Annotated in this window: 42 protein-coding genes and 1 pseudogene; 14 read left to right on the forward strand and 29 right to left on the reverse strand. The window is 71.1% G+C overall.

What is annotated here, in order from left to right:
* Positions 1 to 138: 138 nt before the first annotated feature.
* Positions 139 to 762: a DNA-directed RNA polymerase II gene (locus AB0M88_RS35230; protein WP_364110137.1), complete on the reverse strand. Its 624-nt coding sequence runs from the start codon at positions 760 to 762 to the stop codon at positions 139 to 141.
* Positions 763 to 866: 104 nt separating this feature from the next.
* Here AB0M88_RS35230 and AB0M88_RS35235 point away from each other — a divergent pair, with 104 nt between their 5' ends.
* On the forward strand, positions 867 to 2,093 hold the full coding sequence (locus AB0M88_RS35235) for a GNAT family N-acetyltransferase (protein WP_364110138.1): 1,227 nt from the start codon (positions 867 to 869) through the stop codon (positions 2,091 to 2,093).
* Between the two features lie 914 nt (positions 2,094 to 3,007).
* Positions 3,008 to 3,238: a hypothetical protein gene (locus AB0M88_RS35240; protein WP_364110175.1), complete on the forward strand. Its 231-nt coding sequence runs from the start codon at positions 3,008 to 3,010 to the stop codon at positions 3,236 to 3,238.
* Positions 3,239 to 3,250: 12 nt separating this feature from the next.
* On the opposite strand, the gene AB0M88_RS35245 is transcribed toward AB0M88_RS35240, so the two are convergent.
* The 5 genes from AB0M88_RS35245 to AB0M88_RS35265 form a co-directional block, all read right to left on the reverse strand.
* Positions 3,251 to 3,724: a ribose-5-phosphate isomerase gene (locus AB0M88_RS35245; RefSeq protein ID WP_364110139.1), complete on the reverse strand. Its 474-nt coding sequence runs from the start codon at positions 3,722 to 3,724 to the stop codon at positions 3,251 to 3,253.
* Between the two features lie 35 nt (positions 3,725 to 3,759).
* Entirely contained in the window at positions 3,760 to 4,674 is a 915-nt protein-coding gene (locus tag AB0M88_RS35250) for an alpha/beta hydrolase (protein WP_364110140.1), read from the reverse strand.
* A 1-nt stretch (position 4,675) separates the two neighbouring features.
* Positions 4,676 to 5,875, reverse strand: a complete 1,200-nt coding sequence (locus AB0M88_RS35255; RefSeq protein WP_364110141.1) for a DUF1015 family protein — start codon at positions 5,873 to 5,875, stop codon at positions 4,676 to 4,678.
* A 10-nt stretch (positions 5,876 to 5,885) separates the two neighbouring features.
* Entirely contained in the window at positions 5,886 to 6,098 is a 213-nt protein-coding gene (locus AB0M88_RS35260; protein ID WP_364110142.1) for a hypothetical protein, read from the reverse strand.
* 66 nt (positions 6,099 to 6,164) lie between these two features.
* A complete protein-coding gene (locus tag AB0M88_RS35265; RefSeq protein ID WP_364110143.1) occupies positions 6,165 to 6,791 on the reverse strand; it encodes a DsbA family protein in 627 nt (208 codons plus the stop codon).
* A gap of 129 nt (positions 6,792 to 6,920) precedes the next feature.
* On the opposite strand from AB0M88_RS35265, the gene pepN reads away from it, so the two are divergent.
* Positions 6,921 to 9,479, forward strand: coding sequence for an aminopeptidase N (gene pepN / locus AB0M88_RS35270; RefSeq protein WP_364110144.1), 2,559 nt, complete (start codon positions 6,921 to 6,923; stop codon positions 9,477 to 9,479).
* A gap of 8 nt (positions 9,480 to 9,487) precedes the next feature.
* Here the strand turns inward: pepN and AB0M88_RS35275 are convergent, their stop codons facing one another.
* From AB0M88_RS35275 to AB0M88_RS35285, 3 genes are all read right to left on the reverse strand, one after another.
* Positions 9,488 to 10,078 carry a Uma2 family endonuclease gene (locus AB0M88_RS35275; RefSeq protein ID WP_364110145.1) on the reverse strand — a complete coding sequence of 197 codons (591 nt, stop codon included), beginning with the start codon at positions 10,076 to 10,078 and terminating at the stop codon, positions 9,488 to 9,490.
* Between the two features lie 96 nt (positions 10,079 to 10,174).
* A complete protein-coding gene (locus AB0M88_RS35280) occupies positions 10,175 to 10,537 on the reverse strand; it encodes a DUF5130 family protein (protein WP_364110176.1) in 363 nt (120 codons plus the stop codon).
* A 103-nt stretch (positions 10,538 to 10,640) separates the two neighbouring features.
* Positions 10,641 to 11,177, reverse strand: coding sequence for a hypothetical protein (locus tag AB0M88_RS35285; protein WP_364110146.1), 537 nt, complete (start codon positions 11,175 to 11,177; stop codon positions 10,641 to 10,643).
* On the opposite strand from AB0M88_RS35285, the gene AB0M88_RS35290 reads away from it, so the two are divergent.
* Together AB0M88_RS35290 and AB0M88_RS35295 are read left to right on the forward strand one after the other, a co-directional pair.
* Positions 11,176 to 11,670 carry a hypothetical protein gene (locus AB0M88_RS35290; protein WP_364110147.1) on the forward strand — a complete coding sequence of 165 codons (495 nt, stop codon included), beginning with the start codon at positions 11,176 to 11,178 and terminating at the stop codon, positions 11,668 to 11,670. The two genes, AB0M88_RS35285 and AB0M88_RS35290, sit on opposite strands and share 2 nt — an antisense overlap.
* Before the next feature lie 264 nt (positions 11,671 to 11,934).
* Positions 11,935 to 12,546 (forward strand): class F sortase, encoded by a 612-nt coding sequence (locus AB0M88_RS35295; RefSeq protein WP_364110148.1) that lies wholly within the window; start codon positions 11,935 to 11,937, stop codon positions 12,544 to 12,546.
* 16 nt (positions 12,547 to 12,562) lie between these two features.
* Here the strand turns inward: AB0M88_RS35295 and AB0M88_RS35300 are convergent, their stop codons facing one another.
* Positions 12,563 to 13,108 (reverse strand): HNH endonuclease, encoded by a 546-nt coding sequence (locus AB0M88_RS35300; RefSeq protein WP_364110149.1) that lies wholly within the window; start codon positions 13,106 to 13,108, stop codon positions 12,563 to 12,565.
* 269 nt (positions 13,109 to 13,377) lie between these two features.
* On the opposite strand from AB0M88_RS35300, the gene AB0M88_RS35305 reads away from it, so the two are divergent.
* The 4 genes from AB0M88_RS35305 (at position 13,378) to AB0M88_RS35320 (ending at position 17,802) form a co-directional block, all read left to right on the forward strand.
* Positions 13,378 to 14,403: a mechanosensitive ion channel family protein gene (locus AB0M88_RS35305; RefSeq protein ID WP_364110177.1), complete on the forward strand. Its 1,026-nt coding sequence runs from the start codon at positions 13,378 to 13,380 to the stop codon at positions 14,401 to 14,403.
* Between the two features lie 251 nt (positions 14,404 to 14,654).
* Positions 14,655 to 16,043, forward strand: coding sequence for an MFS transporter (locus AB0M88_RS35310; protein WP_364110150.1), 1,389 nt, complete (start codon positions 14,655 to 14,657; stop codon positions 16,041 to 16,043).
* A 20-nt stretch (positions 16,044 to 16,063) separates the two neighbouring features.
* Positions 16,064 to 16,453, forward strand: coding sequence for a globin (locus AB0M88_RS35315; protein WP_364110151.1), 390 nt, complete (start codon positions 16,064 to 16,066; stop codon positions 16,451 to 16,453).
* A gap of 86 nt (positions 16,454 to 16,539) precedes the next feature.
* Positions 16,540 to 17,802 carry a PKD domain containing protein gene (locus tag AB0M88_RS35320; RefSeq protein WP_364110152.1) on the forward strand — a complete coding sequence of 421 codons (1,263 nt, stop codon included), beginning with the start codon at positions 16,540 to 16,542 and terminating at the stop codon, positions 17,800 to 17,802.
* Positions 17,803 to 18,028: 226 nt separating this feature from the next.
* Here AB0M88_RS35320 and AB0M88_RS35325 read toward each other — a convergent pair whose 3' ends face one another.
* The 5 genes from AB0M88_RS35325 to AB0M88_RS35345 all read right to left on the reverse strand — a co-directional run bounded on the left by AB0M88_RS35325 (position 18,029) and on the right by AB0M88_RS35345 (position 22,126).
* Positions 18,029 to 18,646 carry a YbjN domain-containing protein gene (locus tag AB0M88_RS35325; RefSeq protein WP_364110153.1) on the reverse strand — a complete coding sequence of 206 codons (618 nt, stop codon included), beginning with the start codon at positions 18,644 to 18,646 and terminating at the stop codon, positions 18,029 to 18,031.
* 132 nt (positions 18,647 to 18,778) lie between these two features.
* Positions 18,779 to 19,444 (reverse strand): hypothetical protein, encoded by a 666-nt coding sequence (locus AB0M88_RS35330; RefSeq protein ID WP_364110154.1) that lies wholly within the window; start codon positions 19,442 to 19,444, stop codon positions 18,779 to 18,781.
* Complete coding sequence (locus AB0M88_RS35335) at positions 19,441 to 19,848, reverse strand: thioesterase family protein (protein WP_364110155.1); 408 nt, start codon at positions 19,846 to 19,848, stop codon at positions 19,441 to 19,443. Before AB0M88_RS35335 ends, AB0M88_RS35330 begins: the two co-directional genes overlap by 4 nt.
* Positions 19,841 to 21,517: an energy-dependent translational throttle protein EttA gene (gene ettA, locus AB0M88_RS35340; protein ID WP_364110156.1), complete on the reverse strand. Its 1,677-nt coding sequence runs from the start codon at positions 21,515 to 21,517 to the stop codon at positions 19,841 to 19,843. Before ettA ends, AB0M88_RS35335 begins: the two co-directional genes overlap by 8 nt.
* A gap of 135 nt (positions 21,518 to 21,652) precedes the next feature.
* Entirely contained in the window at positions 21,653 to 22,126 is a 474-nt protein-coding gene (locus AB0M88_RS35345; protein WP_364110157.1) for a hypothetical protein, read from the reverse strand.
* A 213-nt stretch (positions 22,127 to 22,339) separates the two neighbouring features.
* Between AB0M88_RS35345 and AB0M88_RS35350 the strand changes: the two genes are divergently transcribed.
* On the forward strand, positions 22,340 to 23,743 hold the full coding sequence (locus AB0M88_RS35350) for a trehalose-6-phosphate synthase (protein WP_364110158.1): 1,404 nt from the start codon (positions 22,340 to 22,342) through the stop codon (positions 23,741 to 23,743).
* On the opposite strand, the gene cobA is transcribed toward AB0M88_RS35350, so the two are convergent.
* Genes cobA through cobC form a run of 3 tightly spaced genes read right to left on the reverse strand, consistent with a single transcriptional unit; the run spans position 23,740 to position 27,070 of the window.
* A complete protein-coding gene (gene cobA, locus AB0M88_RS35355; RefSeq protein ID WP_364110159.1) occupies positions 23,740 to 24,936 on the reverse strand; it encodes a uroporphyrinogen-III C-methyltransferase in 1,197 nt (398 codons plus the stop codon). The genes AB0M88_RS35350 and cobA overlap by 4 nt on opposite strands.
* On the reverse strand, positions 24,933 to 25,985 hold the full coding sequence (gene cobT, locus AB0M88_RS35360; RefSeq protein WP_364110160.1) for a nicotinate-nucleotide--dimethylbenzimidazole phosphoribosyltransferase: 1,053 nt from the start codon (positions 25,983 to 25,985) through the stop codon (positions 24,933 to 24,935). Before cobT ends, cobA begins: the two co-directional genes overlap by 4 nt.
* Entirely contained in the window at positions 25,982 to 27,070 is a 1,089-nt protein-coding gene (cobC, locus tag AB0M88_RS35365) for an Rv2231c family pyridoxal phosphate-dependent protein CobC (protein ID WP_364110178.1), read from the reverse strand. Before cobC ends, cobT begins: the two co-directional genes overlap by 4 nt.
* An 89-nt stretch (positions 27,071 to 27,159) precedes the next feature.
* On the opposite strand from cobC, the gene AB0M88_RS35370 reads away from it, so the two are divergent.
* Positions 27,160 to 29,367, forward strand: coding sequence for a transglycosylase domain-containing protein (locus AB0M88_RS35370; RefSeq protein ID WP_364110161.1), 2,208 nt, complete (start codon positions 27,160 to 27,162; stop codon positions 29,365 to 29,367).
* 300 nt (positions 29,368 to 29,667) lie between these two features.
* On the opposite strand, the gene AB0M88_RS35375 is transcribed toward AB0M88_RS35370, so the two are convergent.
* Both AB0M88_RS35375 and AB0M88_RS35380 read right to left on the reverse strand, forming a co-directional pair.
* Entirely contained in the window at positions 29,668 to 30,294 is a 627-nt protein-coding gene (locus AB0M88_RS35375) for a TIGR03086 family metal-binding protein (protein WP_364110162.1), read from the reverse strand.
* A 140-nt stretch (positions 30,295 to 30,434) separates the two neighbouring features.
* Positions 30,435 to 32,876, reverse strand: a complete 2,442-nt coding sequence (locus tag AB0M88_RS35380) for a cobyrinate a,c-diamide synthase (RefSeq protein ID WP_364110163.1) — start codon at positions 32,874 to 32,876, stop codon at positions 30,435 to 30,437.
* A 112-nt stretch (positions 32,877 to 32,988) separates the two neighbouring features.
* Here AB0M88_RS35380 and AB0M88_RS35385 point away from each other — a divergent pair.
* Positions 32,989 to 33,765: pseudogene (locus tag AB0M88_RS35385) on the forward strand (SURF1 family protein); the annotation flags it as partial.
* A 589-nt stretch (positions 33,766 to 34,354) separates the two neighbouring features.
* The gene (locus tag AB0M88_RS35390) at positions 34,355 to 34,786 is read left to right on the forward strand and encodes a hypothetical protein (protein ID WP_364110164.1); all 432 of its coding nucleotides are present in this window, start codon (positions 34,355 to 34,357) and stop codon (positions 34,784 to 34,786) included.
* Here the strand turns inward: AB0M88_RS35390 and AB0M88_RS35395 are convergent.
* The 9 genes from AB0M88_RS35395 to AB0M88_RS35435 form a co-directional block, all read right to left on the reverse strand.
* Complete coding sequence (locus tag AB0M88_RS35395) at positions 34,772 to 36,295, reverse strand: ATP-dependent DNA ligase (protein WP_364110165.1); 1,524 nt, start codon at positions 36,293 to 36,295, stop codon at positions 34,772 to 34,774. The genes AB0M88_RS35390 and AB0M88_RS35395 overlap by 15 nt on opposite strands.
* Positions 36,296 to 36,367: 72 nt before the next feature.
* Positions 36,368 to 36,535, reverse strand: coding sequence for a hypothetical protein (locus tag AB0M88_RS35400; RefSeq protein WP_364110166.1), 168 nt, complete (start codon positions 36,533 to 36,535; stop codon positions 36,368 to 36,370).
* Between the two features lie 215 nt (positions 36,536 to 36,750).
* Positions 36,751 to 38,217, reverse strand: a complete 1,467-nt coding sequence (locus AB0M88_RS35405; protein ID WP_364110167.1) for an FAD-dependent monooxygenase — start codon at positions 38,215 to 38,217, stop codon at positions 36,751 to 36,753.
* A gap of 13 nt (positions 38,218 to 38,230) precedes the next feature.
* A complete protein-coding gene (locus AB0M88_RS35410) occupies positions 38,231 to 39,583 on the reverse strand; it encodes a dipeptidase (protein WP_364110168.1) in 1,353 nt (450 codons plus the stop codon).
* Positions 39,584 to 39,596: 13 nt separating this feature from the next.
* The gene (locus AB0M88_RS35415) at positions 39,597 to 40,646 is read right to left on the reverse strand and encodes a M48 family metallopeptidase (RefSeq protein ID WP_364110169.1); all 1,050 of its coding nucleotides are present in this window, start codon (positions 40,644 to 40,646) and stop codon (positions 39,597 to 39,599) included.
* 33 nt (positions 40,647 to 40,679) lie between these two features.
* On the reverse strand, positions 40,680 to 41,195 hold the full coding sequence (locus tag AB0M88_RS35420; RefSeq protein ID WP_364110170.1) for a hypothetical protein: 516 nt from the start codon (positions 41,193 to 41,195) through the stop codon (positions 40,680 to 40,682).
* A 67-nt stretch (positions 41,196 to 41,262) separates the two neighbouring features.
* Positions 41,263 to 42,795: a cobyric acid synthase gene (locus AB0M88_RS35425; RefSeq protein WP_364110171.1), complete on the reverse strand. Its 1,533-nt coding sequence runs from the start codon at positions 42,793 to 42,795 to the stop codon at positions 41,263 to 41,265.
* A complete protein-coding gene (locus AB0M88_RS35430; protein WP_364110172.1) occupies positions 42,792 to 43,868 on the reverse strand; it encodes a cobalamin biosynthesis protein in 1,077 nt (358 codons plus the stop codon). Before AB0M88_RS35430 ends, AB0M88_RS35425 begins: the two co-directional genes overlap by 4 nt.
* Positions 43,869 to 43,877: 9 nt before the next feature.
* Positions 43,878 to 44,288, reverse strand: coding sequence for a VOC family protein (locus AB0M88_RS35435; RefSeq protein ID WP_364110173.1), 411 nt, complete (start codon positions 44,286 to 44,288; stop codon positions 43,878 to 43,880).
* A 504-nt stretch (positions 44,289 to 44,792) separates the two neighbouring features.
* Between AB0M88_RS35435 and AB0M88_RS35440 the strand changes: the two genes are divergently transcribed.
* Positions 44,793 to 45,110, forward strand: a complete 318-nt coding sequence (locus AB0M88_RS35440) for a hypothetical protein (protein WP_364110174.1) — start codon at positions 44,793 to 44,795, stop codon at positions 45,108 to 45,110.
* Positions 45,111 to 45,356: the final 246 nt, after the last annotated feature.

Here is a 45,356-nt window from a genome sequence, read left to right on the forward strand (position 1 = left end):
CGACACTCACCTGAGCCATGACCTGGCTGTGGACCGCGCTCATCGCGGTGGGCGTCGTGATGATCGCGGTCGCACTGTGGCCGAGCGGCCGGAACCGGGCCACGCCCGGCGAGCCGGCCGACGGCGGACCGGAGGAGCCTAAGCCTGGTTCGTGACCCAGTGGACGGCGTCCATCACCCACTGCACCTGCTGCAGGTCGGCGATCGCGACACCGACCAGGAACAGCGCGGTGACCAGATGCGACCCGCGGGCCGTCCGGCGGGTGCGGCCCATCCAGCGCTCGAGCACCAGGTGGCCGACCACGCGGGCGAGGCAGAAGACGCCGACCGCGACGATCAGCGTGACCACGAAGACGATCGCCTGGGTCGACAGCGACCCGTTGTTGGAGATCGCCATGATGCCCCAGCCCACGAAGGCGAACAGCACCGCCGCGCTGGTCCACTCGCCGCCCCGGCGCAGCTCGCTCCAGCGCCAGCTCATCGCCGGTCGCTGCGGCGAGCCGGTGCCCGGCCAGCCGGTGCCGGTCGGCTCGTGATCGGCGAACCGCCGGTTCGGCTGCGGCGAGCTGACCTGGGCCCGGCCCTGGCTGAACGGCGCCTGCGGAGGCGGCGGGGCCGGCGGCTCGTACGCCCGGGGGGTGCCGTGCGGAACGGTCGGACGCTCGGGCTGCGGCGTGCCGTGCGGCACGGTGCCGTGTTCGGCCCACGGATCCTGCGGCGGCATGTCGAGCGTCCGCTCCGACCACTGCGGTTGCTCCGGCATCTCGTCCCCTCCCGGCTCGGTGGGGCGTCCGCCCCGGCCCTATCGAGAGTAGCGAGCCAACAAATCGTTCGCCGCCGCGCGCCCGGTCCGCTATGAAGACATTCATGGACTCCTCGGTTCACCTCCGTACTGCCACCCCCGCCGACTTCGACGCGATCTCCGACCTGATGGAGCTCGTCTTCCAAGAGACGCTGACCGAGAGCCGGCGCGCCGGTGAGCAGTCGATTACCGAGACCGACCGCTCGCTGGTCGCCGAGCACGACGATCACGTCGTGGGCCACGCCACCGCGCTGACCCGAGATCTCACCGTGCCGGGCGCGATCGTCCCGGCCGCCCACGTCACCGGGGTCGGGGTTGCGCCGACCCACCGGCGGCGCGGCATCCTCACCCAACTGATGCGCCAGCAGCTCGAAGGGCTGGCCGCCGCCGGTCACGAGCCGATCGCGGTGCTCTGGGCCAGCGAGTCGGCGATCTATCCGCGTTTCGGCTACGGGCCGGCCTCGTCGCGGCTCGGGCTCGAGATCACCAGCCGCGAGGTGCGCCTGACCGCGCCGCCGGCCACCCCGCCGAGCGGCCGCCTCCGCCTGATCAAGCCCCCGGCCGCGGCCGACGAGTTCGCGGCGGTCTACGAGCGCGTGCGGGCCGAGCGGGTCGGGTTCTCCAGCCGCGACGAGAAATGGTGGAAGCACCTGCTCGCCGACTACAGCGACGGGCACGGTGAGCAGACCGGCCCGCGCGGGGTGCTCTACGAGGACGAGCGCGGCCCGGCCGGCTATGCGATCTGGCGGGGCGAGAGCAAGTGGAACGAGTGGGGTCCGGACGGCGTGGTCGTGGTGCGCGAGCTGGTCACCGACGGCCCGGAGGCGTACGAGGCGATCTGGCGTTTCCTGCTCGGCATCGACCTGACCCGGACGGTGAAATTCTGGATGGCGGCGGTCGACGAGCCGGTGCAATACCTGGTCGACGACCCCGGGCGGCTCGGCCGGCGCAACGTCGACGGCCTCTGGATCCGCATCCTCGACCTGCCGGCCGCCCTCGAGGCCCGGCAATACGCGACGTCGCTCGACGCGGTGGTCGAGGTCACCGACCCGCTGCTCCCGGCCAACCAGGGCCGGTGGCGGCTTTCGGGTGGGCCCGACAAGGTGACGTGTACGCGCACTGACGACGCCCCCGACTTCGCGTGCTCGATCACCGAGCTGGGGGCGGCCTACCTGGGCGGCACGTCGCTCGCCGCGTTGGCCGCGGCCGGACGGGTACGCCGGCTGACCGGCAATCTGCCGTCGGTCGCGTTCGGGTGGCACCGGCAGCCGAATGCCATCGAGGTGTTCTGAGTGTTCCCGCCGGCGGTAGCGTCACTGGCATGGCTGAGCCCGAGCGTCGCCGCCGGCGTGTGCGTCCCCCCTCGTCGGCCGCTCGCGCGGCCGCCGCGGCGTCCGTCGCCGACGAGACCGCCGAACCGTCCCCGGCTCGCCCGGGTCCCCCGCCCGAGCGGCCCGCGGCCGGCACGCCCGAGCGGCCCGCGGCCGGCACGCCTGAGCGGCCCGCGGCCGGCACGCCGGAACAGCTCGCGGGCGGCCGGCCGGCGCAGGTCTGGACCGACCGGCCGGGCCACGATGCGGGCGGCAGGACCGGGCGCGAGACGGGCAGCAGGACCGGGCAGGAGACGGGCGGCAGCCCGGCACCGCTCCCGGGAGACAAGTCGGGGCACAGTGCGGGCAGCGGGACGACACAATTCCCGGCCAACATGCCGGCGCCCGGTGCGGGCAACCGGCAGGGGCAGTTCCCGGCCGACGCACCGGTGCCTGATGCGGGCAGCAGGCAAGGGCAACTTCCGGCCGACGCACCAGCACGCGACGCGGGCCGCCGGCCGGCACAATTCCCGGCCTACAAGCCGGGGCCCGATGGGGGCGCCCGGCCGGCGCCTTTCCCGGCTGGTCGGCCAGGGCACGAGGCCGGTCGGCCCGCGGACGGTAAGACCGGGCGGCCAGAGGGGCTCGCGGGCGCTGGGCCGGAGCGGCAGCCGGGCGAGAACCCGGTGAGCGCGACCGGAGCCACCGCGGCGACCGGAGCCACCGCGGCGACCGGAGCCACCGCGGCGACCGGAGCCACCGCGGCGACCGGAGCCACCGCGGCGACCGGAGTCACCGCGGCGACCGGAGTCACCGCGGCGATCGGAGCGAGCGGGGCGATCGCGGCGACCGGGGCGGTTGGTGACCCGGAGGAGGACGAGGGGGCGGAGCGCCGGGTGCCGCGGGGCGGTGGCATTCCGCGCCGGCCTGGGCCGGGTGATGAGCGGGAGAGTGAGCGCGGGCTACGCGGCCTGGTCGGCTCGGGGTCGTCGCAGGTCAGCGTCGGTGCGGCGCTGCGGGCTCGGGATGCGGCCCGGCCGTCTGAGGCGCAGCTTGCCGACGCCGACGAGAACCTGGTGATTGTGCGCCGCAACTGGACGCCCCGCGAGGAACTTCCCCGCCGCTGAGGAGAACGTGGGTCAGCTGGCCGGGAGGTCGGGGAGCTGGCGGGTGCGCTCGTAGTCGGACACCTGGCCGATGCGGCGGGCGTGGCGCGGGTTGCCGGAGAACGGGGTGGCCAGGAACGTCTCGACGAACGAGGTCGCCTCGTCGAGGGTGTGCTCGCGGGCGCCGAGGCTGATCACGTTGGCGTCGTTGTGCTGGCGGGCCAGCTGGGCGATCTCCACCCGCCAGGCCAGGGCCGCGCGGACGCCGTCGATCTTGTTGGCGGCGATCTGCTCGCCGTTGCCCGAGCCGCCGATGACGATGCCCAGGGAGCCCGGGTCGGCGACCACGCGGGCGCCGGTGTGCAGGCAGAACGACGGGTAGTCGTCCTCCGGGTCGTACACGTGCGGGCCCACGTCCACGACGTCGTGCCCCTGCTTCGTCAGATGGTTGACGAGGTGCATTTTGAGCTCGTAGCCGGCGTGGTCGGAGCCAAGGTAGACGCGCATGGTCGAAGTCTCCCAGAAGAAGCCGCGAACGTTGGTCAGAAGGTCAGCGCGGCACGCAACGAGGCGGCGACCTGGTCGGCCGCGACCCGGGCGTCGTCGATCGTGCCGATCTTGCGGGCGAAGCCGTGGTTGACGCCCATGTAGCGGGTGTGCACCGCCGGGACGCCGGCCGCGAGCAGGGCGTCCGCGTAGTCGGCGCCTTCGTCTCGCAGCACGTCGTATTCGGCGGTCTGGATCAGCGCCGGGGGCAGGCCCTCGAGGGAAGCGGCCAGCGGGGCCGCATCCGGGGTCATCCGGTCGGCCGCCGACGGGATGAACGTCTCCCAGGCCAGCTTCATCGACTCGCGGTCGAGGCCGTACGAGCCGAGTTCGGCGTACGACTCGGAGGCCAGGAGCGGGTCGATGACCGGGTAGATCAGGACCTGGAAGTCGAGCGGGGTGCCGGCGTCCCGCTGGCGGCGGCACGCGACCGCGGCCAGGTGCCCGCCCGCGCTGTCCCCGCCGATCGCGAGGCGGGACGGGTCGACGCCCAACGAGGCGCCGGCGCCGCGGGCGTACGCGAGGACCGTGTCGACGTCGAGCAGGGCGGCCGGGAACGGGTGCTCGGGGGCCAGCCGGTAGTCGACCGACAGCACCGCGCAGCCCGACCGGTCGGCGACCCGGCGGCAGAACCGGTCGACGGTCTCGATGCTTCCGTAGCACCAGCCGCCGCCATGCAGGTAGACGAAGAGCGGGGCGTCCGTCCTGGTCGCGTACAGGCGGCAGGGCACGCCGCCGGCGTCCACCTCGACGACCACCGGAACCGGCAGCGCCGGGCCGGTCTCGTCCTCGTTCGCGTCCTCCATCGCCTGGCGGATGAAGGCGAGCAGGGCCAGCGGGTCGCCCGTCAGCAGCGAGGCGTCGGGGCGCCGGCGGAACGCCGCCGACGCCGTGACCTGCGGATTCAGCATTTCAGTCGAGCTGGGCCAGCACGAGGCCACCGCGGGCCTTCGGGGTGAACCACGTGCTCTTGCGGGGCAGCTTCTGGCGCTCCAGATTGACCGCGACGAAGTCGTCGACGGTGACCGGGGCGATCAGCACCGCCAGCTCGGAACGGCCCGCGTCGACCTCGCCGCGCAGCCAGTCGGCCGAATAGTCGCCGCCGATGTAGGAAATGCGCTTGTCGCCCGGGTCGAGGCCGATCGCGTCGCGCAGCAGCACCCGCTCGACCAGGGCATGATCAAGGTTGTCGACCTCGGATCCGTTGAAATCGCGAGGGAGTCCCAGTGCGAATGTCCGGCCCCCGGCGGCGTACATCTCGATCGTGCCCTTGGAAGGAATTCGCGCGGCGCGCGGCAGCTCGGTGACCGTCGCCCCGGCCGCGCGGAGGCGGGCCAGCAGTTCGTCGAGCGGCAACGGGAGCTCCGCGACGAGGCGGTTGTAGGGCTGGATGAAGACCGAGGCCGGCGTGGTGATCACGGCCAGGAAGCGGGGAAGCCCGCCGGTCTGCGCGGCGAGGCTGCGGTGGTTGCCGTCGGCGACCACCAGTTCGCCGCCGCCGGCCAGCGCGGTGAGTTCGTCCTGCAGGGTGCCCGGACCGACCGGCCAGATGGCGTGGGTGCGCCCGGCCTGATCGACATCGGTCGCGGCGGGCTCGCCCGCCGTCTCGGCCGCCGCGGCGAGGGCCGCGTGCAGATCGTCACCCTTGGCGGTCTGCAGCAGGAGTACGGGCGAGAGAAGCGTGCTCAACGCCCCGGCCAGAGCCACCCGCTCGCGGACCTTCTCGATGAAGACGTCCTCGTTGCGGATCACCAGGCCGGGTTCGTCGGCCCGGGTGGAGATCTGATCGGTGTCGACCATGCTCCACAGGCCGTAGGCCGGCGGTTCGCCCTGCCCGGTGATCCGGTAGAGGACGACCACCTGCTCGGACTCGCGGTAGCTGCCCTCGGCCCGCTCCAGGGCGAGCCGGGCGACCGCGTCGGGCAGCGAGTCGGCGAACGACTTGCCGACCGAATCGGGTGCCCGGTGCGGCATCTCGATCGCGAGGGCGCTGTGCGGGTTGTCGGCGATGATCTGGGTGATCTCGGAGTCGTCGGCGAACTCGTCGTAGTTTTGAGCGCCGGTGCCGCCGGTGGTGATCCAGGCGCGGCTGATCGGGTGCACGACCGTCATGGGCCGCAATCTACCGGGCGCCCACCCGGTGCCTGCGCACCGGCATGTTCCCCCGTGACCGGGCCAACTGGCCCTTGCGCCAGGCCCCGACCGAGCGGGCCAGCGGCGCCGCGGAGATGGAGACCGGCGGGGCCACCAGGGCCGCCAGATCGGGCTCGAGGTGGGTCCAGACGTCCCGGTGCACGGCGATCGTCGACGTGGCGACCGCCTCCGTGTCAGCCATCTCATCCTCCGTTGGATGGGGTTTGTCACCCCATCCAACGACGCGGGGGCCGGGAGGACAGCGGATTCACTCGAAGATGGGGCCGATGTCCCGGGTGCGCTTGAGCTCGAAGAAGCCGGGAGTGCCGGCGACCAGTAGAACGCCGTCCCAGAGCCGGCCGGCCGCGTCGCCCTTGGGGGCGGGCGTGACCACGGGCCCGAAGAACGCGACCGTGCCGCCGTCGGGGCCGGGCGCGTGGATGACCGGGGTGCCGACGTCGGTGCCGACCGGCTTCATGCCCGCGTCGTGGCTGGCGCGCAGGGCGTCGTCCCAGGCGTCGCTGGTGGCCGCGTCGGCGAGCGCCGGGTCGAGCCCGGCTTCGGCCAGCGCCTCGGTGTAGAGCTTCTCGCCCAGCTCGTACTTCTTCAGGTGGATTCTGGTCCCGAGGGCCGTATAAAGGTCGCGGAGAACCTGCGGGCCGGCCGCCTCGGCGGCGGCCATGCACACCCGCACGGGTCCCCACGCCTTGTCCATAGCGGCGCGGTATGACTCGGACAGATGGTCCCGGCCCTCGTTGAGGACGGACAGGCTCATCACGTTGAAACGGACGTCGAGGGGCCGGACCTTCTCGACCTCGAGCAGCCAGCGCGAGGTAATCCACGCCCAGGGGCAGGTCGGGTCGAACCACATGTCGACCATGGCGCGTTCAGTCATGGTTCGATACTCCCCCTCGCAACTATTCGGCGCCCTACAGGTCTCGCCTGAGGTAGGGGTGAGGTGCACCACCCGGACGGCGCATAGGCTGGCTCGGGAAACGGATTTGCGCTCTTAAGGAGAGTGGTCGTGGCCGGAGTTCGTAACTTGACCCAGGTGGAGGCGGCCGAGCGGGCCCGCCTGCTCGAGGTCTCGGGGTACGACATCACCCTGGATCTGACCGACGGGCATGGGAACCCGGCCGACGGCACCTTCCGCTCGACGACCGTCATCACGTTCCGCTGCGGTGAGCCGGGCGCCGAGACGTTCATCGAGACGGCGGCCGTGTCGGTGCGCTCGGCCACGCTCAACGACCAGCCGGTCGACCTGGGCGGGTTCTCGGCCGAGAAGGGCCTGACCCTGACCGGGCTGGCCGCGGAGAACACGCTGGTCGTGGACGCCGACTTCGCGTTCTCGGCGAGCGGGCAGGGCCTGCAGCGCAGCCTCGACCCGGTCGACAAGGAGATCTATCTCTACAGCCAGTTCGAGACGGCCGACGCGCAGCGGGTCTACGCCTGCTTCGACCAGCCCGACCTGAAGAGCGTCTACACGTGGCACGCCACGGTGCCGGCGCACTGGAAGGTCATCTCGAACATGCCGGTCGCCTCCGAGGCCGCGGCCGGGGTCGGCGCCAAGACGGTGCACTTCGAGACCTCGGTGCGGATGAGCTCGTACATCACCGCGCTCTGCGCCGGGCCGTACCACGAGGTGCGCGACGAGCACGACGGCATCTCGCTCGGCGTCTTCTGCCGGGCCTCGATGGCGCGCTACCTCGACGCCGACAACCTGTTCGAGGTCACCAAGCAGGGCTTCGACTTCTTCCACGAGCAGTTCGGGGTGCGCTACCCGCTGCCCAAATACGATCAGCTGTGGGTGCCCGACTTCAACGCCGGCGCGATGGAGAACTTCGGCTGCGTGACCCACGCCGAGGCGCACTACATCTTCCGCTCGCAGGTCACCGACTTCGAATACGAGCAGCGCGCCAACACGATCCTGCACGAGCTGGCCCACATGTGGTTCGGCGACCTGGTGACCATGCGCTGGTGGAACGACCTGTGGCTCAACGAGTCGTTCGCCGAGTGGGCGTCGCACTGGTGCAACTCCGAGGCGACCCGCTACACCGACGCCTGGACGACGTTCCTGTCGGTGCGCAAGAGCTGGGGCTACCGGCAGGACCAGCTCTCGTCGACCCACCCGGTCTACTGCGAGATGCCCGACCTCGAGGCGGTCGAGGTCAACTTCGACGGCATCACGTACGCCAAGGGCGCCAGCGTGATCAAGCAGCTCGTGGCGTACGTCGGGCTCGACTCGTTCCTGACCGGCCTGCGGGCGTACTTCCAGCGGCACGCCTGGCAGAACGCGACCTTCGACGACCTGCTGACCGAGCTGGAGACGGCGTCCGGCCGCGAGCTACGCAAGTTCGCCGCCCAGTGGCTCGAGACGGCCCAGGTCAACACGCTGCGCCCGGTCATCGAGGTGGGTGCCGACGGCACCTACGCGAGCGTGGTCGTGCGCCAGGAGGCGCCGGCCGGCTTCCCGACGCTGCGCACCCACCGCATCGGGGTCGGCCTCTACGACCTCGAGGGCGACCGGCTCGTGCGGCGCGACCTGCTCGAGATCGACGTGACCGGCGAGCGCACGACGATCCCGGCCCTGGTCGGGGTGCGGGCGGCCGACGTGCTGCTGCTCAACGACGACGACCTGACGTACGCCAAGCTGCGGCTCGACGAGGGCTCGATGGCCACCGTCGTGCGGCACATCGCGGGCCTCGACTCCTCGCTGGCCCGCGCCCTGTGCTGGAACGCGGCGTGGGACATGCTGCGCGACGCCGAGCTGGCCGCCCGCGACTACGTCACGCTGGTCTGCTCGGGCCTGCCCGCCGAGGCCGACATCAACCTCACCACGTGGACGTTCCGGCAGGCGGCGACCGCGCTGGGCCAGTACGCCGACCCGGCCTGGGCGCCGACCGGCTGGGCTCAGCTGGCCGCGACCGCCAAGACCTCACTGGAGGCCGCCGAGCCGGGCAGCGGCTGGCAGCTGAGCTGGGCCCGCTCGTTCATCATCGCCGCCCGGACGGCCGACGAGCTGGCCGTGCTGCGCGGCTGGCTCACCGGCACGAACGTGCCCGAGGGCCTGGTCGTCGACACCGAGCTGCGCTGGTCCTTGCTGCAGGCGCTGGCCTCGATGGGGGTGGCGACCGAGCAGGAGATCGACGACGAGCTGTCGGGCGACCGGACGGCCAGCGGCGAGCGGGAGGCCGCACTGGCCCACGCGCTGGTGCCGACCGCGGACAACAAGGCCCGCGTCTGGGCGCAGCTGACCGGCGACGCCGACCTGCCGAACTGGCTCAACCGGTCGCTGCTCAGCGGCTTCCAGTCGAGCAAGCACGTGGAGCTGACGGCGCCCTACGCGACCAGGTTCTTCGACGTGGTGGGCGACGTGTGGGCCCGCTCGGACAGTGAGCCGGCGCAGGAGTTCGCGATGATGGCCTACCCGGCCTACCAGATCAGCGAGGAGACGATCGCGCTGACCGACCAGTGGCTGGCCCGCGACGGTCAGCCGGCGTCGCTGCGGCGTCTGGTGGCCGAGGGGCGCGACGGCGTGGTGCGGGCCCTGAAGGCCCGGGCCAAGGACACCGCGGCGGGCTGAGAGGCCGGCTAACGCCAGGCGGCGGGTGTTATCCGTACGGGATAGGGGGCGTCGAGCCGGATCTGCTCGGCGCCCTCGACGCATCCGCGGAGCCGGAAGCGGCCCGCCTCGAGCTCGTAGACGTGCAGCACCGGGCCCGGCTCGACGCGCCAGTAGTCGCGGATGCCGGCCTCGGCGTAGAGCGTCGGCTTGAGCACCTCGTCGTAGCGCCGGGTGGCCGCGGTCTCGATCTCGACGACCAGAGCCACGTCGGCCGGGTCGCTCCACGTCGCCCCGGACGAGCGGGGCCGCAGCACGGTCACGTCGGGCACCAGATTGCTGGCGCCGCCGGCCCCCTGGTTGATGCCGATGCCGAGCCGGTCGCAGACCCACCAGCCGGGCGGGGCAGCCGATCGCAGCGTGGTCACGACGGCGCCGACCAGCTCGTCGTGCCAGCGCGGGGCGGGCGGGGCGACGTGCAGGCTGCCGTCGACGATCTCGTAGCGGTGGCCGTCCTGCGGGAAGAGGTGCAGGTCGGGCTCCGTCCAGTCGCCCTCGGGGGCGGTCCAGCGGACGGGTGGGGTCACCCCCAGGGAGACTGCCGGGCTCACCATGACCATGTGACCACCTCCGGTGCCAGCGTACTCACCGTGCGTGGCCGGAGCGTACCGAAAAGAAGGGCCCGCGCCGAAGCGCGGGCCCTTCGAAAAACTCGGTCAGTGCCGGCCGGCGTGGCTGGCCAGCTGGTCGATGCCGGAGACCACGCCACCGGCGAGGTCGCCGCCGGCGAAGGACGCGGCCATCGAGAGGCCGGCCAGCTTGGCGTCGCGGTCGGAGATCCGCTTGCGGACCTCGTTGCCGGTCACGATCTCCAGGCGGCGCTGGTTGGGCGACACCGCGATGAGGACCGCCCGTTCGGAGCCCTCGATCTGCTTGTGCAGCCTCTCCGCGTGCTCGCGGGTCGGCACCTCGAGCTCGCCGACGTAGACGCTGAAGGTCAGCCCGGTCTGCTGGTCGGCGATGCGCAGCGCCTCGTCGAGCCGCAGCAACTGCCGGGTGGTGAAGGGGCCGTCGGCCACCGAGACCTCGGCGGCGGGCGGCGCGGTCTGCTCGGGCGCGGCCGCGTGGGCGTCGCCGCCCGGCTGGGCCGGGGCGGCGGTGGTCAGCGGGCGCTGCTCCACGTCACCAACTGTCACTTGCGCCTCCTACCGGGCCGGGCCGAACCCGGGCGCCGGAGCTGTCCTCGAAGACCGGCGCGTCGAGCGCCGGAGCCGCCGCGTGGCCACCGGCCAGGGCCGGCTGGCTGGTGACTCGCTCGGGCGATGCCAGGAACCACATCGGCTGGAAATCGTACGGCCGGCCGGGGCGGTAGCGACGCGTGCGCCGAGACCGGTTGCTGCCGGTCAGCACGACCGACGCCACCAGCACGATCACTCCGAGCGGAATGAGTACGTACACACCAATGGTGCTTGCAATCGACAACCTCAACGCCCCCAGGCGCCCATGTTCCAGTTTGATCCGAACATCAATCACGGTAGCGGAGAGCCGGTCAAGGCGGACGGTCGGGTCGGGAAGACGGCGTCCGGACTTCTCGCGGAAGGGCCGGACGCGCTTCTCACGCCGTCGGGATCTACGCGGAACTGGTCCCGGGATGCGAAAATCACCCTCACGCGCCGTTCGTGCCCTCGTGCACGCGAACGGCAGGAGGGGGGATTCCATGCGCACATCCGTCCCCGCCGCCCTGGCGGCGCTGGCAATGGCCTTATCCGTCCCATTTGCCCAGGCCCCGGCCGCGCACGCCGCGGCGTCGATCTTCCTCGAGACCAACCCGAGCACCACCCCGGCGGGCGACGAGGTGGCGCTGCGGGCCTCCTGTGACGACAACCTGAAGTCGGCGACGGTCACCTCGGGCCTGTTCGGCACGGTCACGGTCAAGCCACAGTTCGGCTTCCTGACCGCCACGGTCACCGTCCCGGCCGGCACCCGGCCGGGTGATTACCACCTCGACCTGCGCTGCCCGGACGGCGGCAAGACCGCTTCGACGACGCTGCACGTGGTCGCCCGGGTGGAGCCGGTCCGCGGCCCGGCCACCGGCGGGGGCGGCATGGCGCCCGGGCGGCAGGCTCCGGCGCTGATCGGCGGCGGTCTCGCCGTGGTGGCGGCGGGCCTGGTGCTGGGCGTCCTCGCATTGCGCCGACGGCGCTTCGGCTAGGGGCCGAGCGTGTCCCGCGAAGCTGAAGCGGCGCCGCCGCGCCCGTCCGGTGAGGGGAAAGCGCCGCCGCGCTCGGTCACCGGCCCCCGCATGCCCGAATCGGTCATCCGCAAGCGGCCGGCCCAGATCGTCGCGCCGCCCCCGGGTGTGATCACCGGGCCTCTGCCGGCCCCGCCGCCGGCCCCCGGACGCCATCCCTTTCGGGGCACGCCCCCGCCGAAACCGAAGCAGCCGCCGCGGCCGATCCGCGGCAAGCGTCCCGGGATGATCGGGCTGATCGCGCTCGCCCTGCTCTTCCTCGGGCTGTTCGTGGTCGCGATGGGCATCGGGGCGGCCACCAACCTGCACTTTCCCGACCTGTTCAACGGCCGGGCCGCCACCGATCCCCCGCCGCGCTCGTTCCCGGTGCTCGACCCGAGCCGGCCCCGGCAGCTCACGATCCCGTCGATCCGGGTCGACGCGCCGATCCTCGACGTGGGCCTGGCATCGGACGGCTCGGTCGACGTGCCGCCCCTGCAGCGGCACGACGAGGCGGGCTGGTTCGACGGCGGCCCGACCCCGGGCCAGTTCGGTCCGGCCCTGATCGTCGGGCACGCCGACACCAAGACCGGGCCGTCGGTCTTCTACCACCTGTCCCAGCTCAAGGCCGGGCAGAAGATCGAGGTGACGCGGTCGGACCGCTCGATCGCCATCTTCGAGGTCAACTCGGTCGAGCACTACAACAAGGGCCGGCTGCCGATCCAGCGGGTCTACGGCGACTTCAGCCGGCCGTCACTGCGCCTGATGACGTGCGGCGGTGCGTGGCTGGGCGGCCGGCAGGGCTACTCCGACAACGTCGTCGTCTTCGCCTCGCTGGTGGGCTCCCGCAAGGCGTAGGAACCCCAGAAACAGATCAGGCCGCCTCGGCTTCAACCGCGGCGGCCGGAAGGTCCAGCCAATCTGCCCAACGAGGGTCGGGGGTGCGGTGTCCCAGCACCCGCCACGCCACCCCCCGGGGCGCCGCCGGTATGTGGTGGAGCCGCCATCCGAGCTCGGCCGGGGTCTTGTCGCCCTTGCTGTGATTGCACTTGGCGCACGCGGCCACCACGTTTTCCCAGGCGTGCAGGCCGCCACGGCTGCGCGGGAAGACGTGGTCGATGGTCTCGGCCGAGCCACGGCAGTATGCGCAGCGGCCACCGTCGCGAGCGAAGATCGCCCGACGGGACAGGCCCACGTGGGTGCGGTAGGGGACCTTGACGTAGCGGGTGAGCCGCACCACCGAGGGCACCGGAAGGTTGGTGTGCGCGCTGTGGAGAATTCCGTCTCCGTCGGAGACGCACTCGGCCTTGGCGGTGAGCACGAGGATGGTCGCTCGACGCACCGATACGACGCACAGCGGCTCGTAGGTGGCGTTAAGAACCAACGCGGATGAGCCCACTGTGGGTCGTATGTCAGGCATCGTGATCACCCTCCGGGTGTAGGTGCTGAATCGCTCCCGCTGCGTCGTGTCTTCATGCAAGGTCGGTGACGAGGCTCTCCCGATGGAGAACCTCGTGCGCCAATAGTCCCTGATGGATGACCAAATTGCGAGCGCTATCCGTAGCCGGGTGGTAAACGTCTGAGGTCTACGCGCTGTGTGGTCCCTGAAAGCGGCTTCAGACCGGCCCGGTACGGTGGCTTCCCGTGTTCCTGTTAGCTCCGACCCCTGATCCCACCACCTCGCCCGGCATCGTCTTCAACAGCCCCGACGTCACCCAGGCCTGCCAAACCGACCGGCTCTGCACCCAGGTCTACGACTGGACGCACATCCACTGGCTGGCCAACAGCAGCTACGTGATCATCGTGAAGCCCCTGCGGGTCATCGGGATCATCCTGATCGCGATGCTGATCCGCTGGCTGCTGCACCGGGCCATCCGGCGGCTCACCGCGAGCACCACCCGGGCGTCGATGCCCGCCCTGCTCAGGCCGCTCCGGGAGAAGGCGGCCGCGGTCGCGGAGGACGGCCAGTTCATTCCCGAGCGCCGCCGCCAGCGGGCCGAGGCGATCGGCTCGGTGCTGCGCAGCTTCGTCACCGCGACCGTGTTCACGCTGGCCGCCCTGCTGGTGATGGGCGAGTTCGGCTTCGATCTGGGCCCGCTGCTGGCCAGCGCCGGCATCGTCGGCGTGGCCCTCGGTTTCGGCGCCCAGAGCCTGGTCAAGGACCTGATAGCGGGCCTGTTCATGCTGCTCGAGGACCAGTACGGCGTGGGCGACACGGTCGACCTGGGCGAGGCGACCGGGGTCGTCGAGACCGTCGGCCTGCGGATCACCACGGTCCGGGACGCCCGCGGCGTGCTGTGGTACATCCGCAACGGCGAGATCGTCCGGGTCGGCAACAAGAGCCAGGGCTGGGCGATGGTCGTCGTCGACGTGCCGATCGGGTTCGTCAACTCCGAAACCGCCAGCGCGGTTCTGCGCCGGGCCGCCGAGCGGGTGGCGACCGAGCCCGAGCACCAGAGCGAGTTCCTGGAGCCACCGACGGTGATCGGCGTCGAGCAGCTGACGGTCGACGGGGCGGTCATCCGCACGATCGCCAAGACGACCGCCGATGCCCGGGTCACGGTGCAGCGCGCGTTGCAGCAGGCCCTGACCGAGTCGCTGGAGAGCACCGGACTCTCCGAACGGATCGCCGCCTCTCGATTGGTTCCGCGGTCTGCGATTCCACCGGAATACACCCCGACCGAACCCGGACAGTCACCCGAAGGGGGTGCCTGACCTGCGGATTAGTCATCCGGGGGATGGCCGGCCTCGGCCGAACGGCCGATAATCCGACCGGACGCCCTAGCATCGACTCGGACGATCGGGCAGAATCCGCTTGAGCATCTGCACTTGCGGCATCACGTTCCCGTCAAGATCCATCGCGGGGCGTGCCCGGTGAAACGCCGCGACCCGGCGAGCCACCGAGATCGATGGAGGACCTGGTGTCCGATGACCCCTCTGCCCCGGCAGCAAAAGACGCTGCTGCGGTGACGGAGCGGAAGCGTCCGGTAACCTTTCGCGAGGTCTTCGCCGTCCGTGAATATCGGGCGATCTATTTCTCACTGTTGGTGAACTGGGTCGGCGACTACCTCGCCCGGGCCGCGATCGCCGTCCTGGTCTATCAGCAGAGTCACTCGGTCCTCCTCTCCGCCGCCTCGTTCGCGATCAACTTCCTCCCCTGGGTCGTCGGCGGCGCCTTGCTCTCGGCGCTGGCCGACCGCTATCCGTACCGCACGGTGCTGATCACCTGCGACCTGTCCCGCATGGTGCTGATCGGGCTGCTGCTCATCCCGCACCTGCCGATCTGGGTCATGCTCGTCCTGCTCTTCGTGGCCAGCCTCGGCGCGCCACCCACCCAGGCCGCCCGGTCGGCCCTGCTCCCGCTGCTCATGAAGCGCGAGCAGATGCCGATGGCGATCGCCACCAACGCGACCACCACCCAGTCCGCGCAGGTCGTCGGCTACCTGGCCGGCGCGGCGCTGGCGACCGCGATCAACCCGCAGTTCGCCCTGCTGATCGACGTGGTCACGTTCGCGCTCTCGGCGTCACTGATCGCCTCCGGCGTACGCTCGAGGCCGGCCGCCCGGGAGCGCAACAAACGCGCCCACCTGTTGCAAGAGTCGGCCGAGGGCTTCCGGCTGGTCTTCGGCCGGGAAACCCTGCGCTCGATCGCGATTTTGATCTTCGTGCTGACGATGTTCGCGATCGTGCCGGAAGGCCTGGCCGCGGCCTGGGCCGCGCAGGGCGATCCCGACTCGGCCACCCGAGGCCTCAACCAAGGTCTGATCATGGCGGCCGGTCCGATCGGCTTCGTGATCGGCGGCCTGTTCTCCGGCCGGCTGGTCGGCCCGGAGTGGCGCGAACGGCTGATCCGCCCGCTGGCCGTGCTCTCGACCCTGATCCTGGTGCCCGCGCTGATCGGGCCGCCGCCCCCGCTGGCGGCGGTGCTGGTCGCCCTCTCCGGCATCGCCCAGGGCGGCCTCTCCCCCACCCTGAACAGCAAGTTCGTGCTGATCCTGCCGCACGGCTTCCGCGCCCGGGCGTTCGGTGTGATGCAGACCGGCCTGCAGCTGAGCCAGTTCGTGGGCGTGATGGCCACCGGCTGGCTGGCCAACGAGTTCAAGCTGCCGCTCGTGGTCGGCGTGTGGAGCATCGGCGGAACCGCCCTGATGGCGCTGCTGATCGGCCGCTGGCCGAGCCGGCAGGCATTCCAGCTGGCGACCGACGACGCGGCGGCCAGCATCCTGCCCCACGTGCCGCGACATGCCGCCCCGCCGACGGTCGAAGCCGCTCCGGAGCACCACGGGCCGCCCCGCCACTCCGCCGAGACGTCGGTCTCAGCCGTGTCGACGAGCGTCACACCGGAGCGCACCTGACGGCCTGGCAGGATGGAACGGTGACCACATCCGTGCCGGAAGAGGCCAGCTTCTTCGACGCCGTCGGCGGAGAACCCACCTTCCGCCGCCTCGTCGACCGCTTCTACGCGGGCGTGGCCGACGATCCGCTGCTCCGCCCGATGTATCCCGAAGAGGAGCTCGGCCCAGCCGCCGACCGCCTGACCCTGTTCCTCATGCAGTACTGGGGCGGGCCCAACACTTATTCGTCGACCCGCGGCCACCCGCGGCTGCGGATGCGGCACGCGCCGTTCGTGGTCGACGAGGCGGCCCGCGACGCCTGGCTCAAGCACATGCGCGACGCGGTCGACTCGCTCGGCCTGCCCGAGCCGCACCACAGCGCCCTCTGGGACTACCTGGAGCGAGCGGCGTACTTCATGGTCAACAGCTGAGGAGTTTCTTCTGACGCGCGTCACTCGTTTGCTGGGTGACAAATCATTCCGCCCGACATGTCGGGTATCGCGCCAGGAGCCGCCCCATGCGTCGCCGCCTGTTCGCCGCCGCCACCGCAGCCGCCGCCGTCGCCGTAGCGACCACGGGCGCGCTGCCGGCAGCGGCCGACCTCGCCCAATCCTCGGTGGTCTCGGCCGACCCGGTCGACTTCACCCCGAACGTGCTCGACGGCACGGTCTGGAGCTTGGCCCTGGTCGGCGACGAGGTAGTCGTCGGAGGCGCCTTCACCAAGGTCTCCGACAGTTCCCGCAGGCAGACCTACGCCCGCAAGAACGTCTTCGCGTTCAACCTCTACACGGGCGCGGTCAGCTCGTTCGCCCCGCAGGTCGACGGCGCCGTCTACTCGCTCGCCGCCGGCTCCGACGACACGGTCTACCTGGGCGGCGCGTTCAAGACGGTCGACGGCGCCTCGTCGCGCGGCATCGCCCGGGTCGGCCTCGACGGCGACCGGTCCGGCGCTTTCAGCGCCAAAATCAACTGGGGCGACGTCCGGGCGCTCGCGGTGCGCGGCTCCCAGCTGTACGCGGGTGGAACGTTCTCGGCGATCAACGGCGTCACCCGGCTCGGCCTGGCCCGCCTCAGCGCGACCACCGGCGCCGTGGACAGCGGCTTCGACGCCAAGCTCACCGCACCCGGCCTGAGCCGCACCCGGGTCGAGCACTTCGACATCTCACCGGACGGCCGGAAGCTGGTCGCGGTCGGCGCCCTGCTGAAGGCGAGCGGCTACGGCCGCACCCAGATCGCCATGTTCGACATCTCGGGCCCGACGGCGGCCCTGACCAGCTGGTACACCGACGCGTACAAGCCGGCGTGCATGAAGGGCTTCGACACCTACCTGCGGCAGGTGAAGTTCTCCCCCGACGGCTCCTACTTCGTGGTCGCGGCGACCGGCCGGGCCTCGGCGCCGGACCGGCTGTGCGACTCGGCGGCCCGTTTCGAGGTGGCCGGCGGCGGCCGCCACAACCCGGTCTGGGTGCAGCGCACCGGCGGCGACTCGCTGTACGCGGTAGCGGTCACGGGCGCGGCGGTCTATCTGGGCGGACACCAGCGCTACTTCGACAACCCGTACGGCACGGACGCCAAGGGCCCCGGCGCGGGCGCGGTCGCCCGGCCCGGCATCGGCGCGGTCAGCCCGTCGACCGGCCGCGCCCTGTCATGGAACCCGACCCGCACGCGCGGCGTGGGCGTACGCACCTTCCTGGTGACCCCACACGGCCTCCTGGTCGGCTCCGACACCGACCAGCTCGGCCACGAATACCACGGCCGCGTAGGCATGTTCCCTGCTTAATGGCTCCGCTTCGCTCCGCGGGCGCTTTGCCCCTGGGAGGCTGATGAGTCCGTAGACGATTTTCTGCCACCGCAAACCCCGCGGCGTCAGAAAATCGGCTGCCGACTCATCAGCGGGGCAAAGCGCGACCGTTCCGTGGCATGGCCGCGGCCATGAAAGAAGTACCGAGAACCAGCACTGCCCCGGGGCCTGGTCGGCTCCGGGGCAGTTTCGCCTTGGGCCTGGTTTACAACAAAGCACCCTCGTCGTGGAGCCAGTCGACGAATGAGGTGGCGACCGCGGCGCCGCAGTCGAGCATCTCGACGACCAGGGCGTCGTGCGCTCCGGAGGCCAGCGGCACCTGCATCTCGGCGTAGATCGGCAGCTGGCCGCGCTCGGTCGGGTCGCCAACATATGCCTTGCAGAAGCGGCGCGTGTGGTTCCACTCGTTGACGATGCGGTAGGCGCGGTCGGCCCAGTCGGGCGGGACCGTGGCGTGGGGCCGGGCGCGCATCACGAGGATCTCGTCGTCGGGGCCTTCCAGGGTGAACAGCACCGCGTGCCGTTCCCACATGGCGAGGAGGCTGCCGCCGCCGTCGGCCAGGTATCGGATGTCGAGCAGGTCGAGTGCCTTGCCGACGCGGGCCAGGGTGACTTCGGAGACCTGCTCCTTACCTTCCGCCTCGGCCAGCTCGGTCGACTTGGCCAGCTCGGTCGTCTTCGGCTCGGCCGTCGGAACGCCGACCCGGCCCGGATCACGTTGGGATGGGACCCCGACGCGGACGGTGCTGCGCACCGAGGAATTTTCGTCGGTATCCGATCCGTTGCCCCCGGCCGAACCCGGACGCCATGACCACCACGGCATCGTTGTGCACCTCGCTCCCCAGCGGACCTGGTCGCCGGACGTAGCGACTGGATCCGAGGGCCGACGGTACCCGTACAGGTCGCGGAGGTCATCCCCCCAACGGGAGGGCGAAGCCGGTTGTACGATCCTCCATCACCCGATCGGGTGAATACCTATAGGCACAACGGTCAATTTCCCGACTTTCTGTAGCCATGCAACTCCATATGGTGCAGAAAGACCCACCCATCTTCCGGCCGTCCGGACCCGGGTCTCCGGAGTGTCCACACCGGCCGGTCCGAGGAAACCCATCCGGGAGACCGCCTGAACGAGTCGCTGGGACACCTCGACCGGATCACCGGCGGACGGCGTGACGGTCAACGCGACATGATCGAGCAGCGCATCGCGTACAGCTCTCTGGCCGATCGCCCGATCGCCCAGCGCGCCCGCCGCGACCTCGCGAAGCGTGCCGGCCGCCGCGGCGGCCAGGCGCGCGAGTTCGGCGCCCGAAATCGACTCGATCGTCACGGCCGAGGCCGGCGGCAGCGGCCAGCGCCACTGTTCGTCACGGAGTGCGGGCAGCGAGTCACCGCCCTTGGCCAGCACCGACAGCAGCTCGGCGGCCGACACCGTGGCATCGCCCGGCCCCTCGCCGAGGGACGCCACCTCACGGGTGACCAGCGCCTCCCACGGGAGGCGGGCCCACAGGGCGGTGCGCCCGCCGGAGGCCTTGAGGCGCACCGGCGCGGCCGGGTCGAGCCGGGTCAGCCGGGCCAGGAACGCCCCGGCGTCGGCGACCCCGGCCAGGCCGTGCGCGGTCATCCGGCGTAGTAGGGCGCTAGGAAGTCGCGCTCGGCCTGGTTGAGCCGGCGCGGATGGCCCTCGGCCAGGTTGTAGGGGACGCAGGTCGACTTGGCTCGGCTGGCCAGCACGCCGGCGTCCAACAGCTCGTAGGACACGGTGAACGACGCCGCCCGCAGCTCGGAGATCCAGATCTCGACCCGGACCGGCTCGCTGTAGTTCACCGGGCGCAGGTAGTCGATCTCGTGGCGGGCGATGACGATGCCCTCCTCGAACGACCCGAGGCCGTGCTTGCGTGCCCCGACGAAGAACATCGCAACGCGCGCCTCCTCGTAGAGCGTGAGGAAGCGCGCGTTGTTGACGTGCCCGTACGCGTCCATGTCGGACCAGCGCACGGGGACGTCGTGGATGAATCTCTCAGTCACGGGTCAGCTTGCGGTAGGTCACCCGGTGCGGGCGGGCCGCGTCGGCGCCGAGGCGGTCGATCTTGTTCTTCTCGTACGCCTCGTAGTTGCCCTCGAACCAGAACCACTTGTCCGGCTCCTCGTCGGTGCCCTCCCACGCGAGCATGTGGGTGGCGACCCGGTCGAGGAACATCCGGTCGTGGGAGATGACCACGGCGCAGCCCGGGAACTCGAGAAGAGCGTTCTCCAGGCTGGACAGGGTCTCGACGTCGAGGTCGTTGGTCGGCTCGTCGAGCAGGAGCACGTTGCCGCCGATCTTCAGCGTCATCGCGAGGTTGAGCCGGTTGCGCTCGCCGCCGGAGAGCACCTTGACCGGCTTCTGCTGGTCGGGGCCCTTGAAGCCGAACGCCGCCACGTAGGCCCGGGACGGCATCTCGACCTTGCCGACCATCAGGTGGTCGAGACCGTCCGAGACGACCTCCCACACCGTCTTGGTGCCGTCCAGGCTGGACCGGTTCTGGTCCACGTACGACAGCTGGACCGTCTCGCCGACCCGCACCGAGCCGTCGTCCGGCTGCTCCAGCCCGACGATGGTCTTGAACAGCGTGGTCTTGCCGACGCCGTTCGGGCCGATGATGCCGACGATGCCGTTGCGCGGCAGCGAGAACGACAGGTGATTGATCAGCGTGCGGCCGTCGAAGCCCTTGGTCAGATCCTTGGTCTCGATGACCGTGTTGCCCAGGCGCGGGCCCGGCGGGATCTGGATCTCCTCGAAGTCGAGCTTGCGGGTCTTCTCGGCCTCGGTGGCCATCTCCTCGTACCGCTCGAGGCGGGCCTTCGACTTGGTCTGCCGGGCCTTCGCGTTGGACCGGACCCACTCGAGCTCCTCGGTGAGGCGCTTCTGCAGCTTCTGGTCCTTGCGGCCCTGCAGCTGCAGGCGGGCGGCCTTCTTGTCGAGGTAGGTCGAGTAGTTGCCCTCGTACGGGTACGTGTGGCCGCGGTCGAGCTCGAGGATCCAGTTGGCCACGTTGTCGAGGAAGTACCGGTCGTGGGTGATCGCGATGACGGTGCCGGCGTACTTGGCCAGGTGCTGCTCGAGCCACTGCACGCTCTCGGCGTCCAGGTGGTTGGTGGGCTCGTCGAGCAGCAGCAGGTCGGGCGCCTCGAGCAGCAGCTTGCAGAGTGCGACCCGGCGGCGCTCACCACCGGAGAGCTGGGTGACGTCGGCGTCCGGCGGCGGGCAGCGCAGGGCGTCCATCGCCAGTTCGAGCTGGGAGTCGACGTCCCACGCGTCGGCGTGGTCGAGCTCCTCCTGGAGCTTGCCCATCTCTTCCATCAGCTCGTCGGTGTAGTCGGTGGCCATCTGCTCGGCGATCTTGTTGAACCGCTCGAGCTTGGCCTTCGTCTCGGCGACCGCCTCCTCGATGTTGCCGAGGACGGTCTTCGCGTCGTTGAGCGGCGGCTCCTGGGCCAGCATGCCCACGGTGAAGCCGGGCATCAGCCGGGCCTCGCCGTTGCTGACGTTGTCGATGCCCGCCATGATCTTCAAAAGACTCGACTTGCCGGCGCCGTTGGGACCGACCACACCGATCTTGGCGCCTGGCAGGAAGTTCAGCGTCACATTGTCGAGCACGACCTTGTCGCCGTGCGCCTTGCGCGCCTTTTCCAGGACGTAGATAAATTGGGCCACGGTTGCGCCCTACCTCCGTGATCGATTTGCGGTGCCGGAAGAATGCGGAATCAGATGCCTCATGCAGGGGCAATCTTTCCAGGTCCGCTCCAGCTCCTTACGACAACCCCGCCCGGCGGCCCAGGATTCCCCTGATCACCCGACCGAGGTCTCGACCGTGTCCGACTCGACCTTGCCGGTGGCGGCGAAGGAGATCTGCAGGCGTTCCCTCGTCACGACGAACCGGTTCCGATTCTGGTCGACCACCACGTAGCCGGTATCGGTGCTGGTCACGCCGGGCAGGAAGAGGCCGTTGATGTTCTGCGTGAGCGGCAGGTCGCGGCCTTTGACCAGAGTGTGGCTCTGGTAGTAGAGGTTGCCGCCCGCGTCCTGGCAGATCCAGACCGTCGCCTGGCTCTTCGTCTTGATCATCAGCACCTGTCCGAGTTCGCCGACACCCAGCGCGGCGGCCGCCTTCTGCGCCGCGTCCGGGCAGGGCGGCCCGGAGGCCGACGGCTCCGGGGTGGCGGCCTGCTCGGTGGGCGAGGCAGTCTGACCGGCGCCCTGCGCGGACTGCTGGGACTGGTTGTCACGGCGGTGGCGTTCGCCGAGCACGTACCCGGCGGTCATCCCGATGATCGTGAGAAAAACCGTGGCGATGACCACAGGAAAGAAAAGTGGCCGCCTCGGCGGGAAAAGATCAACGGACGACGTCACGCGCTCAGGATGGCATCCGGCTGCTACCAAGGTCCATCGAAGCCATGCGGTTCCGAGCGCACGCGGCGGGTACTACGCACAGTAGGCTCGCTGTGGGAACAGAAACGACCCGGAGGTGCACTCAGCGTGGCCGAACGAAGTTCCTTCGTAGTTGTCGCGAACCGTCTGCCCGTCGATGAGGTGACCACCGGCGACGGGGAGCGTCAGTGGCGCACGAGCCCAGGTGGCCTGGTCACGGCGCTGCATCCGGTGCTGACCGAGCACGGCGGCACCTGGATCGGCTGGGCCGGCGGGACCGGCGACGCTCCCGAGCCGTTCGAGCTCGAGGGCATCCGCATCCACCCCGTCCCGCTCAGCTCCGAGGAGCTCGAGCGCTATTACGAGGGCCAGTCCAACGCCACGATCTGGCCGCTCTATCACGACGCGGTCGAGACCCCGGTCTACAAGCGTCGCTGGCGCGACTCCTACCGCCAGGTCAACCAGCGGTTTGCGCGGGCCGCGGCCGAGGTCGCCGCCGAGGGCGCGACCGTCTGGGTGCAGGACTACCAGCTCCAGCTGGTGCCGGCGATGCTCCGCGAGCTCCGCCCCGACCTGCGCATCGGCTTCTTCCTGCACATCCCGTTCCCGCCGATCGAGCTGTTCATGCAGATGCCGTTCCGGGCCGAGGTGCTGCGCGGCCTGCTCGGCGCCGACCTGGTCGGTTTCCAGCAGCGGCTGGCCGCGCAGAATTTCGTACGGCTGGCGCGCCACCTGCTCGGCCTGCGCTACGAGGGGCAGTCGATCCAGGTCGACGGGCGCAAGGTCAAGGCGGGCGCGTTCCCGATCAGCATCGACACCCGCGAGATGGAGCGGATGGCGGCCGACCCCAAGGTGCAGGCCCGGGCCAAGGAGATCCGGGCCGAGCTGGGCGACCCCAAGACGATCATCCTGGGCGTCGACCGGCTCGACTACACCAAGGGCATCGAGCTGCGGCTCAAGGCGTTCCGCGAGCTGCTGGCCGACGGCAAGCTCAAGGTCGGCGACGCGGTGATGGTGCAGGTGGCGACGCCGAGCCGGGAGCGGGTCGAGCACTACCAGACGCTGCGGGTCAAGGTGGAGCGCGAAGTGGGACGGATCAACGGCGAGTTCGCCCGGGTCGGCGTTCCCGCGGTCCACTACCTGCACCAGTCGTACAGCAAGCAGGAGCTCGCCGCGATGTACGTGGCGGCCGACGTCATGATGGTGACCCCGCTGCGCGACGGCATGAACCTGGTCGCCAAGGAATACGTCGCCTGCCGGGCCGACACCGGCGGCGCGCTGGTGCTCAGCGAGTTCGCCGGCGCGGCGACCGAGCTGCGCCAGGCCTTCCTGTGCAACCCGCACGACCCGGACGGGGTCAAGGACGCCCTGCTCCGCGCGGTGGCGGCCGAGCCGGCCGAGCTCAAGCGCCGCATGCGGGTCATGCAGCGCCACCTGCGGACGCACGACGTCGCCCAGTGGGCCCGCACCTTCCTCGACGAACTGGGCGGCGGCGAAGTCCAGGAGTCCTAGGCCGGCAGCGCGTCGACCACCTCGCCGATCACCACGATCGCCGGGGAGCGCAGGCCGGCTGCCGCGGTGTCGGCGGCCACCGAGCCGAGCGTGCTGCGCAAGGACCGCTGCTGGTCGGTCGAGCCCTCCTGGACCACGGCCGCCGGCGTGGACGCGGCCCGGCCCTCGGCGATCAGCCGCTCGGCGATCGTGGGCAGATTTTTCATGCCCATCAGCACGACCAGGGTGCCGCGCAGCCGGGCCAGCCCTGCCCAGTCGACGAGCGAGCCCGGATTGTCCGGGGAGACATGGCCGGAGACCACGGTGAACTCGTGGGCGACGCCCCGGTGGGTGACCGGGATGCCGGCCAGCCCGGGCGCGGCGATCGAACTGGTCACGCCGGGCACGACCAGGACCGGCACGCCGGCCTCGGCGCACGCGATGACCTCCTCGCCGCCGCGGCCGAAGACGAACGGGTCACCGCCCTTGAGCCGGACGACGAACTTGCCCTCCTGGGCGCGCTCGATCAGGACCCGGTTGATCTCCTCCTGGGCCTTCTGCGGCCCGTACGGGATCTTGGCCGCGTCGACGAACTCGACCTCCGGCCGCAGCTCACCCAGCAGCAGGCCGGGCGCCAGGTGGTCGGCCACCACGACGTCGGCCGCGGCGAGCAGCCGCCGCCCCTTGACCGTGATCAGCTCGGGGTCGCCGGGGCCGGCCCCGACCAGGGCGACGCCCTTCAGATCCGGCTGCGACAGAAGCGGCGAATCCGCCGAGAGAGCACCGGCAACCAGATCGCGTACGGCCATCGCCCGCCGCCGGTCGCCCGCGTCGGTGACCGCCACGGTCACCGGGCCGTGCCGGGTCACGGCCGGCGTCCACGCGGTCGCGGCGTCGCGGTCGTCCGCGCGTACGCAGAAAACGCGGCGGGCCTCCGCCGCCGCACTCACCTCGGCCGCCGCCGCAGCATCGTCGATCGCCACCTGGACCAGCCAGGCCCCGTCGACGTCGGCGGGCTCGAACCGCCGGGCGCTCCAGGTCAGGCGGCCGGCGTCGACGTAGCCGGTCAGCGCCGGCGTCAGCGCCGGCGCGACGATCTCGACCTGGGCACCGGCGTCGAGCAGGGCCGGCACCCGGCGGGTCGCGACCGCCCCGCCGCCGACCACCAGCACACGGCGGCCCTCGAGCCGCAGAGCGAGCGGATAGAGACTCACTTCTCCGACACCCCGGCCGAGTCGAACGTGGCGACCTCGTGCAGCACGCGCACGGCCGACGCGACGACCGGCAGCGCGAGCACCGCGCCGCTGCCCTCGCCCAGGCGCATGCCGAGGTCGAGCAGCGGCTCGAGGCCGAGGCGGCCGAGCGCGACCGAGGCGCCCGGCTCGGCCGAGCGGTGCCCGGCGATCATCGCGGCGACCGCGTCGGGAGCGAACGCGGCGGCGGCCAGCGCGGCCGACGCGGCGATCACCCCGTCGATGATCACCGGCACCCGGTGGGCGGCCGCGCCGAGGATGAAGCCGGCCAGCGCGGCGTGCTCGAGGCCGCCGACCGCGGCCAGCACGCCCAGCGGATCCGATTTGTCGGGGGTGTGCCGGTCGAGCGCGGCGGCGATCACCGACGTCTTGTGAAGGAGCATCGCGTCGTCGATGCCGGTGCCACGGCCGGTCACGGCGGCCGGATCGGAGCCGGTGAAGACCGCGGTCAGGGCCGCCGCGGGCGTCGTGTTGGCGATGCCCATATCGCCGGTGAGCAGGCATTTCGCGCCGGCCGAGACCAGCTGGTCGGCGACCGAGATGCCGATCTCGACCGCGGCCCGGGCCTCGTCGCGGGTCAGCGCGGCCTCGGCGGTCATGTCGCGCGTGCCGCGCCGCACGTTGGCGTCGAGGAGGTTGGGACCGCCGTGCAGCGGAATCGAGACGCCGACGTCGATGACCATGACGTCGGCACCCGCCTGCCGGGCGAACGCGTTGACGACCGCGCCGCCGGCCACGAAGTTGGCCACCATCTGGGCGGTCACCTCCTGCGGCCAGGGGCTGACGCCTTGGGCGTGCACGCCGTGGTCGCCGGCGAACACGGCGACGGTGGCCGGTTCGGGCATCGGCGGCGGGCAGGCGCCGGCCAGCCCGGCCAGGCGCACCGACAGCTCCTCGAGGGCGCCCAGCGAACCGGCCGGCTTGGTCAGCCGGGCCTGCAGCTCGCGGGCCGCGGCCATAGCCGCCGCGTCTGCGGGCCGGATGGCCTCGATGGTCGTCTCCAGGGTCACGGTCGCTCCTCAAGCACTTCGGACAACACTTCGATGAACGCGTCGGTGGTGGCAGTGTCGCGCACGGCCAGTCGGAGCCAGTCGACGCCCAGCCCGGGAAAGGTGTCGCCCCGGCGTACGGCGTAGCCGCGTCGTCGCAGCTCCTCGCGGATTTTGTCGGCCCCGTCCAGGCGTACCGAAAGAAAGGCACTGGCGGGAGCACCGGCGACCGTGAGTTTCGGCACGTGGCCCAGCCGTCCCAATAGATGAGCGCGATCATCGGCCAGGCTCGCGGCGATCGCGCGCTCGGCGGCGACCGCGGTCGGCGACGCGCAGGCGATCGCGGCCGCGAGAGCCGGTGTCGAGACCGGCCAGAGCGGCTGCGCGGCTGCCAGGCGGGGCAGCAGATCGGCCGGACCCAGCAGGTAGCCGATGCGCAGGCCGGCCAGCCCCCAGGTCTTGGTCAGGCTGCGCACCACCACCAGACCGGGAAGATCGCGGCGGCCGGCCAGCGACTCCGGCTCGCCCGCGAAGCCCGGGCGATAGGTCGTGTCCGAAAATGCCTCGTCGACGACGAGCACCCGCCCGGGCCGGGCCAGCTTGGCGATCTCCTCGGCCGGGTGCAGCACCGACGTCGGATTGGTCGGATTGCCGACGAACACGAGATCGGAATCCTCGGGTACCAACGCCGCCTCCAGGCGGAAGCCCGTGTGTTGTTCCAAGATCACGCGCTCGACGCGGTGGCCGGCGTTGCGGAGGGCAGCCTCGGGCTCGGTGAACTGCGGATGGATCACCACGGGGCGCCGCGCTGCGCGCAACGCCTGCGCGAGCAGCACGAACGCCTGGGCGGCGCCGGCGGTCAGAAGGACCTCACCGGGGGTCCGGCGATGCCGTTCGCTCACCGCCGCGACGGCTTCGGCTTCTTGGGGGTACGCGGCGAGCTTGGTCAACGACTCGGCCAGCGGTGCGGACAGCCACTCCGGCATCGGCGCGTGCCGCACGTTGACCGCGAGATCGATCAGCCCTTCCGTCGCCTCAGCGTCACCGTGGTGTCCGAGGTCGATCGTCATGCCCTCAGCATGCCGGACCAGGTTGCGGCCGCCTATTTCGGCCGTTCTGTCCGGTACTGACTGTGGGTTCTCTCATCTTCGGTCGTTCCGTCCGGGAGTGAGCCGTTTTGCCATACCTTCGAGGGGTGTCAGCCGGAAAAGTCGCACCCCTCATCCGAGCCGGGCTGATCGCGGGCCTCGTCGTGGCCGGCCTCGCCTACCCCCTCACCGCCCTCGCCGGCATCGGCGTCAACGCCGGCACCCGGGCGCTGAAGAACATGCCGGACGAACTCACGGTCGTGCCCAACGCCCAGACCACCTACGTGTACGCCCGGGACGGCCGCACCCTACTGACCACGTTCTACGAGGAGTACCGCAAACAAACCAAGATCGAGAACATGTCGCCGTACATCACCGAGGCGATCGTGGCGTCCGAGGACACCCGGTTCTACGAGCACCACGGCGTCGACGCGAAAGGCGTGGCCCGCGCGTTCGTCGCCAACCAGCAGGCCGGCGGCGTCTCCCAAGGCGCGTCCACGCTGACCATGCAGTACGTGCGGATGGCCCTGCGCGACGCGGCCCGGACACCGCAGGAGGCCCTCGACGCCACCGAGCAGACGACCGGGCGCAAAATCCGGGAGATGCGGCTCGCCCTCGAGGTCGAGAAGCGCATGTCCAAGCAGGAAATTCTCGAGCGCTACCTCAACGCAGCCTACTTCGGGCACCGGGCGTACGGCGTCTACGCCGCCTCCCAGATCTTCTTCTCCAAGCTGCCCAAGGACCTCGACCTCGACGAGGCGGCCCTGCTGGCCGGGCTGGTCAAGGCGCCGTCCGCGTTCGACCCGGCCAGCCACGACCAGACGGCGGCGATCTCCCGCCGCAACTACGTGCTCGACCAGATGCGGAAGATGGGATCGATCACGCCGGCGCAGGCCGCGGCGGGTTCCAAGGCCAAGATCACTTTGCATTTGAGCACGCCGCCGAACGACTGCGCGTCAATCTCGGAGAAGCACAACGACTGGGGCTTCTTCTGCGACTACTTCAAAGACTGGTGGATGCGGCAAACCGCCTTCGGGCGCAACCCGGTCGAACGCGAGGAGAACCTGCGCCGCGGCGGCTACACCGTGATCACGTCGATCGACCCGGCCATCCAGGCCTCGGCGCTCAAGCACATCCTCGATAAAGAGAAGAAAAGCAGCAAATATGCTCACGGCCAGGTGGTAATCGAACCGGGCACCGGACGCATCGTCAGCATGGCCGTCAACCGGACCTACTCCCTGGACCAGTCGCACAACGGCAAACACAGCGACCCGTCCAAACGGAAACACGCCAAAGGCAACTATCCGAACACGGTCAACCCGCTGCTCGGCGGCGGCACCATGGCCGGCTACCAGGCCGGATCCACCTTCAAGATCTTCACGATGCTGGCCGCGCTCGAATCCGGGATGCCACTGAGCACGTCGTTCTACAGCCCGCCACAATACGTCTCGAAATACATCACCGCGCCCGGTCCGGCGACCTGCGGCCACCACTGGTGCCCGAAAAACTCCAGCAAATCGATGACCGGCACCCAGACCATGTGGAGCGGCTTCGGCAAGTCGGTCAACACATACTTCGTGCAGCTGGAGGAGAAGGTCGGCGCGGACAAGGCGGTGGCCATGGCGGAACGGCTCGGACTCCAATGGCGTACCGGGGTCGACAAGGAACTGGCAACCCCCGAACACGCCTCCGGGTGGGGCGCCTTCACACTCGGCGTCAGCGACGTGACCCCGATCGAAATGGCCAACGTCTTCGCCACGGTGGCCGACGAGGGCGCCTACTGCGAGCCACTACCGGTCCGCTCGATCAAGAACCGGGACGGCTCCAACGCCACCTTCCAGGGCAAACTCATCGCGGCACCACGATGCCACCGGGTCTTCAGCGCCGACGTGGCCCGGGCGGCGACGGACGCCGCCAGCTGCGTGACCGGGTACGGCGCGTCGAAAGGTAGCTGCGGCGGGTGGGAGACGTCGCCGATGGTGTACGCGACCCTGCACCGCCCGGTGGCCGGCAAGAGCGGCACAACCGACAACAACCGCACGGCGTGGTTCTGCGGCTTCACCCCACAGCTGGCCGCGGCCGCGTTCGTCGCCGACCCCGACAACTCCAACGACTTCGTCGGCTCCGGCCGCTCGACGATCTCCAAATACACGCTCGCCGAGACACTGCGGGACGCCCTGAAGGGCCAGCCCAAGCTGAAATTCACACCGCCGTCGCACGATTTGACCTACGGCGGCCACGACTCGAACGACTCGGACCGGCACAGCTCCAACGACTCCGACAGCACCGACTCCAACTCCGACAACGGCAACTGACATCCGAGGGGCCGCACCGCCGGCCGCCCACCGGCGACCAGCGGCTGGCCGGCCGACTGCCGAACGGTGGCCAGCCAGTTGGTGGCAGTTGCCTGCCGGCCGGCGCCCAGCCAGTTGCTGGCGGCTGGCTGGACCCTCGGCCGACCACCCGGCTGGATGGTTGGCAGCCGACTGGCTGGCTGGCGGCTGATTTTGGCGACCGCCCGGCCGGTGGTTGGCTGGCCTGTCGGCCGACCACCCGGTTGGCGGTTGGCGGCGGCCCGGCCGGCTGGGCGGCGACCGCCCGGCTCGCGGCTGGGCTCAGGCTGCCGGTGCCACGGGCAATTCCGGGTTGCGGGGCGGGCGCCAGCGGGCGTTGCGACCGGCCCGGGCCAGGGCCTGCTCGAGCAGTTCGTCTTCGGGGTCGGCCGGGATCGCCGGGCCGAACATGCCCGGGACGCCCTCGGACGGCCCTTGGGAGAGGAACTCGAGCAGCACCTCGAGCGTGCGCGGATCGGCCGCGTAGTCCTGGCCGGTGGCCCGCGCGAGATCCCAGCTGTGCATGATCAGCTCGTTCATGGCGACGGTGCCCATCGCGGTCGCGGGCATGGTCGCACCGCCGGCGGTTGCCGTGCCGGTCCAGGCGGCCGGATCTTTCCAGGCCGTGGCCAGGTCTTCGAGGAGGACCGGCAGGCGGCTGCGCCAGTGCCGGGAGAGGTGCTCGGCGGACGGCTGCGGCGGCGGGCCGTCGGCCACGGTGGTGTCGGTGCGTTTGCGGGCGGCCAGCGTGAAGGCATAGGCCAGACCCATCAGATGATCGAGCAGGGCGGCGACCGTCCAATCGCCACACGGCGTCGGCGCGATCAGCTCGTCGTCGTCAACTCCCAGCAGCAATGCTCGCAGCTGATGAACCGGCGGGTCGAAGTCCAGCGGCACACGGTCGGCCACGGTCGTCCTCCTTCGGTCGTCGGTGTTAATCCCACGTTACGGGCGGGGTACGACACTTTCGCGGCGAGCGACGGGCGTTTTCGCGACTGGGCGGCTTTCTTTCCGGATCACTTCCCATGGATCCCTGGGAGCGTCCAAGATCAGGACGCGGCTATGTCCACGGTGTCGCTGAGGTTGGCCCCGTTCTGGCCGGGACGGCCCTGGTCAGGCGCTGCCCCGGGCCGCTCGGTCGCGATGCCGTTGCTGTGCGCCCCATAAACCGACCCGAACTCGGCGGCGACCCGTTCCCCCAGCCCATGCCCGGACGGCCCGGCCTCACCCGGCCCCCGCAACGGCATGCCCGGCATGGGCTGCGCCAACTCCCGCTGCTCCCGCGGCGGCATGCCCGGCGCTTGCTGACCCAGCTCACGCGGCTCCCGCTGCGACATGCCCGGCGCCGACTGGCCTGGCTCGCGCGAGGGCATGCCCGGCGCCTGCTGGCCCAACTCCCGCTGCGACATGCCCGGCACCTGGCCCGGCTCACGCGGCGGCATGCCGGGCACCTGGCCCGGCTCACGCGGCGGCATGCCGGGCACCTGGCTCGGCTCACGCGGCGGCATGCCCGGCACCTGCGGTCTTCCCTCGATCGGCCCGCGCTGCGGCAAGCCCGGCGTGGGCCCGGCCTCTCCCGGCCGGCGCGGCGGAAGGTTTTGCGGTTGCGTCGGCGCTTCGGCCGGGCTGCGCTGCGCCATCGCCGGTTCCGCCGCGACGAACTCGACGTGATCGGGGGTCACCGACCCGCGCGATGAGTAGTCCGGACCCGACACGTAATCCGAAACCGCTGGCGCGTAATCGGAACCCGCCGGCGCATAGTCCGAGCCCGCCGGCGCGTAATCCGAGCCCGCCGGCGCGTAATCCGAGCCCGCCGGCGCATAGTCCGAACCCGCCGCCGCATAGTCCGAACCCGCCGGCGCGTAATCCGAACCCGACGGTGCGTAGGACGGCCCTCCGGCGTACTCGGGCTCGCCCGGCGCGAAGCCGGCGCCGAACTCCGTGCCCCGGTGGTCCGCCCGGCCCGGCACGAGATCGCCGCGCTCGACCGGCGGCGGCCCGAAGTCGGGTCCGCTGACCTGGCTCGGCATCTCCGGGGTGGTTGCCGCCCCGACGGTCGGCATCGCCGGCGGGGGCGAGGACATCGCCACCGGGGACGCCGGTGCCGGCGTCTGCTTCGGCTGCTGGAGTGACGCCGGCCCGGCGATCGCCGCCGCCACGATCCGCTTCGCGATCTCGGGCGCGGCCGACCAGTGCAGGCCCAGCTGAGAGGCATGCACCTGCCGCCAGACGAAGCCCTCCGGGTTGCCGCCCGACCAGGTCCACGCCGGCACCGCGCCGGCCCGCGGGGTCACGACCGCCCGGTGCTGCTTGTAGCCCGTGATCCGCGCCCCGCCCGGCGCCAGCACCGATGTGGTCGGCGCGGTCGCCTCGCGGTAGCCGGCGACCGTCTGCTCACCGGTGTAGGCCGTCGCGTCGAGCACCCCGCACATCGGCCGCCCGTCGAACTCGTGCCCTAGCCAGGGCAGCGCCACACCTTCGGCGATCACCGGCCAGCCGTCGGCGGCGAACTTGGCGACCGTGTTGCAGAGCCGGCGGTTGGCCGAGAGCTCCTCCGCGTACCCCTCGGGGAGCCCGGCGCCGACGACCAGCGCGCGGGTGCCCGCCGGGAGCATCTCGTCGCGCAGCGGGTCGACTATGGCCACGTCGGCGCCGGCCGCGGTGAGCAGTTCGGCCGTCTCGACGTACGTGTAGGGCGCCCCCGGGCCGCCGGCCAGCGCGACCACCGGGCGCTGCTCGAACGGGTCGGAGCCGATCGCCTCGGCGGGTGTCCACAGCGGGCTGGGCAGGGCGGGCGCCGAGTTGGCCAGCGCGATCAGGCGGTCGAGGTCGAGGCCGCCGACGACGGCCTCACCCAGCCGGCGTACGGCCCGGCTCGCCTCGACCGTGCGGTGAGCGACCGGGACCGGGCCGTGGGCCCGGGCCGGCAGGACGTTGGGCAGGTCACCGCGCCGCAACGCGCCGAGCACCGGCATGCCGATGTCGTCGAGCGCCGTGCGCAGCATCTGCTCGTGACGCGGCGAGGCGATCCGGTTGAGGATCACGCCGCCGAGGTGCACCATCTCGTCGAACATCCGGAACCCGTGCACCAGCGCGGCGATCGAGTGTCCCATCGCGGCCACGTCGACGACGAGCACGACCGGCGCGCGCAGGGTGGCGGCGACGGCCGCGGTGCCGTCGATCTCGGGCTGCCCGGTCAGCGAGTCGAAGAGACCCATGGCGCCCTCGATCACCGCGAGCTGCGAGCCTGCCGCGCCGTGCGCGAAGAGCGGGGCGACACGCTGCGCGCCCACGAGCCGGGGATCGAGGTTGCGGCCGGGACGGCCGGCGGCCAGGCCGAGGTACGCCGCGTCGGTGTGATCGGGGCCGACCTTGAAGCCGGACGCGGTCACGCCCCGAGCCGCCGCCGCCGCGAGCAGGCCGACCGCGATGGCGGTCTTGCCGTGCCCCGAGGACGGTGCGCTCACGACCAGACGCGGCTGGACGTTCATCAGTGGCTCTCCCCGACGATTCCGTAACTCGGCGCCCGCGTGATATCGACCGCCGCTTGGGCACAGTACCCGCCGGAAATGGACGCCTCGGGCGGCCGGGTAGCCTCGGGGCGTGTACCGGTTCCTCCTATCGCTGCGCTGGCTGGCGGCCGCGGCGCTGGCCGTCGCCGCCGCGCTGGTGATGGTGCGGCTCGGCGAATGGCAGCTGCATCGTTATGAGGAACGCCACGCGATCAACACGCGTATCGATGCCGCCGATTCGACCAAGGCGGTGCCGTTGACCTCGGTCGTCCCGGTGCCGACCACGGCGGGCAAGGCCGGTCCTGCCCCGGGCAGCTCCGTGGCCTGGACAAAGGTGACGTTCAGCGGGCAATACGACCCGTCCCACGAGATCCAGGCGCGCGCCCGCACGGTCAACGGCGACGTCGGCTTCGAGATTTTGACCCCGCTTATGCTGAGCGACGGCGGCGGCGTTCTGGTCGACCGGGGCTGGGTGCCGGCGCCCGAGGCGGGGGCGCTCGCCGCTCCGACGGTGCCGCCCGCGCCGGCCGGCCAGGTGACGGTTGTGGGCCAGGTTCACCTGTCGGAAAGCCGACCTACCCCGATCGAGCACCGGGATGGTCGCCTCGACACCCGCCGCATCTCGGTGCCCCGCCTCGCGGAGCAGATGCCGTTCCCGGTCTATGGGGCCTACATCCTGTTGACCGGCCAGACTCCGGCCAACAGCAAGGCCTTCTCCGAGATTCCGATCGACCACGAGGACGACTGGCAAAACGCGGGTTACACCGTGCAGTGGTGGTTGTTCGCGTGCATGCCCCTCTACGCGTTCGTCTATTACGCGCGCAAGGAGGCGCAGCTCCGGGCCGGGGTCCCGCTGAAGAAGGCGGCCTCGCCCCCGCCGACCGGCGACCGCGTCGAGGAGGCCGACCGCGAGCTGGCGGCAGCCCGCACCGCCCCGGCCGACCCCGCAGAAGCCGCGGCCCCGGTCGGCCGAGCGGAAGCAGCCAGCCCAGCCGGCCGCGCGGAAGCAGCCAGCCCAGCCGGCCACGCGGAAGCAGCCAGCCCAGCCGGCCGCGCGGAAGCAGCCAGCCCAGCCGGCCGCGCGGAAGAAGCCAGCGCGAAAGCAGCCTGCCCAGCCAGCCGCACGGAAGAAGCCAGCGCGAAAGCAGCCAGCCGAGCGGAAGCAGCCGGCCGAGCGGAAGCAGCCGACCCGGCCGGTCGGGCGCCGGAGGCTGCCCCGGCCGACCGTGTGGGTGCGAAGGGCCAGGTCGACCGCAAGCAGGCCGAAAAGGCCGCGCGCAAGCAGGCCGAGAAGGAAGCGGCCGACCGCAAGCGGGCCGCGAAGATCGAGCGCATCCGTGCCGAGGCGGTCCGCAAGGCTCCGGTCGACCGGGTTGAAGAGGCAGATCGTAAACGCGCCGAGGCCGAGGCCAAGCGCAAGCTCGCGGCGCCGTCCGGCCAGGACTAGATTCGCGGCCATGACCGCCACGCCGAGCGATCCGTGGGATGTCCCGCCCGCCGTCACACCGTCCGCGTCGCCGACCCCGGCCGACGAGCCCGGGCCGGTGATCGTGCAGATCGCCGAGATCGGCGTGACCTCGACCGTCGTGCACACCCCGACCGGCGACCTTCCGCTCGCGGGCTCGCAGTGGCAGGTCAACGACTACTGGTTCACCACCCAGCGCATCCCGAGGTGGGCGATTCTGGCCGCGGTCCTCGGCTTCTGCGTGCTGACCGTCTTCAGCCTGCTCTTCCTGCTGGTCAAGGAGTCGGTGGCGCAGGGAACGGTGCAGGTGACCGTGACCAGCGGCACCCGCCAATATGTCGCCCGCATCCCGGTGAAGGACCAGAACGCCGTGACCGCGATCAACCAGCAGGTCAACTATGTGCGGACGCTAGCCGCCCTCTGAGCCGCGACCCAGCGCCTTGACCATCTCGATCGTGTCGGCCTCGGACGCCGGTTTGTCGTCGCGGTAACGCAGCACCCGGGCGAAGCGCAGCGCGACCCCGCCCGGATAGCGCGGCGACGTCTGCACCCCGTCGAAGGCGATCTCGACGACCTGCTCGGGCCGGACCTCGACCACCCAGCCGTTGTCGTTGACCTTCAGTTGCTGGAAGCGCTCGGTCTGCCACCGCAGGAGCTCGTCGGTGAGCCCCTTGAACGTCTTGCCGAGCATCACGAACCCGCCGGTCTCGGGATCGCGGGCGCCCAGGTGCAGGTTGGACAGCCAGCCCCGGCGGCGGCCGTGCCCCCACTCGACGGCCAGCACGACCAGGTCGAGCGTGTGCCGCGGCTTGACCTTGACCCAGGCGGCACCGCGGCGACCCACGTCGTAGGGAGCTTCGGGGGCCTTGACGACCACGCCTTCCTGGCCCTCGCCGAGCGCCGAGGCGAAGGCGGCCGCGGCCTGTTCCTCGGTCTCGGCACTCGTGCGGCCGACGATCAGGGACGGGGGCAGGGTGTCGTCGAGCGCGGCCCAGCGCACCCGTCCGGGCTCGTCGAGCAGGTCGGTGCCGTCGAGGTGGAGCAGGTCGAAGAAGTAGGGCACCAGGACGGCCGTCGCCGCGCCCCGGGTCGCGGCCCGGCTCGACGTCTCCTGGAACGGCCGTGGCCGCCCCGACTCGTCGAGGGTCATCGCCTCGCCGTCGAGCACGATCTCGCGGACCGGCAGCTCGCGCACCCGCGCCACGACCTCGGGCATGCGGGCGGTGATGTCGTCCAGGCTGCGGGTGAAGACCGCCACCTCGTCGCCCGAGCGGTGCACCTGGATGCGGATGCCGTCGAGTTTGACGTCGACCGTTGCCGGGGTGCCGGTGGCGAGCAGGGCGGCCGCCACGTCGGGCGCGCTCTGGGCCAGCATCGGGGTGAGCGGGGTGCCGACCCGCAGGTGGATCTCGTCGAGGGCGGGCGCACCGCCGGTCAGGGCCGCGACCGCGACCTGCTTGAGGTCGCCGGAGAGCAGCAGGGCCCGGCGCACCGCGGTGACCGGCACCTCGGCCGCCTTGGCGATCGCGTCGGCGAGCAGCCCGGCCTGGGCACCCTGCCGCAGCTCGCCGGAGAACAGGCCGATCAGCAGCCGCTGCTCGTCAGCGGTCGCAGCGCCGAACAGCGCGCCGACCAGGTCGCGCCGCCGCGCTTGCGATCCGGCACCGGCGACGACCGAGATCTCGGCGATCGCCGCGTCGACCTGACCAACCGTCAACGTCGGTTGGAGAGCCGGCGCCGGGCGATCGCGCAGGCTCGCATAGCCCACACCGGTCTGGCGCTGGCGAAGCTCGCCGGCCAGATAGGCCGAGCCGGCCGCGATCTCGTCGGGATCGAGTCGCCGCAGCGCGTCGGCCAGGATCTCGATCTTGGCTTTGCGCCCGGAGACTGCCGATATGGCAGCGGAGGTGGCTGCGAGGTCAAGGAACCGCACGGCCCCATCCTGACAGCCACCTCCGACAATTTCTGACTGGAGACGCGCGCTCCCCCGTTAAAACAGCGCACGTCAGGCGGCGAGCGGCTCGGTGATCGGGAAGCCACGAGCCCGCACCGCTTCGGCGACCCGCGTGAGCTGGGCGTCAATGGCGCAGAGAGAGGCGGAGATCTCGTCGAGATCGTCGGTCAGTGCGGTGTCGTCCCACCGGGCGACGTCGATGTCATCGAGAGCAAGCACGGCGGCCCGGAGCCGTGCAATGGACTCGAGACGTTTGCGGGAACGGAGTCGATCAATGGAATCGCGCGGCCCGACGGGCATAGGCCGCAGCCCGGCGGCGACTGCCGGGCGAGGCTCATTCGAACGCATGTTCGATATCCTAACAGGACGAGACGGCCTGCCGCACCATAATCACCCGTTGAAGTCGCGCCTCCCACAAAGCGGGAAATCGCAGGTCAGGACTGCAATATCGGCGAAAACACGTCGACCGCGTCGGCCGGCACCGCCGCAGCGGCCACGAAGCCGTCGGGACGCACGAGGTAGAGCCAACCCGGCCTGAGCGACGAGGCCGACGGGGCGGGCGGGAACACGTGCACGGGAACACCCAGGTCCGGGACGTCGGTCGCGCGGACCCCGCCGTACGCGTGAATTTGCCATCGCAGCGAGCGCAAGCTCGCGAAATTGTCCCCGGCCCACGGCAGCCGCCGGCCCACCACGGGATCGCGCCGGGCACCGACGGCGCCCGGCGTCATCCAGTAGTGAATGCGAATCTGGGAGACGTATTCGAAAAGCCGTGAGCCACGCGGCGCGAGCCGGATCGCGAGCGGCACCACCAGCCGCACGACGACCCGCCGAAGCGCGCGCCGGCTGCGCTTGCGCGAGGTGATCAGCCGGAAGGCCTGGTCGGTCGTCGCGACCAGCTTGCGGGCGACCGGGCGCCGCTCGGCCTCGTAGCGGTCGAGCCACCCGTCGCGGCGCCGGCCCTGCAGCACGTCGGCCAGCTTGAAGGCAAGGTTGTGGGCGTCCTGCAGCCCGGTGTTCATGCCCTGGCCGCCGACCGGCGAGTGCACGTGGGCGGCGTCCCCGGCCAGGAAGAACGGCCCGTCCCGGAACACCGCCGCGACCCGGTGGTGCACCCGGTAGGTCGCGAACCAGCGGGCCTCACCGTAGGTGATCGCGAACTGCTCCCGCAGCCGGGCCCGGGCGTCCTCCTCGGCCAGTTCGTCGCCGAGGTCGTCGTCGTGCACCTGGCCGATCAGGCGGAAGTTGCCGCGGCCGCTCATCGGGAAGCCGACCATGAAGTCGTCCCCGCCCGGCCGTACGTTGATCGCGTCGGCGACCAGCCCGGCCACCGCCCCTGCATCGATCACGAAGAAGCGCTGCGGGTTGGTGACCCCGTCGTACGCGATGCGCCGCGCCTTGCGCACCTGGGAGTTGGACCCGTCGCACCCGACGCAGAAGCGCGCGACCACCGTGTCGTTGCCGACCTTGGCCGTCACCCCGGTGTCGGTCTGCGCGAGGGCGGTCAGCGCCGTCTCCCAGCGCACGTCCGCCCCGAGCGCCCGCAGATTCTCGTAGAGGATCTCCTCGTTGCGGCTCTGCTCCAGCACCTCGATGAACGGGTACGGAGTGCGGCCCTGACCGAGCGGGCCGAGCGGCACGCGCCCGAAGACCCGGTCGAGGTAGCCCGGGGCGAGCGCGGTCGCCCGATGAGACTCCTTGAGCACCCGGTCGGCGAGGCCGAGCTGGTCGTAGATCTCGAGGCTGCGGGCCTGCACGACCAGCGCCCGCGACTCGCGGGTCGGACCGGCCTTGCCGTCCACGACGACCACGCCGACCCCGAGTTTGACCAGCCAATTGGCGAGCATCAGCCCGGTCGGGCCGGCACCCACCACGAGCACGTCACACGACAGCTCGGCCATCGCGACACTCCTCTTATCGGGTCGAAGCCTCCGCGACATTCCTGAGCAGCAGTGCCTCGGCGACGCAGACCCGCGCGAACTCGCCCAGGTGCAGGCTCTCGTTCGGGCCGTGTGCCGCCGAGAAGGGGTCTTCTACGCCGGTGACCAGGATCGACGCCTGCGGGAAGAGCTCCTGGAAGGTGGCGATGAACGGGATCGACCCGCCCACGCCCATGTCGACCGGGGCGGTGCCGTCCCAGGCCGCCTGGAACGCCGCCCGCGCGGCGTCGAACGCCGGGCCGGTCGCGTCGATCACGCACGGCGCGCCGTCGCTCTCCAGCGTCACCTCGACGTGGGCGCCCCACGGCGCGTACTTCTCGAGGTGGGCACGGATCGCCGCGTACGCCGACTTCGGGTCGTCGCCGGGCGCCAGCCGTACGCTGATCTTGGCCTTGGCCGACGGCTGGAGCGCGTTGGCGGCCGCGTTCGTCGGGGGCGCGTCGATGCCGAGCACCGAGACCGACGGCTTGGTCCAGGCCCGGTCGGTGATCGAGCCGTTGCCGATCAGCTTGACCCCGTCGAGCAGCCCGGCCTCGTGGCGGAACCGGTCCTCCGGGTAGTCGACGCTGGCCCCCTCGCGGCCGACCAGCCCGTCGATCGCCACCTCGCCCTGCTCGTCGTGGAGCGTGGCGAGCAGCTTGACCAGTGCGGTCAGCGCGTCGGGCACCGGGCCGCCGAACATGCCGCTGTGCACCGCGCTCTTGAGCACCCGCACCTCGACGAACGCGTTGACCAGGCCGCGCAGCGAGGTGGTCAGGGCGGGCTGGCCGATGTCCCAGTTGCCCGAGTCGGCGATCACGATGACGTCGGAGCGCAGCACGTCGTTGTATTTGTTGAGGATCGTGTCGAGGGACTCCGACCCGTACTCCTCCTCGCCCTCGACGAAGACGACCACGCCGACCGGCAGATCGTCGCCGAACGCGCGCAGCGCCGCCACGTGGGCCATCACGCCGGCCTTGTCGTCGGCCGCGCCTCGGCCGTAGAGCCGCCCGTCGCGCTCGGTCGGCTCGAACGGCTCGCTGGTCCAGAGGGCGGGGTCACCGACCGGCTGCACGTCGTGGTGCGCGTAGAGCAGCACGGTCGGCGCACCGGCCGGCGCGGCCTTGCGCCCGATCACCGCGGGGCGGCCACCCTCCCGGACGATCTGCGTGTCGAGGCCGCAGCCGCGCAGCAGCTCGGCGACCGCCTCGGCCGACCGGTCGACCTGCGAGTGGTCGAACCCCTCGAAGGCGATGGACGGGATGCGGACCAGCCGCTCGAGGTCGGCGCGGACGCCGGGCATCTCCCGCGCGACTGCGGCGCGCAGATCGGTTTCAGAAAGGCTCATGGCCCGATCGTAGTTAGGAGTCGCCGTCGCGGCGCCCGCGGTCGTTCACCCACGAGCGCGCGCCGCGCGCGGCGGAACCGGCCAGGTCGGCGGCGCCGTCGCCGAGCTTGCGCAGCAGGCCGACCAGCGGGTCCTGCGAGTTGTTGAAGCTCTCGCGATAGGAGTTGGCGGCGGCCTTCACGTCGTCGGCGACCGAGGCGTCGCCGTCCGAGTCGCGGCGCGGGTAGTCGCCGCTGAGGATGCGCGCGTAGTCGCCCGAGTCGACCCACCGCCGCAGCTCGGAAGCGCGGGCGACCGGCACCGGGTGGGTGCTCCACGCAGTCATGCCGAGCTTGTGGATGCTGTCGCGCAGGTCGCCGCCACCCTCGTATTCGGCCGCCTGCTCGAGGAACGCCGCCGTGTCGATCTGCGAGAGGTCACCGCCGCCGGCCAGCTTCATGAGCAGCCGCAGCGAGGCGGCCGGGTCCTGACCGGCGAGCAGGCCCGCGCGGTCGGCCGACAGCTCGGCCTTGCGCCACCACTCGAACATCGCGGCGATGATCGCCCGCAGCGCGATCGCGCCGACCGGCAGCCAGCTCAGGCTGGCCGCCCAGCGGGTGAGGATCATCAGGATCGTGCGGTAGACCGCGTGGCCGCTGCGCACGTGGCCGATCTCGTGGCCGAGCACCGCGCGCAGCTCGTCGTCGTCGAGCCTTTCGACCGCGCCGGTGGTGATCACGATGAACGGCTTGTCGATGCCGATCGCCGACCCGTTGATGACCGGGTCCTGAGTGACGTAGAGCTCGGGCAGTTCGGCCACGTCGAGCGTGCTCGCCGCGTCGGCGAAGATCTGGTAGACCCGCGGGTATTGCCGGTGGTCGACGCGGATCGAGCCGGCCAGGAACGACAGGCGGAAGCCGCGCTCGTTCCACATGCCGAAGAAAGCCTTCACGACATCGTCGAAACCGCGCAGCTCGCGCAGGGCGGTCAAGGCGCCCCGGTCGGCCGGGTGCTCCCACGCTCGCGAGCTGATTCCGGTCAGGGTGACCCGCCGGCGCACCGGGCGGCTCTCTTCGTCGGTCATCTCGTCCCCACCCGTTCTCGCTGGTCAGAAGCTTCAGAGCCTCGCATAACGATCATCGGCGGTCTCGGCCGAACCGTCGACGACCAGGTCGGCATGCTGTTTCGTCCGGTCGGCGGCGAAGTGGCGATCCTCGGCCAAGCGCCAGCGCTCAAGGTACGCCCGAAACGCAAGACTGTCGTTACCGTCACGCGCCAGCGCTCGGGAAAACCGCAGCTCAGCCGGGGCGTCGACGAAAACAATCAGGGAAAGTTCAGGGCGGATCCCCCTACGGGCCGCGCTGACCCCCTCCAAGATCACGACCGGTGCCGGGTCGAGCCGCACCGGGACCGGGTCGAAGGCGCCGCGGTCCCAGCGATAGCGCCGGTAGAACGCCGTTTCGCCCCGGCGCAGCGGCCCGAGCACCGACTCCTCCAGCCGCTCCCAGAAGGTGAACTGATCCTCCCAGCCGTCGAGAAGATCGTCGGTGTGCACCACCGGCGCGTCGATCCGTTTGGCCAGCCTCAGCGCGAACCGCGTCTTGCCGGCCCCCGAAGGGCCGTCGACCGCCACCAGACGGACGTCGCCCAGGCGGGGCTCCAGCTTCTTGATGTACGCGGCGAGCTGCGCGAACGTCCCGTCAAACACCACGCGGCGCTCCCGGGGGCACGAACGGCAGTCCCGCCGGAGGGCCGTCCTCGATCAGCCGCAAGATCGCGGACGTGTCCAGATGCTCCTCGACCAGGTCACCGAGCGCGTCCAGGGCCCGCTCCCGGATCACCGCAAAGCGGGTGTCCGGCGCGACCGTGAACCCGTGCCGCCCCGCCTGCCGGGCCGCCCCGGTCAGGAACCGCCGCCGGAACTCGTCCGACTCGAAAGCGCCGTGCCAGTGCGTACCCGACACGTTCCGGTCGACCGCCCCCTCGGGCCGCCCGTCGCCATAGCGGAGCAGCGGCTCGGGCGCGTCGCTCACCGCGTACCCGTGATGGATCTCGTAGCCGGAAACCGGCGCACCCAGCCCGGCCCCCGACGGGCGGGCGAGCGTCTTGCGCTCGGCGAAGCCGAAGTCGACCGGCAGCAGGCCGAGGCCCGGCACCGTGCCGCGACCGCTCTCCACCTCGTCATTGATCGTGCGGCCGAGCATCTGGAAACCGCCGCAGATGCCGAGCAACGGCTTGCCGGCCCCCGCGTGCCGCTCCACCGCGTCGGCGAGACCGGTGCGGCGCAGCCAGTCGAGGTCGCTGACCGTGGCCTTCGACCCCGGGATCACCACCAGGTCGGCGTCGGCGAGATCGCCCGGCTCGACGGTCAGATGCACCCGGACCCCCGGCTCGGCGGCGAACGCCTCGGCATCGGTGGCATTCGAGATCCGCGGAAGACGGACCACGGCGACCCGCAGCCAGGACGTTCCCCGCGGGGCCGCCGGGCGGCCCAGCGTCCGGCCGTACGCGAGGGAGTCCTCCGCATCCAGCCAGACGTCATGGTCGAAGGGCAGTACCCCGTGGACCGGCCGTTGTGTCGCCGCGGTGATCATGTCGAGGCCCGGCTTCAGCAGGCTCAGGTCACCACGGAACTTGTTGATCACGAAGCCGGCGACGTGCGCCTGGTCCTCCGGGCCGAGCAGCGCGAGCGTCCCGAAGAAGGCCGCGAACACCCCACCCCGGTCGATGTCGCCGACCACGATCGCGGGCAGGTTCGCGTGCCGGGCCAGCCCCATGTTGACGAAGTCGCCGTCCCGCAGATTGATCTCGGTGGGACTGCCCGCGCCCTCACAGATCACCGCGTCGTACTCCTGCTGAAGCTCGGCCAGAGCGGCGTACGCGGTCTTGGCCAGCGTGGGCCGCAGCGAGCGATAGTTGCCCGCCGTGACCGTGTCGACCGCCCGGCCGAGAAGGACCACCTGGCTGGAACGATCGCTCCCGGGCTTGAGCAGGACCGGGTTGAACCGGAGGTCCGGCGGCAGGCCGCAGGCCGCCGCCTGCATCGCTTGAGCGCGCCCGATCTCGCCGCCCCGCCCGTCCACGCCGACGACGACCGCGGAGTTGTTGGACATGTTCTGCGCCTTGAACGGGGCAACCTTGACCCCGCGGCGATGCAGCCAGCGGCAGATGCCGGCGGTGACCACACTCTTGCCGGCATCCGAAGTGGTGCCGGCGACCAGAAGCCCGCTCATCGCGTCGCCGCCCCAGCGACCCGAGGCTTCGCCGATTTCCTTGCCGACGCGGGGGCCTGCGCCCTTGCTGATCGCTTCGCCGACACGGTGGCCTGCGCCTTTGCTGATCGCTTCGCCGTCGCGGTGGCCTGCGCCTTTGCTGATCGCTTCGCCGTCGCGGTGATCGCTGCGATGCCGAGCGCGAGTGCGCCGACGACGCCGCTCAGCCGGGCCGCCCGGCGCAGGTCGCCGGCCTTCGGGCGGGGGCCGTCGCCGAGCAGGGGCCGGGTCTCGCTGCGGCCGAAGTAGACGTTGCGGCCGCCCAGCCGCACGCCGAGCGCGCCGGCCATCGCCGACTCGCACTGGCCCGCGTTGGGCGACGGGTGATCATTTCGGTCACGCAGCCAGACCCGCTTCGTCTCCCGCGGATCACCGCCGGCCGTCCTCGCCGCCGCGATCGTGAGCAGCCCGGTCAGCCGGCTCGGCACCAGGTTGAGCACGTCGTCGAGGCGGGCGGCCGGGGTGCCGAAGCGGGCATATCGGCTGTTCCGGTGACCGACCATGGCGTCGAGCGTGTTGGCGGCCCGGTAGCCCAGAAGACCGGGAATGCCGAGGATCGCACCCCAGACCAGGGGCGCCACCACGGCGTCGGAGGTGTTCTCGGCCACCGACTCGACCGTGGCCCGGGCCAGTTCCGGCTCGTCGAGCCCCTCCGGGTTGCGGCCGCAGAGGTGACTGAGCCTCCCCCGGGCGGCCGGAAGATCTCCGCGCTCGAGATGCGCCGCCATGACGCGGGACTCTTTCCGCAGCGTGCGGCCGCCCAGCACGGTCCAGGTGGCAACGGCCGTGACCGCGGCCCGGGCGATCGGCCGGTCTCGGGTGGCCCGGACCGCCACATAGCCGGCCGCCGCCGGAACCCCCACCGCCAGCCCGGCGAAGAGGGCACCGGCTCGGCGCTCCGGCGCGTAGATCTTTCGCTCGAGTTTTCCGGCCAGCGTGCCGAACCCGGCCACCGGATGCCACCGTCTCGGGTCGCCGACGATCGCGTCCAACACGTAACCCGCGACCAGCCCCGCCGCATCCGCTCGACCCACCCGGGAATCCTATGACCCGAGCAGGTCCCACCGGTTACCGGCGATGTCGAGAAACACAGCCACCCGCCCGTAGGCCTCTTCCTTCACCGGCCGCACGAACGTGACGCCGGCCCGAACCAGCCGCTCATAGGCCGCGTCGAAGTCGTCGACCCGCAGGAACAAACCGACCCGCCCGGCGAACTGGTTGCCCACAGCATCTTTCTGCGCCGCCGAGTCGGCCTTGGCCAGCAGAACGCCGGTCTGGCCGCCCGGCGGCCGCACCACGACCCACCGCTTCGCCTGTCCGTCGGTCGTCTCGGCCGGTTTGTCCTCCACCAGCTCAAACCTCAGCACCTGGGTGAAGAACGCGATGGCCTCGTCGTATTCGTCGACGATCAAGCTGATCAACTCGAGGTTGGCGGGCCGCCCGGGGGAATCCATTCCACCATCTTCGACTCCGGCGGCGGGCACGGCTCACGGTGGTCCCCGGCCGGGAGACGTCAGACGCCGATCGTTTCCTGACCGCCCCCGGCAGGGCCGCCGGAGACCCCAGCAACGCTTCACGTTTGCCGCCGCCGGCCTGGTCCGGTTGCCTCGGGCGCGTGGCGAGACGACTGTTCCCTGAGCGCCCGCCGGAGGCTTGACTTGCCGCGGTCCGGGCACGGCCGCGGAGGCTTCGCCGGTCACCGCCGGCGACCGGCGATAGCCGCATGAGAGTCGATCGATAGTGGACGCCGCTACGTTGCTATTTCGAAGCGCGTCCATGAACTGATCGGAAGGAAAGTGCTAATGCGCCTACGTACAAAGGTCGTGTCAGTATTGGCGTCAACCGTTGTGGCCGCCAGTGGGCTATGTCTGGCGACCACCGACTCTGCTTTGGCAGAGCCCTCCGGTTGGCACGCTTACGGCAACACCAACCCTGTAACGTCCAGTTCAAGTCACTGGATGTGCGGCACCACCCAGCCGGTCGACACCAATCTGCTCGTACAGGTGTGCGCCGTTAGATCGAAAAATCTAGAGAACGTGGAGTCGGCGGTGATCGTGCGCAACAACCGATCCGGCATGTACGGGACGGAAGTGGCGGCCGCACTGTACGAGGAATATTCCGGCTACGTTCTCGCTCGTAGCACCTGCCCGAACTCGGGAGTCGCACCGAACTCCTGGTCGGTGTGCTTCGGAACCGTCCGCGAGGACGGCTATCCGGTATACGTGGGCTCGTCAGGCGTCAATGGCAAAAATACGTACGGCTCACCTGATGTCTGACGGCGGTTAGCGCTCGCGGGCCCGCGAGGTGGACAAACGGCATATGGACAAGGGTCCGGGGCGTGCCCGGTGCGCTAGCGGCCGGTGGGTCGATCTGGCCAAGCGGGTTTGTGCCGAGCCACCGCCAACGGACGGCGCGTGGGCAGACGCCGGCGAGTTCAGCCGGTCGTAGCATTTGATCTTGGCGGGTCGGTGGGACAGGATTCCCGCTGTGCGCAACATGTTGACCTTGGTCGATCGTGAAGA

The sequence above is a fragment of the Actinoplanes sp. NPDC051411 genome (assembly GCF_040682075.1).
Lineage (GTDB): Bacteria > Actinomycetota > Actinomycetes > Mycobacteriales > Micromonosporaceae > Actinoplanes.

What these genes read in the sequence shown, in the direction of transcription:
- AB0M88_RS35245 (WP_364110139.1), bottom strand. Translation starts at nt 3,724, where the DNA reads ATGCGCGTCTACCTTGGCTCCGACCACGCCGGCTACGAGCTCAAAATG.
- AB0M88_RS35285 (WP_364110146.1), bottom strand. Translation starts at nt 11,177, where the DNA reads ATGGAATCCCCCCTCCTGCCGTTCGCGTGCACGAGGGCACGAACGGCG.
- AB0M88_RS35410 (WP_364110168.1), bottom strand. Translation starts at nt 39,583, where the DNA reads ATGAGCCTTTCTGAAACCGATCTGCGCGCCGCAGTCGCGCGGGAGATG.
- AB0M88_RS35325 (WP_364110153.1), bottom strand. Translation starts at nt 18,646, where the DNA reads ATGCCGTGGTGGTCATGGCGTCCGGGTTCGGCCGGGGGCAACGGATCG.
- AB0M88_RS35275 (WP_364110145.1), bottom strand. Translation starts at nt 10,078, where the DNA reads ATGGTCATGGTGAGCCCGGCAGTCTCCCTGGGGGTGACCCCACCCGTC.
- AB0M88_RS35230 (WP_364110137.1), bottom strand. Translation starts at nt 762, where the DNA reads ATGCCGGAGCAACCGCAGTGGTCGGAGCGGACGCTCGACATGCCGCCG.
- AB0M88_RS35435 (WP_364110173.1), bottom strand. Translation starts at nt 44,288, where the DNA reads ATGGATTCCCCCGGGCGGCCCGCCAACCTCGAGTTGATCAGCTTGATC.
- AB0M88_RS35320 (WP_364110152.1), top strand. Translation starts at nt 16,540, where the DNA reads ATGCGTCGCCGCCTGTTCGCCGCCGCCACCGCAGCCGCCGCCGTCGCC.
- AB0M88_RS35425 (WP_364110171.1), bottom strand. Translation starts at nt 42,795, where the DNA reads ATGAGCGGGCTTCTGGTCGCCGGCACCACTTCGGATGCCGGCAAGAGT.
- AB0M88_RS35255 (WP_364110141.1), bottom strand. Translation starts at nt 5,875, where the DNA reads ATGACGGTCGTGCACCCGATCAGCCGCGCCTGGATCACCACCGGCGGC.
- AB0M88_RS35380 (WP_364110163.1), bottom strand. Translation starts at nt 32,876, where the DNA reads ATGAACGTCCAGCCGCGTCTGGTCGTGAGCGCACCGTCCTCGGGGCAC.
- AB0M88_RS35290 (WP_364110147.1), top strand. Translation starts at nt 11,176, where the DNA reads ATGCGCACATCCGTCCCCGCCGCCCTGGCGGCGCTGGCAATGGCCTTA.
- AB0M88_RS35440 (WP_364110174.1), top strand. Translation starts at nt 44,793, where the DNA reads ATGTGCGGCACCACCCAGCCGGTCGACACCAATCTGCTCGTACAGGTG.
- AB0M88_RS35345 (WP_364110157.1), bottom strand. Translation starts at nt 22,126, where the DNA reads ATGACCGCCGGGTACGTGCTCGGCGAACGCCACCGCCGTGACAACCAG.
- AB0M88_RS35390 (WP_364110164.1), top strand. Translation starts at nt 34,355, where the DNA reads ATGACCGCCACGCCGAGCGATCCGTGGGATGTCCCGCCCGCCGTCACA.
- AB0M88_RS35330 (WP_364110154.1), bottom strand. Translation starts at nt 19,444, where the DNA reads ATGACCGCGCACGGCCTGGCCGGGGTCGCCGACGCCGGGGCGTTCCTG.
- AB0M88_RS35405 (WP_364110167.1), bottom strand. Translation starts at nt 38,217, where the DNA reads ATGGCCGAGCTGTCGTGTGACGTGCTCGTGGTGGGTGCCGGCCCGACC.
- AB0M88_RS35250 (WP_364110140.1), bottom strand. Translation starts at nt 4,674, where the DNA reads ATGCTGAATCCGCAGGTCACGGCGTCGGCGGCGTTCCGCCGGCGCCCC.
- AB0M88_RS35235 (WP_364110138.1), top strand. Translation starts at nt 867, where the DNA reads ATGGACTCCTCGGTTCACCTCCGTACTGCCACCCCCGCCGACTTCGAC.
- AB0M88_RS35265 (WP_364110143.1), bottom strand. Translation starts at nt 6,791, where the DNA reads ATGACTGAACGCGCCATGGTCGACATGTGGTTCGACCCGACCTGCCCC.
- AB0M88_RS35300 (WP_364110149.1), bottom strand. Translation starts at nt 13,108, where the DNA reads ATGCCTGACATACGACCCACAGTGGGCTCATCCGCGTTGGTTCTTAAC.
- AB0M88_RS35415 (WP_364110169.1), bottom strand. Translation starts at nt 40,646, where the DNA reads ATGACCGACGAAGAGAGCCGCCCGGTGCGCCGGCGGGTCACCCTGACC.
- AB0M88_RS35295 (WP_364110148.1), top strand. Translation starts at nt 11,935, where the DNA reads ATGATCGGGCTGATCGCGCTCGCCCTGCTCTTCCTCGGGCTGTTCGTG.
- AB0M88_RS35260 (WP_364110142.1), bottom strand. Translation starts at nt 6,098, where the DNA reads ATGGCTGACACGGAGGCGGTCGCCACGTCGACGATCGCCGTGCACCGG.